The 57,177-nt window shown below is 60.3% G+C and carries 52 protein-coding genes (2 of these 52 only partly in view); 19 read left to right on the top strand and 33 right to left on the bottom strand.

The window, feature by feature from the left end; genetic code table 11:
* The 3 genes from epsC to mgrA form a co-directional block, all read left to right on the top strand.
* Nucleotides 1–254: the 3' portion of a serine O-acetyltransferase EpsC gene (gene epsC, locus BFQ04_RS06010; protein ID WP_065950018.1), read on the top strand. 667 nt of this gene lie to the left of the window's left edge; 254 of the gene's 921 nt are visible here — the last part of the coding sequence; the start codon falls outside the window, past its left edge; the stop codon is at nt 252–254.
* A 418-nt stretch (nt 255–672) separates the two neighbouring features.
* The gene (gene betT / locus BFQ04_RS06015; protein WP_164484677.1) at nt 673–2,634 is read left to right on the top strand and encodes a choline transporter BetT; all 1,962 of its coding nucleotides are present in this window, start codon (nt 673–675) and stop codon (nt 2,632–2,634) included.
* A 150-nt stretch (nt 2,635–2,784) separates the two neighbouring features.
* Nucleotides 2,785–3,822 carry an L-glyceraldehyde 3-phosphate reductase gene (mgrA, locus tag BFQ04_RS06020; protein WP_065950020.1) on the top strand — a complete coding sequence of 346 codons (1,038 nt, stop codon included), beginning with the start codon at nt 2,785–2,787 and terminating at the stop codon, nt 3,820–3,822.
* 65 nt (nt 3,823–3,887) lie between these two features.
* Here mgrA and BFQ04_RS06025 read toward each other — a convergent pair whose 3' ends face one another.
* From BFQ04_RS06025 to BFQ04_RS06065, 9 genes are all read right to left on the bottom strand, one after another.
* On the bottom strand, nt 3,888–4,730 hold the full coding sequence (locus BFQ04_RS06025) for a hypothetical protein (protein WP_256544557.1): 843 nt from the start codon (nt 4,728–4,730) through the stop codon (nt 3,888–3,890).
* A 111-nt stretch (nt 4,731–4,841) separates the two neighbouring features.
* The gene (locus BFQ04_RS06030) at nt 4,842–6,485 is read right to left on the bottom strand and encodes a hypothetical protein (RefSeq protein WP_139111902.1); all 1,644 of its coding nucleotides are present in this window, start codon (nt 6,483–6,485) and stop codon (nt 4,842–4,844) included.
* Between the two features lie 229 nt (nt 6,486–6,714).
* Complete coding sequence (tauD, locus tag BFQ04_RS06035; RefSeq protein WP_065950023.1) at nt 6,715–7,551, bottom strand: taurine dioxygenase; 837 nt, start codon at nt 7,549–7,551, stop codon at nt 6,715–6,717.
* Between the two features lie 11 nt (nt 7,552–7,562).
* On the bottom strand, nt 7,563–8,399 hold the full coding sequence (gene tauC, locus BFQ04_RS06040) for a taurine ABC transporter permease TauC (protein WP_065950024.1): 837 nt from the start codon (nt 8,397–8,399) through the stop codon (nt 7,563–7,565).
* A complete protein-coding gene (gene tauB, locus BFQ04_RS06045) occupies nt 8,396–9,175 on the bottom strand; it encodes a taurine ABC transporter ATP-binding subunit (RefSeq protein WP_065950025.1) in 780 nt (259 codons plus the stop codon). Before tauB ends, tauC begins: the two co-directional genes overlap by 4 nt.
* 18 nt (nt 9,176–9,193) lie before the next feature.
* A complete protein-coding gene (gene tauA / locus BFQ04_RS06050; RefSeq protein ID WP_065950026.1) occupies nt 9,194–10,171 on the bottom strand; it encodes a taurine ABC transporter substrate-binding protein in 978 nt (325 codons plus the stop codon).
* A gap of 173 nt (nt 10,172–10,344) precedes the next feature.
* Nucleotides 10,345–11,928: a glutamate--cysteine ligase gene (gshA, locus tag BFQ04_RS06055; protein ID WP_065950027.1), complete on the bottom strand. Its 1,584-nt coding sequence runs from the start codon at nt 11,926–11,928 to the stop codon at nt 10,345–10,347.
* A gap of 214 nt (nt 11,929–12,142) precedes the next feature.
* Nucleotides 12,143–12,526, bottom strand: coding sequence for a PaaI family thioesterase (locus tag BFQ04_RS06060; RefSeq protein ID WP_065950028.1), 384 nt, complete (start codon nt 12,524–12,526; stop codon nt 12,143–12,145).
* A complete protein-coding gene (locus BFQ04_RS06065) occupies nt 12,526–14,850 on the bottom strand; it encodes a Tex family protein (protein ID WP_065950029.1) in 2,325 nt (774 codons plus the stop codon). Before BFQ04_RS06065 ends, BFQ04_RS06060 begins: the two co-directional genes overlap by 1 nt.
* Before the next feature lie 356 nt (nt 14,851–15,206).
* Here BFQ04_RS06065 and ompR point away from each other — a divergent pair, with 356 nt between their 5' ends.
* Entirely contained in the window at nt 15,207–15,947 is a 741-nt protein-coding gene (ompR, locus tag BFQ04_RS06070) for an osmolarity response regulator transcription factor OmpR (protein ID WP_015373500.1), read from the top strand.
* A gap of 116 nt (nt 15,948–16,063) precedes the next feature.
* Nucleotides 16,064–17,377 (top strand): ATP-binding protein, encoded by a 1,314-nt coding sequence (locus tag BFQ04_RS06075; protein WP_065950030.1) that lies wholly within the window; start codon nt 16,064–16,066, stop codon nt 17,375–17,377.
* A 109-nt stretch (nt 17,378–17,486) separates the two neighbouring features.
* Here BFQ04_RS06075 and rimK read toward each other — a convergent pair whose 3' ends face one another.
* Genes rimK through BFQ04_RS06090 form a run of 3 tightly spaced genes read right to left on the bottom strand, consistent with a single transcriptional unit; the run spans nt 17,487 to nt 19,663 of the window.
* Entirely contained in the window at nt 17,487–18,392 is a 906-nt protein-coding gene (gene rimK / locus BFQ04_RS06080; protein ID WP_003171022.1) for a 30S ribosomal protein S6--L-glutamate ligase, read from the bottom strand.
* Entirely contained in the window at nt 18,389–18,838 is a 450-nt protein-coding gene (locus tag BFQ04_RS06085) for a retropepsin-like aspartic endopeptidase RimB (RefSeq protein WP_170827547.1), read from the bottom strand. Before BFQ04_RS06085 ends, rimK begins: the two co-directional genes overlap by 4 nt.
* Before the next feature lie 45 nt (nt 18,839–18,883).
* A complete protein-coding gene (locus BFQ04_RS06090) occupies nt 18,884–19,663 on the bottom strand; it encodes a S6 modification regulatory phosphodiesterase RimA (RefSeq protein ID WP_065950031.1) in 780 nt (259 codons plus the stop codon).
* Between the two features lie 116 nt (nt 19,664–19,779).
* Here BFQ04_RS06090 and BFQ04_RS06095 point away from each other — a divergent pair, with 116 nt between their 5' ends.
* A complete protein-coding gene (locus tag BFQ04_RS06095; protein WP_065950032.1) occupies nt 19,780–20,187 on the top strand; it encodes an RNA-binding S4 domain-containing protein in 408 nt (135 codons plus the stop codon).
* Between the two features lie 136 nt (nt 20,188–20,323).
* On the opposite strand, the gene BFQ04_RS06100 is transcribed toward BFQ04_RS06095, so the two are convergent.
* Nucleotides 20,324–21,127 (bottom strand): phosphatase PAP2 family protein, encoded by an 804-nt coding sequence (locus BFQ04_RS06100; RefSeq protein WP_065950033.1) that lies wholly within the window; start codon nt 21,125–21,127, stop codon nt 20,324–20,326.
* A gap of 121 nt (nt 21,128–21,248) precedes the next feature.
* On the opposite strand from BFQ04_RS06100, the gene hslO reads away from it, so the two are divergent.
* On the top strand, nt 21,249–22,151 hold the full coding sequence (gene hslO, locus BFQ04_RS06105; RefSeq protein ID WP_065884633.1) for an Hsp33 family molecular chaperone HslO: 903 nt from the start codon (nt 21,249–21,251) through the stop codon (nt 22,149–22,151).
* A gap of 179 nt (nt 22,152–22,330) precedes the next feature.
* A complete protein-coding gene (locus BFQ04_RS06110; RefSeq protein ID WP_065950034.1) occupies nt 22,331–23,872 on the top strand; it encodes a phosphoenolpyruvate carboxykinase in 1,542 nt (513 codons plus the stop codon).
* Between the two features lie 203 nt (nt 23,873–24,075).
* Here BFQ04_RS06110 and BFQ04_RS29925 read toward each other — a convergent pair whose 3' ends face one another.
* From BFQ04_RS29925 to BFQ04_RS28330, 5 genes are all read right to left on the bottom strand, one after another.
* On the bottom strand, nt 24,076–24,708 hold the full coding sequence (locus BFQ04_RS29925; protein ID WP_232790543.1) for a DUF1493 family protein: 633 nt from the start codon (nt 24,706–24,708) through the stop codon (nt 24,076–24,078).
* Nucleotides 24,709–24,712: 4 nt separating this feature from the next.
* Nucleotides 24,713–25,195, bottom strand: a complete 483-nt coding sequence (locus BFQ04_RS06120) for a hypothetical protein (RefSeq protein ID WP_065933409.1) — start codon at nt 25,193–25,195, stop codon at nt 24,713–24,715.
* A gap of 291 nt (nt 25,196–25,486) precedes the next feature.
* Nucleotides 25,487–25,783, bottom strand: coding sequence for a hypothetical protein (locus BFQ04_RS06125; protein ID WP_065933408.1), 297 nt, complete (start codon nt 25,781–25,783; stop codon nt 25,487–25,489).
* 299 nt (nt 25,784–26,082) lie between these two features.
* Entirely contained in the window at nt 26,083–26,682 is a 600-nt protein-coding gene (locus BFQ04_RS06130) for a putative adenosine monophosphate-protein transferase Fic (RefSeq protein WP_065933407.1), read from the bottom strand.
* Complete coding sequence (locus BFQ04_RS28330; protein WP_003236014.1) at nt 26,682–26,852, bottom strand: YhfG family protein; 171 nt, start codon at nt 26,850–26,852, stop codon at nt 26,682–26,684. Before BFQ04_RS28330 ends, BFQ04_RS06130 begins: the two co-directional genes overlap by 1 nt.
* A gap of 176 nt (nt 26,853–27,028) precedes the next feature.
* On the opposite strand from BFQ04_RS28330, the gene BFQ04_RS06135 reads away from it, so the two are divergent.
* The 3 genes from BFQ04_RS06135 to BFQ04_RS06145 all read left to right on the top strand — a co-directional run bounded on the left by BFQ04_RS06135 (nt 27,029) and on the right by BFQ04_RS06145 (nt 30,881).
* A complete protein-coding gene (locus BFQ04_RS06135) occupies nt 27,029–28,204 on the top strand; it encodes a tetratricopeptide repeat protein (protein WP_065950036.1) in 1,176 nt (391 codons plus the stop codon).
* Nucleotides 28,205–28,488: 284 nt separating this feature from the next.
* Entirely contained in the window at nt 28,489–30,426 is a 1,938-nt protein-coding gene (locus tag BFQ04_RS06140) for a RecQ family ATP-dependent DNA helicase (RefSeq protein ID WP_065950037.1), read from the top strand.
* A 23-nt stretch (nt 30,427–30,449) separates the two neighbouring features.
* Nucleotides 30,450–30,881: an acyl-CoA thioesterase gene (locus BFQ04_RS06145; protein ID WP_065950038.1), complete on the top strand. Its 432-nt coding sequence runs from the start codon at nt 30,450–30,452 to the stop codon at nt 30,879–30,881.
* A 75-nt stretch (nt 30,882–30,956) separates the two neighbouring features.
* On the opposite strand, the gene BFQ04_RS06150 is transcribed toward BFQ04_RS06145, so the two are convergent.
* From BFQ04_RS06150 to fdhD, 3 genes are all read right to left on the bottom strand, one after another.
* Nucleotides 30,957–31,445, bottom strand: a complete 489-nt coding sequence (locus BFQ04_RS06150) for a YMGG-like glycine zipper-containing protein (RefSeq protein ID WP_065950039.1) — start codon at nt 31,443–31,445, stop codon at nt 30,957–30,959.
* A 297-nt stretch (nt 31,446–31,742) separates the two neighbouring features.
* Nucleotides 31,743–34,091 (bottom strand): FdhF/YdeP family oxidoreductase, encoded by a 2,349-nt coding sequence (locus tag BFQ04_RS06155; RefSeq protein ID WP_065950040.1) that lies wholly within the window; start codon nt 34,089–34,091, stop codon nt 31,743–31,745.
* Complete coding sequence (gene fdhD / locus BFQ04_RS06160; protein WP_065950041.1) at nt 34,088–34,927, bottom strand: formate dehydrogenase accessory sulfurtransferase FdhD; 840 nt, start codon at nt 34,925–34,927, stop codon at nt 34,088–34,090. Before fdhD ends, BFQ04_RS06155 begins: the two co-directional genes overlap by 4 nt.
* A 196-nt stretch (nt 34,928–35,123) precedes the next feature.
* Between fdhD and lysM the strand changes: the two genes are divergently transcribed.
* Nucleotides 35,124–35,564, top strand: a complete 441-nt coding sequence (gene lysM / locus BFQ04_RS06165) for a peptidoglycan-binding protein LysM (RefSeq protein ID WP_065950042.1) — start codon at nt 35,124–35,126, stop codon at nt 35,562–35,564.
* Nucleotides 35,565–35,673: 109 nt separating this feature from the next.
* On the opposite strand, the gene yrfG is transcribed toward lysM, so the two are convergent.
* Nucleotides 35,674–36,336: a GMP/IMP nucleotidase gene (gene yrfG, locus BFQ04_RS06170; RefSeq protein ID WP_065950043.1), complete on the bottom strand. Its 663-nt coding sequence runs from the start codon at nt 36,334–36,336 to the stop codon at nt 35,674–35,676.
* Between the two features lie 87 nt (nt 36,337–36,423).
* On the opposite strand from yrfG, the gene nudE reads away from it, so the two are divergent.
* On the top strand, nt 36,424–36,990 hold the full coding sequence (gene nudE, locus BFQ04_RS06175) for an ADP compounds hydrolase NudE (RefSeq protein WP_065883206.1): 567 nt from the start codon (nt 36,424–36,426) through the stop codon (nt 36,988–36,990).
* Nucleotides 36,987–37,823, top strand: coding sequence for a 3'(2'),5'-bisphosphate nucleotidase CysQ (gene cysQ / locus BFQ04_RS06180; RefSeq protein ID WP_065950044.1), 837 nt, complete (start codon nt 36,987–36,989; stop codon nt 37,821–37,823). Before nudE ends, cysQ begins: the two co-directional genes overlap by 4 nt.
* Nucleotides 37,824–37,951: 128 nt before the next feature.
* On the opposite strand, the gene BFQ04_RS06185 is transcribed toward cysQ, so the two are convergent.
* The 7 genes from BFQ04_RS06185 to rfbB are packed head-to-tail and all read right to left on the bottom strand — an operon-like array spanning nt 37,952 to nt 45,035.
* Nucleotides 37,952–38,407 (bottom strand): thioesterase domain-containing protein, encoded by a 456-nt coding sequence (locus tag BFQ04_RS06185; protein ID WP_065950181.1) that lies wholly within the window; start codon nt 38,405–38,407, stop codon nt 37,952–37,954.
* A 26-nt stretch (nt 38,408–38,433) separates the two neighbouring features.
* Nucleotides 38,434–39,819 carry a sigma-54-dependent transcriptional regulator gene (locus tag BFQ04_RS06190; RefSeq protein ID WP_065950045.1) on the bottom strand — a complete coding sequence of 462 codons (1,386 nt, stop codon included), beginning with the start codon at nt 39,817–39,819 and terminating at the stop codon, nt 38,434–38,436.
* Complete coding sequence (locus tag BFQ04_RS06195; RefSeq protein WP_065950046.1) at nt 39,816–41,624, bottom strand: sensor histidine kinase; 1,809 nt, start codon at nt 41,622–41,624, stop codon at nt 39,816–39,818. Before BFQ04_RS06195 ends, BFQ04_RS06190 begins: the two co-directional genes overlap by 4 nt.
* A gap of 36 nt (nt 41,625–41,660) precedes the next feature.
* The gene (gene rfbD, locus BFQ04_RS06200) at nt 41,661–42,542 is read right to left on the bottom strand and encodes a dTDP-4-dehydrorhamnose reductase (RefSeq protein WP_065950047.1); all 882 of its coding nucleotides are present in this window, start codon (nt 42,540–42,542) and stop codon (nt 41,661–41,663) included.
* Nucleotides 42,539–43,084, bottom strand: coding sequence for a dTDP-4-dehydrorhamnose 3,5-epimerase (gene rfbC, locus BFQ04_RS06205; protein WP_065950048.1), 546 nt, complete (start codon nt 43,082–43,084; stop codon nt 42,539–42,541). Before rfbC ends, rfbD begins: the two co-directional genes overlap by 4 nt.
* Complete coding sequence (gene rfbA / locus BFQ04_RS06210) at nt 43,081–43,956, bottom strand: glucose-1-phosphate thymidylyltransferase RfbA (RefSeq protein WP_065950049.1); 876 nt, start codon at nt 43,954–43,956, stop codon at nt 43,081–43,083. Before rfbA ends, rfbC begins: the two co-directional genes overlap by 4 nt.
* A complete protein-coding gene (gene rfbB, locus BFQ04_RS06215) occupies nt 43,953–45,035 on the bottom strand; it encodes a dTDP-glucose 4,6-dehydratase (RefSeq protein ID WP_065950050.1) in 1,083 nt (360 codons plus the stop codon). Before rfbB ends, rfbA begins: the two co-directional genes overlap by 4 nt.
* A gap of 151 nt (nt 45,036–45,186) precedes the next feature.
* Here rfbB and BFQ04_RS06220 point away from each other — a divergent pair, with 151 nt between their 5' ends.
* From BFQ04_RS06220 to BFQ04_RS06230, 3 genes are all read left to right on the top strand, one after another.
* Nucleotides 45,187–48,096: an aminotransferase gene (locus tag BFQ04_RS06220; RefSeq protein WP_065950051.1), complete on the top strand. Its 2,910-nt coding sequence runs from the start codon at nt 45,187–45,189 to the stop codon at nt 48,094–48,096.
* Between the two features lie 121 nt (nt 48,097–48,217).
* Complete coding sequence (gene aguA / locus BFQ04_RS06225; protein WP_057725458.1) at nt 48,218–49,324, top strand: agmatine deiminase; 1,107 nt, start codon at nt 48,218–48,220, stop codon at nt 49,322–49,324.
* A gap of 235 nt (nt 49,325–49,559) precedes the next feature.
* Nucleotides 49,560–49,775: a hypothetical protein gene (locus tag BFQ04_RS06230; protein ID WP_065950052.1), complete on the top strand. Its 216-nt coding sequence runs from the start codon at nt 49,560–49,562 to the stop codon at nt 49,773–49,775.
* Between the two features lie 37 nt (nt 49,776–49,812).
* Here the strand turns inward: BFQ04_RS06230 and BFQ04_RS06235 are convergent, their stop codons facing one another.
* Complete coding sequence (locus BFQ04_RS06235; RefSeq protein ID WP_065950053.1) at nt 49,813–51,900, bottom strand: TonB-dependent receptor; 2,088 nt, start codon at nt 51,898–51,900, stop codon at nt 49,813–49,815.
* 408 nt (nt 51,901–52,308) lie between these two features.
* Between BFQ04_RS06235 and BFQ04_RS06240 the strand changes: the two genes are divergently transcribed.
* Nucleotides 52,309–53,595 carry an OprD family porin gene (locus BFQ04_RS06240; protein ID WP_065932609.1) on the top strand — a complete coding sequence of 429 codons (1,287 nt, stop codon included), beginning with the start codon at nt 52,309–52,311 and terminating at the stop codon, nt 53,593–53,595.
* A gap of 79 nt (nt 53,596–53,674) precedes the next feature.
* Here BFQ04_RS06240 and BFQ04_RS06245 read toward each other — a convergent pair whose 3' ends face one another.
* Genes BFQ04_RS06245 through BFQ04_RS06255 form a run of 3 tightly spaced genes read right to left on the bottom strand, consistent with a single transcriptional unit; the run spans nt 53,675 to nt 56,612 of the window.
* Nucleotides 53,675–54,673: an NADP-dependent oxidoreductase gene (locus tag BFQ04_RS06245; RefSeq protein WP_065950054.1), complete on the bottom strand. Its 999-nt coding sequence runs from the start codon at nt 54,671–54,673 to the stop codon at nt 53,675–53,677.
* Complete coding sequence (locus tag BFQ04_RS06250; RefSeq protein WP_065950055.1) at nt 54,670–55,452, bottom strand: SDR family NAD(P)-dependent oxidoreductase; 783 nt, start codon at nt 55,450–55,452, stop codon at nt 54,670–54,672. The genes BFQ04_RS06245 and BFQ04_RS06250 overlap by 4 nt, the downstream gene beginning before the upstream one ends.
* A 56-nt stretch (nt 55,453–55,508) precedes the next feature.
* Nucleotides 55,509–56,612, bottom strand: coding sequence for an alkene reductase (locus BFQ04_RS06255; protein ID WP_065950056.1), 1,104 nt, complete (start codon nt 56,610–56,612; stop codon nt 55,509–55,511).
* A 144-nt stretch (nt 56,613–56,756) separates the two neighbouring features.
* Here BFQ04_RS06255 and BFQ04_RS06260 point away from each other — a divergent pair, with 144 nt between their 5' ends.
* On the top strand, nt 56,757–57,177 hold the 5' portion of the coding sequence (locus BFQ04_RS06260; protein WP_065950182.1) for a TetR/AcrR family transcriptional regulator. The gene runs 155 nt beyond the window's last position; only the first 421 of its 576 coding nucleotides appear in the window; its start codon is at nt 56,757–56,759; its stop codon lies beyond the right edge, outside the window.

Raw genomic sequence — 57,177 nt, forward strand, 5'->3', positions numbered from 1 at the left:
GGGTGCGCATCTACCAGGCCGTGACGCTGGGTGCCAAGCGCTTCCCGGCGGATGAGGATGGGCAGTTGCAAAAAGGACACCCGCGTCATCCTATTGTTGAGGATGACGTGGTGATTTACGCCGGCGCCACAATCCTGGGGCGGATTACCATCGGCAAGGGTTCGACCATCGGCGGCAACGTATGGCTGACCCGCAACGTGCCGGCGGGGGCAAATATTACCCAGGCGAATTTGCAGCACGATGATGGGGCGTAGAAGTAAAGCGTCTGCACAAATCCCCTGTGGGAGGGGGCTTGCCCCGATTATGGTGTGTCAGCTACAGATAAGTTGACTGATCCACCGCTATCGGGGGCAAGCCTCCTCCCACATTTTGATTGCATTCCAGATTCCTACCGGATTTCTCCCTGCTAGCGCTGAACGATTTCCGATCTCCACCCGTCATACCAGTCCTTGAGCTAGTGTAAGAATTGTCTACCACTCAGCCCCGAAATTAGTCCCAGACCGCCCATTCATGTTTAACTTGAACGTTCGTTCAAGTTAAACCGGTGGTTCGCTGCCCGCTCACAACAGGAGGCTTACCTTTGCTGAGTCCGTTATTGACAGCCACATTTCACACCTCGGGGGTGCATCGTTCATGAGTGCATCGTCCACCCCACCCAGCGGTCTGGTGCGCATGAATGCGCCCGTTTTCTACTTCGCCGCCACGGCCATTCTGCTGTTCGGCATCACTGTCATCGCTATCCCGCAACAGGCCGGTGCCTGGCTGCTGGCGGCGCAAAACTGGGCGGCCAATACGGTCGGCTGGTACTACATGCTGGCGATGACCCTGTATCTGGTCTTCGTGGTGGTCACCGCGCTATCGGGCTACGGCAAGATAAAACTCGGTGCCGACCACGACGAGCCCGAATTCAGTTACCTGTCCTGGGCCGGCATGCTGTTTGCCGCCGGGATCAGCATCACGCTGTTTTTCTTTTGTGTGTCCGAACCGCTGACTCACCTGGTGCAACCGCCCCAGGGCGAGGCGATGAACGCCGATGCGGCGCGCCAGGCCATGCAGATCCTGTTCCTGCACTGGGGCCTGCACGGCTGGGGCGTGTTCGCGTTTGTCGGCATGGCCCTGGCATATTTCGCCTACCGGCATAACCTGCCGCTGGCATTGCGCTCGGCGTTGTACCCGTTGATCGGCAAGCGCATCAATGGCCCGATCGGTTACGCGGTGGATGGCTTTGGCATCATTGCCACGGTGTTCGGCCTGGGCGCCGACATGGGCTTTGGCGTGCTGCACCTCAACTCCGGCCTGGATTACCTGTTCGGCATCGCCCATACGCAGTGGATCCAGGTGGGCTTGATCACCTTGATGATGGGCGCAGCGATCATCGTTGCGGTGGCCGGTGTCGACAAGGGTGTGCGGGTGATGTCCGACATCAACATGCTGCTGGCCTGCGCGCTGCTGCTGTTCGTGTTGTTTGCCGGGCCCACCCAGCACCTGCTCAATACCTTGATCCAGAACATCGGCGACTACCTCGGTGCGCTGCCGACCAAGAGTTTCGACGTATACGCCTACGACAAACCCAGTGACTGGCTGGGCGGTTGGACGGTGTTCTACTGGGCCTGGTGGATCGCATGGTCGCCGTTCGTGGGCCTGTTCATCGCGCGGATTTCCCGTGGTCGCACCATCCGCGAATTCGTGTTTGGCGTGCTGCTGATCCCGCTGGGTTTCACCCTGGCGTGGATGTCGATCTTCGGTAACAGCGCCATCGACCAGGTGCTCAACCATGGCATGACCGCCTTGGGCCAGTCGGCCATTGATGAACCGTCGATGAGCCTGTACCTGCTGCTGGAAACCTACCCGTGGAGTAAAACCGTGATTGCGGTCACGGTGTTTATCAGTTTTGTGTTCTTCGTGACCTCGGCGGACTCAGGCACGGTGGTGCTGTCGACCCTGTCCTCCAAAGGCGGCAACGCCGATGAAGACGGGCCGAAATGGCTGCGCGTGTTCTGGGGCGCGATGACCGCCCTGGTCACCAGCGCCTTGCTGTTTGCCGGCAGTATCGATTCGTTGAAATCAGCGGTCGTGCTGACCTCGCTGCCATTCTCGCTGATCCTGTTGCTGATGATGTGGGGGCTGCACAAGGCGTTCTATCTCGAATCGCAAAAGCAGATCGCCCAGTTGCATTCGCTGGCGCCGATTTCAGCGTCGCGCAAAGGCCGTGGCGGCTGGCGACAGCGTTTGAGCCAGGCCGTGCACTTCCCCTCGCGGGACGAGGTGTACCGCTTCCTCGAGTCGACGGTGCGCCCGGCGATCGAAGAAGTGACGGCTGTGTTTGTCGAGAAGGGCCTGAACGTGGTCACCCAGCCGGACCCGGCCAACGACAGCGTCAGCCTGGAAATCGGCCATGGCGAGGAGCATCCGTTCATCTACCAGGTGCAGATGCGTGGCTATTTCACGCCGTCGTTCGCCCGTGGCGGCATGGGTTCCAAAGAGATCAACAACCGCCGTTACTATCGCGCCGAAGTGCACCTGCGTGAGGGCAGCCAGGATTACGACCTGGTGGGCTACACCAAGGAGCAGATCATCAACGACATTCTCGACCAGTACGAGCGGCACCTGCAGTTCCTGCATCTGGTGCGCTGATTCGGCTGAGCAAATGTAGGCAATAGCGTTCCTCTCAAGCAGGTCTTTGCTGTAAAAGGGAAAGGCAGACTTAAGCGATTAAGCGGGTTGAAAGGCCTGGGAATAACCTTATTCCCAGGCCTTATTTGCCCCAAGCCCAGAGAGGACTCGATGACGTACATTGCTGCCGAAAACCGTTATGAATCTATTCCTTATCGCCGCGTAGGCCGCAGTGGGCTGGTGCTGCCGGCACTGTCCCTGGGGCTGTGGCACAACTTTGGCGACAGCACCCCGATCGCCACCCAGCGCGCTCTGCTGCGCACCGCGTTCGACCTGGGCATCAATCACTTCGACCTGGCCAATAACTACGGCCCTCCCTACGGCAGCGCCGAGATCAACTTCGGCCGTTTGCTGCGCGAAGATTTCAAGCACTACCGCGATGAGCTGATCATCTCCAGCAAGGCCGGCTGGGACATGTGGCCCGGTCCTTATGGCCAGGGTGGCGGTTCGCGCAAATACGTGCTGGCCAGCCTGGACCAGAGCCTGCAGCGCCTTGGTGTCGATTATGTCGATATCTTCTACTCACACCGTTTCGACGCCGACACCCCATTGGAAGAGACCGCCAGTGCGCTGGCTACCGCTGTTCAGCAGGGCAAGGCGTTGTACATCGGTATTTCGTCATACTCCGGCGTAAAAACCCGTGAGATGGCAGCGCTGCTCAAAGAGTGGAAAGTGCCGCTGTTGATTCACCAGCCGGCCTACAACCTGCTCAACCGTTGGGTGGAAAAAGACCTGCTCGACACCACCGAAGAGCTCGGCGCCGGCGTGATTGCCTTCACGCCCCTGGCTCAGGGCTTGCTCACCGATAAATACCTCAACGGCATACCGGCCGATGCCCGGGTGAATCGGCCGGGGGGAGGCTCGCTGCAGGCCCAACACCTGTCCGAGGAGAACATTGCCCACGTTCGCGCCCTGAATGAGATCGCTCAGCGTCGCGGCCAGAGCCTGGCGCAATTGGCGTTGGCCTGGACCCTGCGGGATCCAAGGGTGACCAGCGCGCTGATCGGTGCCAGCCGGCCGGAGCAGATCATCGAGAACGTCGGAGCGTTGAAGAACCTGAGCTTCAGCGCTGAAGAGCTGGCGCAGATCGATCGGTTCGCCCAGGAAGGCGGAATCAATCTGTGGGAAAAACCGTCAATGGCTGAGTAATGGCAGCGTGCCTGCTCGCTAGGGGTGCTGACCTTTATCGTGGCAGGCACACTGCAGCTTTTCGCTCATCGTAGGGTTAGCACTCGCCGCGCATGTTGGAAGCCCGACTCAGACAACTTGACCTTATTTCCGTAAAGGTCTGCATAACCGTCAATCACGGCGACTGAGTGTGTCGCGTCTGCTACGGTACCCAGGCCCCCTTTTGCCAGTTGAGCCGGGTTGGTCCAGCGCCGTTTGGCATTTAAGCCCAGGCGCATAGTGGCATCCCCCGGTATCTCGCCGTCATTCAATGAAGCCATTGCATCTTCGAAGCTGCGCCTGGCGGTGCCTTCGTGGTTTTTCATCTGAGCTCGCTTGGCGCTGGCGGCATACAGGAAAACTGCGTCCTTGAGTACGTCCGGGTCATCGCCCTCAAAGTTGCTGCCGTTCCTCGCCAGCTTTAACTCTTCGTGCGATATGTGCAGTTTGAACATGTCCTGCATGGTCACGTCGAACCCCGTTTTTGTAGGCGTTATCTGTTTGAAAATGCCCTGCGGGTTATGGCCGTATTTCATCATCGCCAGCTTGATCGCCGACACCGTGACACAATTGCCTTCGGCGCCCTGCCAGAAACCTCGCCAGATATCGTTGGGCTTGGTGCCGATCGGCACCGAAGATATAAATGGGCTCTCGTCAGAGTGGGGCTTGTTCAGAGGGTTGATATTGGGAAAAGGGGCTGGCGAATCGCGATCAACCTGATGAGGCACTGCGTCAACCGCAGGCGCAACAGGGCTGGCGCGCTGTATGAGGGTGTTGAGAAGGGTGGTCAGTGAGTTCAGTTGTTGAACGATAGACGTGTATAGGTCTTGGTTGTTTTCCGGGCTCGCTGCGACGGGTGTTTCCATCGGTGCCTTGACGTTCGGCTTCACGCCTGTACCGGCGTAGAGACTGGAAGGTATTGAAGGATTAAGCGCTGCAGTGCCGCTGGCAGTGTTGGGTAACATAGGCCGCCTCGTATTCAGTCAGTGTGAGTGAGCGATTCAGTGATGGTCGAGTACGTAGCCGTGCCCGTCATAAGGCAGGTATTGATGCGCCTTTTCATTGCCCAGGACCAAGCCAAAACCGTACAGAAACCCGACGCTATCCTGGTCTTCCAGTTCACTCACATGGACATGGCGCATGTGGCCGATCATGCCGATATTTTCCAGGATAGGTTTGATATGCCGGCCATTCTGGACCGCATCACTGAGGGCCGTCTCGAAGTCGGACATTACCTCCGGATCTTCATGTTCCAACTGGTGACGTTTGGTAAAAGCCGCAAACATGAAGTTGGCGTCCTTTATCATCTCGCTGTCGTCACCGGACAGTTTCAAGGCTTGCCCGGCCCGCTGTATCTCCTGGCGAGAAACATGCACTTCATAACCATCTTTCATGGTCACGTCATAGCCGTCACCTGCAGCGGCAACCCGTTGAAAGCAATCGGTGGGGCTTTGTCCGAACTTCATCATCATCAGTTTTATTGCGTCAACATAGGCTGCCGTTTCGCGAAATTCGCCAAAGTCCCGGGGTGTGTCACTGAAGCCAGTCAATATATTGACTGGACGTTCACCGTTTCTCTTCGAAGAGATATCCGGCATCGCCTCAGGCGAGGGAGGGCCGGGCGGTGCCGCAAGGGGTTTGACGTTGGTTTGCGGGGGGGAGGGCGGAACCTGTGCAGGGCGTGAGTCAATGGATGGATCCTTCATGTCGTCCCGTCTGTTGGTGACGGGTGAATCCGATAGTACGTAGGCCTGCTTTTTCAGCCTTAACCTGGAAGGTGTCCCGTGGAAATCCTCGTGACCATCGACAACCAGCATGGATTCCCCATTCGAGACAACCGTTACACCCAGTTTCTGACCCGTGCCAAGTGACTCAGACTTAACCTCTTTCATATGGTGTTCCAGGCCCATGAGCTTCAATACGCTGCTGGCATGTTCGCCCTTGTTTGTATTGCGCATGGCCATGGGATAACTCGCCTGTTCTGCGGGGTCACTACTTTCGAGCTGTTTTCGCTTGACCAGGGTCGCGTACAGAAAGTTGGCGTCTTTCAACATGTCCTCGTTGCCCAGCAGTTGTGAACCTGCCTTCGCAAGGTCCAGCTCTTTATGCGTGATGAATAATTTGAAGCCATCTTTCATCGTCACATTGAACCCGGTGTCCAGAGGGGTGACTTGAGCGTAAATATCGGTTGGACTTTGACCAAAGTGCTGCATGGCCAACTTGATCCCCGCGACATGGGAACTGTGTGGTGTGGTCAGTGAGCGGTAAGTAACATGGGGGGAGAAAAACAGGCCACCTAACACGTCGTCGGGTTTTTGTTTGTCCTTTTTATTTGAAAGGTACTCCGTGCTGTCAGTGCGCACCGTCGAGTGGGTCGTCGCTGCAACGGTTGCTGGCCTGTCAGGCTTGACGGGCTTGGCGTCCTGGGCGTCCTGGGCCTTCTGGAGCGTATTCATCAACTTTGTCAGCTCGCTTAACATGGCGAGCAAATCTTCACGTCGGTAGGGCGCGGCGGTGGACGGTGTCAGTGTTTCAAGTGTTGTGCCTGTGGCTGAAGGGGCGGGTTCAGCAGGTGGTTTATTTGTCGATTCATGAGGCTGTGGCGCAAAAGCTGTCAGCCACGGCGATAGGGTTGAGATATTCATTTAAGCACTCAATGGATTCACGTTAAGGGGTCACTGCGCAGGCGTTTTAGACGCATGATGTCAGTGGTGAGCCTTACCTTGCGCGTTCCTGAACGTGAGCGCTTGACGAGTTACAGAGCGTTTCGTGAGCCACATTTTCCCATAGGAAAAATCTTGAAATTAACGAGGTTTTCGCCATTCGAACGCAACGGTGCAGGGGCGACGCGAATCGCCATCCGAGGCGGTTGGATTAAAACGGCGCATCGCCCAGGATGGTTGCCCGATGCATGACGCGGCGCTGTGGACGGTAGTCATCCACCGCGTAATGCTGGGTCACGCGATTGTCCCAGAACGCCACGTCATTTTCCTGCCAGCGCCAGCGAATGGTGAACTCTGGGCGGGTGGCGTGAGCAAACAGCAGCTTGAGAATCGCCTCGCTTTCGGCCGGTTCCAGTTCATTGATGCGGGTGGTGAAGCCGTCGTTGACGAACAGCGATTTTCGGCCGCTGACGGGGTGTGTGCGGATCACCGGGTGTGACAGCGGCGGGTTTTTCCGACGGGTTTCTTCCCAGCGCGCCAGATCGTCGGCGCTGTTGCCAAAACGCTCCAGCGGGAAGGACTTGGTGAAATCGTGGGTGGCGGTGAGCCCATTGAGCAACGCCTTGAGTGGCTCGGACAGCGCGTCATAGGCCGAAATCCCGCTGGCCCACAAGGTATCGCCACCAAACGCCGGCAACAGCTTGGCACTGAGCACCGCGCCGAGGGCAGGTGTGGGCAGGAAGGTCACGTCGGTGTGCCACACGGCGTTGTCACGCACATCGGTCACGGCGGTGTCGAGGATCAGCACTTCGGGCTGTTCCGGCACGTTGGGGTAGATCGGGTGGATGTGCAGATCGCCGAAATTCGCCGCAAACCGTGCCTGCTGTTGCGGGGTGAGCGGCTGGTCGCGCAGGAACAGCACCGAATGCTCGAGGAGTGCTTGTTCGATCGCGTCGCGCTGTTCGGTGCTCAGCGCCCGGGTGATATCGACGCCACTGATCTGGGCGCCAAGCGCAGTGCTTAAAGGGGTAATGGTCAGGCTGCTCATTTGTTCATCACTCAGTGTGCCTGGCCATGCCACGGCACTAATTTACGCTGCAGGGCGCGCAGGCCCATTTCCATGGCGAAGGCGATCAGCGCGATCACCAGGATGCCAAGGACCACGACGTCGGTGACCAGGAACTGCGCCGCCGACTGCACCATGAAGCCCAGGCCGCTGGTGGCGGCAATCAATTCGGCGGCGACCAGGGTCGACCAGCCTACGCCCAGGCCGATACGTACCCCGGTGAGGATGTCGGGCAGGGCGCTTGGCAGGATCACATGACGAATCAGTTGGGCGCGGGTGGCGCCCAGCGACTGCGCGGCGCGCAACTTGGCCGGGTCGACAGTGCGTACGCCGGTCGCGGTGGCGATGGCAATCGGTGCAAAGATCGCCAGGTAAATCAGCAGCACTTTGGACAACTCGCCGATACCGCACCAGATCACGATCAGCGGCAGATAGGCCAGCGGCGGGATTGGCCGGTAAAACTCGATCAGCGGGTCGAGAATGCCGCGGGCGATACGGTTGGCGCCGATGGCAATCCCCACCGGTACGGCCGTCAGCACCGCGAAACCCAGGCCCAGGCCGATGCGGCTGAGGCTCGCGCCCAGATGCTGCCAAAGGGTCGAATCCATGTAGCCGGATGTCGCCAGCAACCAGCCTTTTTGCAGCACGGCAGAGGGCGGCGGCAGGAACAGGGGCTCGATCAAGCCGGTGGCGGTTACCGCCCACCAGATAGCGAGCAAGGCCACCAGTGTCAGTACGCTGATCCACCGTGTGCCGAGGCTGCGGCGTGCCGGAATAGCCGCACGCGTCAGCGGCTTGGCCGCTGTGGCGGGAAGTTCATAGCTGCTCATGCGTACACCTGCCGTTGCGAGAACACTTTGCCCAGTACGTGTTCGCGGGTTTCGATAAAACGCGGGTCGGACTTGATCGCCCGTGCCGATTCGCCGGCCGCGTAGCGTTGGCCAAAATCCAGCTGCAGGCGCTCGACAATCTGGCCGGGGTTGGGCGCCAGCAGGATCAAGTCCGTGGCGAGGAACACCGCTTCTTCGATGTCATGGGTGATCAGAAACACCGGCTTGGCCGTGCGCCGCCAGACTTGCAGCAGCAGTTCCTGCATCTGTTCGCGGGTGAAGGCATCGAGGGCGCCGAACGGCTCGTCCATCAGCAGTACGCGAGGGTCGGCCGCCAGGGCGCGAGCGAGGCCGACGCGTTGCTTCTGGCCGCCGGAGAGTTGCCAGATGCGCCGGCTGTCGAAGCCGCTCAGGTCCACCAGCGCGAGCATTTCCCGGGCGCGCGCTTCACGTTGCGCCTTCGGCACGCCGGCCAGTTCCAGGCCGAAGGCGACGTTGGCCAGTACGTCCTGCCAGGGCAGCAGGGCATCGTCCTGGAACACCACGCCACGTTCGGCGCCGGGACCTTTGACCGGCACGCCATCGAGGGTGATACGCCCGGCCGACGGTTCGACAAAGCCGGCAATCAGGTTCAACAGCGAAGTCTTGCCACTGCCGGAGGGGCCCAGGGCCACCAGCAATTGCCGGGGACCAAGCTCAAGTGAAATATCCGCCAGTACCGGTTCCGGGGCGCCTGGGTACTGTGCGCTGATGCGCTCCAGCTGTAGCAAGGCCATTGCGATGAATTCCTTGGATCAGTGGGTGATGAACTTGGCGCTGACGTAAGGGGCGTAGTCCGGCAGCACCGCGTCGACCTTGCCTTGCTCCTTGAGGAACGCTGCGGTATCGGTGACAGCCTGGGTGGTCGGTGCGCCCAGCAGGGTGACCTGGTCAGCGGCCAGCGGGTAGACATTGCCTTGCAGCAGCAGCGGGATGTCGCTGGCCTTGGCGCCGGAGAGCTTCACCAGCTTGTCGACGTTCGCGTTGTCGGCGAGCCAGGCTTGTGGGTTTTTACGGTAAGCGGCGTAGGCATCCAGCGTGACTTTGGCGAAGGCCGTGACGATTTCCGGATGCTTCTCGGCGAAGTCCTTACGCACAATCCAGGCATCGAAGGTCGGCGCACCGAACTTGGCCAGTTCGCCGGACGTGATCAACACCTTGCCGTTTTCCTTGGCCACGCCCAGGGCCGGGTCCCACACATAGGTGGCGTCGATATCACCGCGTTTCCAGGCGGCGATGATGGCCGGTGGTGCGAGGTTGAGGATGGTCACCTTCGAGGGGTCGATGTTCCAGTGCTTCAGCGCGGCCAGCAGGCTGTAGTGCCCCGTGGACACGAACGGTACGGCGATCTTCTTGCCGACCAGGTCCTGGGGGCTGTTGATCCCCGAACCATCGCGCGCCACCAGGGCTTCGGCGCCGCCGATCTGGGTGGCAACAAGGAAGGTTTGCACCGGCACCTTGCGCGTGATCGCAGCGGTCAACGGGCTGGAACCGAGGTAACCGATCTGCACGTCACCCGAGGCGATGGCGGCGATGATATCGGCGCCATTGTCGAATTTGCGCCAGTCGATCCTGGCGTGGGTGGCTTTTTCATAGGCGCCGTCGGCCTGGGCGACTTTTGCCGGGTCTACGGTGGTCTGGTAAGCGACGGTCACATCTGCCGCCTGGGCAAACAGGCTGGCACCGGCCAGGGATAACGCCGCCAGCAAGCGCAGTGGGGTAGGCAGTTTCAAAGGGAGGCTCCTCAATCAAGCAGCCAGGAGGGCGGCGTGTGAGGAGACTAAATGATCTAAGAATCCGAAAATAAATAACATTTTCGAATTAGCTTATGAGCAGAAGGTGAAGCGAGTCGTGAGCCTGGTGGAAGGCAAATGTGGGAGGGGGCAAGCCCCCTCCCACATAAAGCTCAGTTGCTGATGGCCAGGATGCTCGCCTGGTACGACCCGACGAACACATCGAAATCGCCCACTTCGTTCTGCTCAAGCTCGGCCTGCTGAGCCAGCGACGTACGCGCCAGTTCTTCAAAGCGCGCTTGTTCCTCGGCTGGCAGCGGTTCCTTGCGGAAGTACTCGGCATGCACCTCGCTCTGATGCAGCGAGAACTGCGCGAAACTCTCCTTACGCTCGGCCATCGCGGCCAGCACCTGGGCCGAGGGCGTCAGTGACGGGTCGTTGACCTTGGCCAATTGAGCGTCCAGCGCCTGGCTGTGTTCAGTGATGCCATGGCTCTCATCGAGCAGGGCGGCCAGAGGCGCAATCTGCTCCAGCAGCTCGGCTGCCCACTCTTTCATCTCCACCGTCTGGCCTTGACGCTGCAATTGCAGGCCCGGACGGCGACCTTCCTTGACCACGCTGAGGAAGTTGGACGTGGCGTTGCCGCACTCGTTATTGGCGAACAGCGGGCTGTCGTTCAGCGCGCAATACAGCAGGAACGCGTCGAGAAAACGCGACTCCGCAAGATCGATGCCCATCGGCAGGAACGGGTTGATGTCCAGGCAGCGCACTTCGATGTACTGGATGCCGCGCGCCATCAGCGCCTGGATCGGCCGCTCGCCGGTGTAGGTCACACGCTTGGGGCGGATGTTGGAGTAGTACTCGTTTTCGATCTGCAGGATATTGGTGTTGAGCTGCACCCACTCACCATCCTTGTGCGTGCCGACTTCGACATAGGGCGCGTAGGGCGTTGCCACCGCTTCGCGCAGGCTGTCGGTGTAGCTGGCCAGGTCGTTGTAGCACGGCGTGAGGCCGGCCTGGGCGTTGCTCTGGTAACCCAGGTCGCTCATGCGCAGGCTCGTGGCGTACGGCAGGTACAGGGTATCGGCGTCGAGCACTTCAAGCTGGTGCGAACGGCCGCGCAGGAAGCCTGCGTCCAGGGCCGGCGAGGCGCCAAACAGGTACATCAACAGCCAGCTGTAGCGGCGGAAGTTGCGAATCAGCGCGATATACGCGGTGGATTGATAGTCGCGGTCGGTGCCGACAAAGCCTTCGGCTTCCTTGAGCAACGGCCACAGCTGTTCCGGCAGCGAGAAGTTGTAATGGATGCCGGCAATGCATTGCATGGTCTTGCCATAACGCAGGGCCAGCCCCTTGCGGTAAACGTACTTGAGCTGCCCGATATTGGAGGTGCCATAGTAGGCAATCGGAATATCTTCCTCGGCCGGCAACGGGCACGGCATCGAGGGGCTCCACAGGTATTCGCTGCCCAGCTTGGTGTAGGCAAAGCGATGGATCTTGTCCAGGCTGCTCAGGGTATCGGCCGGGTTGGGCAGCGCGGGAGTAATGAACTCCAGCAGCGACTCCGAGTAGTCGGTAGTGATCTGTTCGTGCGTCAACGCGGCGCCCAGGGCTTCCGGATGCGGCGTCTGGGCCAGGCGACCCTCACTGGTGACGCGCAGGCATTCACGCTCGATGCCATGCAGGCAGTGCTCTAGCAGGGAGAGGTGTTCGCGCTTGCCGAGCAGAGCCAGGCGGCGGTTGAGAAGTTCGCTCAAGTTGGATTCCTTCACGCGTCAGTCGCCCCAATATGGGGGTGGGCAAGACGGTCTACAAGGGTGAAGTTGAAACTGGCGTGATCGCCTGGTTCTGAGTCGATTTGACCCGCTCTGAATATGCCTACTTCACTCCATGAATTGGGCTACAGCGCAGCGAGAAAATTCCGACGCTGTTGTCACAGCGCCGAAATTAACTCAAATCAGGGGCAGGGAGCTATAGGACAGCGAACGTGCCCTGTGCTTTTGCGACAAGTCTTTCGTCCTGGTACACGTCGGCTTCGACCACCAGGGTGCGCCTGCCGGCGTGGATCACCCGGCTGGTGCACAGCACGTCACCCTCTTCAACGGCGCGGATATAGTTGATCTTGCACTCGATGGTCGCGCTCTGCTGGTCGAACCCGTGGGCGCTGGAACATGCCAGCCCCATGGTGATGTCCACCAGGCTGAAAATCGCCCCGCCGTGCAACTTGCCCCCGCGATTGCGTAAATGCGGCGCAAGGCTCAGGGCCACCTCGGCAACGCCTGCATCCAGGCGCTGCAGGCGGCAACCGATCAGTTCGCTGAACGCGCTCTGGGTCAAACCGGCCGGAATATCCATCAACGCTTCTTCAACTGCTTGGCGTTGGCGAACAACGAGGCCATCGCGTTGTTGCTCGGTGCGGCTGTCGCGGTGTCCTTGCGCGGCGCAGTGTTCTGCGACGGACGCGGTGCCGAGCCAGGGCGAGCGCCGCGGGCACCGTCGATTTTCTCGCCGGGGGTGTCGCTCATGCGCATCGACAGGCCAACGCGTTTGCGCGGGATGTCGACTTCCATCACCTTGACCTTGACCACGTCACCGGCCTTCACCGCTTCGCGCGGGTCCTTGATGAACTTCTCCGAAAGTGCGGAGATATGCACCAACCCGTCCTGATGCACGCCGATATCCACGAACGCGCCGAAGTTGGTCACGTTGGTCACCACGCCTTCGAGGATCATGCCCGGTTGCAGGTCCTTGAGGTCTTCGACGCCGTCCTGGAACTCGGCGGTCTTGAACTCGGGGCGCGGGTCGCGGCCGGGTTTTTCCAGCTCCTGCAGGATGTCGGTGATGGTAGGCACGCCGAAGGTTTCGTCGGTGTACTTTTTCGGGTCCAGGCGCTTGAGAAACGCGGCATCGCCGATCAGCGAGCGGATGTCGCGATCGGTTTCGGCGGCAATCCGCTGTACCAGCGGATACGCTTCCGGGTGAACCGCCGAGGCGTCCAGCGGGTTATCACCGTTCATTACGCGTAGGAAACCTGCGGCTTGCTCGAAGGTTTTTTCGCCCAGGCGCGCGACTTTTTTCAGCGCGGCGCGGGTTTTGAAGGCGCCGTTCTCGTCGCGGTGGTTGACGATATTCTGCGCGAGGGTAGCGTTCAGGCCGGAGATACGTGCCAGCAGCGCCACGGACGCGGTGTTCACGTCCACACCCACGGCGTTCACACAGTCTTCCACCACCGCATCCAGTCCACGCGCCAGCTTGAGCTGCGACACGTCGTGCTGGTATTGGCCGACGCCGATGGATTTGGGATCGATCTTCACCAGCTCGGCCAGCGGGTCCTGCAGGCGACGGGCAATGGACACGGCGCCGCGGATGGACACGTCGAGGTCCGGGAACTCCTTGGACGCCAGCTCCGAAGCCGAGTACACCGAAGCGCCCGCCTCGGAGACCATGACCTTGGTCATCTTCATCGCCGGGTACTTTTTGATCAGCTCGGCGGCCAGCTTATCGGTTTCGCGGCTGGCGGTACCGTTGCCGATGGCGATCAGGTCCACGGCGTGCTTGGCGCAGAGGGCGGCCAGGACAGCCAGGGTCTGGTCCCACTTGTTATGCGGCACGTGCGGGTAGACGGTGGCGTGGTCCAGCAGCTTGCCGGTGGCGTCGACCACCGCAACCTTGCACCCGGTGCGCAGCCCCGGATCCAGGCCCAGGGTCGCGCGTGGGCCCGCCGGTGCGGCCAGCAGCAGGTCATGCAGGTTGTGGGCGAATACGTTGATCGCCTCGGTTTCAGCGCCTTCACGCAGCTCGCCGAGCAGGTCGGTTTCCAGGTGGGTGTAGAGCTTGACCTTCCAGGTCCAGCGCACGACCTCACCGAGCCACTTGTCCGCAGGACGGTTCTGATTCTGAATGCCGAATTGTTGACCGATCATGCCTTCGCACGGATGCATGGTGCCCGGCAGCTCGTCACCGACTTTCAACGCGGAGCTGAGAATGCCCTCGTTGCGGCCACGGAATATCGCCAGTGCGCGGTGGGACGGCATGCTTTTGAGCGGTTCGTCGTGTTCGAAGTAATCGCGAAACTTGGCGCCCTCTTCCTCTTTGCCGGCGATGACGCGGGCGCTGAGAATGGCTTCCTGTTTCAGGTAGGTGCGCAGTTTTTCCAGCAGGCTGGCGTTTTCCGCGAAGCGCTCCATCAGGATGTACTTGGCGCCGTCGAGGGCGGCCTTGACATCGGCGACGCCTTTTTGCGCGTCGATAAAGCGCGCAGCTTCGGTTTCAGGCGTCAGCGACGGGTCGTTGAACAGGCCGTCGGCCAAGTCGCCCAGGCCGGCTTCCAGGGCAATCTGGCCCTTTGTACGACGTTTCTGTTTATACGGCAGGTAAAGGTCTTCGAGGCGGGTCTTGGTGTCGGCCAGCTTGATGTCGCGTTCCAGTTGCGGGGTCAACTTGCCCTGTTCCTCGATGCTGGCAAGGATGCTGATACGCCGCTCGTCGAGTTCTCTCAGGTAGCGCAGGCGCTCTTCCAGGTGCCGCAGTTGGGTGTCGTCAAGGCTGCCGGTGACCTCTTTTCGGTAACGGGCGATGAAAGGCACCGTGGAGCCCTCATCCAGTAGCGCGACGGCCGCTTCGACCTGCTGTGGGCGTACACCGAGTTCCTCGGCGATGCGGCTGTTGATGCTGTCCATAAAACCACCTGAAATTCTGAAAAGCAGCTCGCAGGCCCGGAAAACAAGGCCTTGCGAGGCTGGTTGAGCGGCCCGACCGGCACCGCTGCCTGGGTCAAGAGGCAGCCTATTGACCCTCGAAATCGAAAAAACACGACAAGCGGGTAAAAAAAAGCCCGGCAGTAAACGGTAACGATCTGACGTTGCCCTGCACGAAGGCGCCGCATTATAACCAGCGTTCTGCCCTTCGGGGCTACTGCGCCGCTGGTTGTAGGACACGGCTTAGCTGGTAGTAGAGGAAAAATCTGCTAACAATGCACACGGTGCGTATAACGGCAGCTAGGCCATAATGCGCGCCGAGATAAGAGGAGCATCTAATGAGCAGCACTGCACAAACTGCTGAAGGCGAAAAAATTCTCATCGTTGACGACGATCCGGGGCTGAGCAGCCTGCTGGAGCGTTTTTTCAACTCCAAAGGCTACCGGGCGCGCGCGGTGCCGAACACCGAGCAGATGGACCGCCTGTTGGGGCGCGAAGTGTTCAATCTGGTCGTGCTCGACCTGATGTTGCCTGGCGAAGACGGCCTGACCGCCTGCAAGCGTCTGCGTGGCGCGAACAACCAGATCCCGATCATCATGCTCACTGCCAAGGGCGATGAGCTGAGTCGCATCAAGGGCCTCGAACTGGGCGCCGATGACTACCTGGCCAAGCCGTTCAACCCAGACGAGTTGATGGCGCGGGTCAAGGCCGTATTGCGTCGCCAGGCACCGCCGGTACCGGGTGCGCCAGGCAGCGAAGACGAAAGCGTGACCTTCGGCGACTACGAGTTGTCCCTGGCGACCCGCGAGCTCAAGCGTGGCGACGAAGTGCACATGCTCACCACCGGCGAATTCGCGGTGCTCAAGGCCCTGGTGATGAACGCTCGCCAGCCGCTGACCCGCGACAAGCTGATGAACCTGGCCCGTGGCCGCGAATGGGACGCCCTGGAGCGCTCCATTGACGTGCAGATCTCCCGACTGCGCCGGATGATCGAGCCGGACCCTTCCAAGCCGCGGTATATCCAGACGGTGTGGGGTGTGGGTTATGTGTTTGTGCCGGATGGCACCGCAACCAAGTGACCGATGATTTGCAGGGACGGGCATCCGGCGTTTGATTCCATGAGGGTCGACGGGGTGCTCGGCGTCTGCAATTCTGCGAGCGCCGCTCGTTCCTGCAAGGTGTCTAGCTGTCTCCTATGAAAACCCCGCTGTGGTTCCCGCAAAGTTTCTTTTCCCGCACCCTCTGGCTGGTGCTGATCGTCGTTCTGTTTTCCAAGGCACTCACCCTGGTTTATCTGTTGATGAACGAGGATGTGCTGGTGGATCGGCAGTACAGCCACGGCGTCGCCTTGACGTTGCGTGCCTACTGGGCCGTCGACCCCGAGAACCGTGAAAAGGTAGCCAAGGCCTCAACGCTGATCCGGGTCGATGGTGCCGGCGTGCCTGAGGGCGAGCAGCATTGGCCCTACAGTGAGATCTACCAGCGCCAGATGCAGGCGGAGCTGGGTGACGACACCGAGGTGCGGCTGCGCATGCACGTTTCGCCTGCGCTGTGGGTGAGGGCGCCCAGTCTGGGCGATGCCTGGATCAAGGTCCCGCTGTATCCGCATCCGTTGCGCGGGCAAAAAATCTGGAACGTATTGGGCTGGTTCCTCGCCATCGGCCTGCTTTCAACCGCGTCCGCATGGATTTTTGTGCGCCAGCTCAACCAACCGCTCAAGCGCCTGGTATTTGCCGCCCGCCAACTGGGCCAGGGGCGCAGCGTGCGCCTGCCGGTCAGCGATACACCCAGTGAGATGACCGAGGTTTACGGCGCATTCAACCAGATGGCGGAGGATGTCGAGCAGGCCGGACGCGAGCGCGAACTGATGCTGGCGGGGGTGTCCCATGACCTGCGCACGCCGTTGACGCGATTACGCTTGTCCCTGGAGTTGATGGGCAACCCTACCGACCTCACCGATGACATGGTGCGTGACATCGAGGATATGGACGCGATTCTTGACCAGTTCCTGGCGTTCATCCGTGATGGGCGTGATGAGGTTGTGGAGGAGGTTGACCTGACCGATCTGGTACGTGAAGTGGTCGCGCCCTACAACCAGAGCGGTGAGCAGGTGCGCATGCGTCTGGAGCCGATTCAGCCGTTTGCCTTGCGCAGGGTGTCGATGAAGCGCCTGTTGAACAACCTGATCGGCAACGCCTTGCATCATGCCGGTTCGGATGTGGAGGTGGCGGCGTACGTGTCGGGTGACAGCGCAGCGCCCTATGTCGTGCTGAGCGTGATGGATCGCGGCACGGGTATCGACCCGGCTGAACTCGAAGCCATCTTCAACCCGTTTACCCGTGGCGACCGCGCCCGAGGCGGTAAAGGTACCGGTTTGGGGTTGGCGATTGTGCGGCGGATTGCTTCGATGCATGGCGGCAATGTTGAGTTGCGCAACCGTGAAGGGGGCGGGCTGGAAGCTCGGGTGCGCTTGCCGCTTGGGTTGATGTTGCCTAGAGATGCGGTATAGAAGCAGCCATAAGCTTCAAGCTTCAAGCTTCAAGCTAAAAGCTGCAAGAGTAAGGCAGGCTGTGTTTGCCCTTTCTTGCAGCTGATAGCTTGAAGCTCATAGCTGCTTTTTAGCCCTTGCCCTTGGTCCGAGTCATATTCGGCCCGCCATTTTTTTCCAGGTGCTGAATGATAATTCCCGCCACATCCTTGCCGGTGGTGGTCTCGATCCCTTCCAGGCCCGGCGATGAGTTGACCTCCATGACCAGGGGGCCATGATTGGAGCGCAGGATATCCACACCTGCCACGGCCAACCCCATGACCTTGGCCGCACGCAGTGCGGTCATGCGCTCCTCCGGGGTAATCTTGATCAGGCTGGCGCTGCCGCCACGGTGCAGGTTGGAGCGAAACTCGCCCGGCTTGGCCTGGCGTTTCATGGCGGCAATCACCTTGTCGCCCACCACGAAGCAGCGGATATCCGCACCGCCCGCTTCCTTGATGTACTCCTGCACCATGATGTTCTGCTTGAGGCCCATGAACGCCTCGATCACCGACTCCGCGGCCGTTGCCGTTTCGCACAACACCACGCCGATGCCCTGGGTGCCTTCGAGCACCTTGATCACCAGCGGCGCGCCATTGACCATTTCGATCAGGTCGGGGATGTCATCCGGGGAGTGGGCGAAGCCGGTCACCGGCAGGCCAATACCCCGGCGCGACAGCAGTTGCAGCGAGCGCAGCTTGTCCCGCGAACGTGCGATGGCCACGGACTCGTTCAGCGGGAAAACGCCCATCATTTCAAACTGGCGCAGTACCGCGCAGCCATAGAAGGTCACCGAGGCGCCGATGCGTGGGATCACCGCATCAAAGCCTTCCAGCGGTTTGCCACGGTAGTGGATCTGCGGCTTGTGGCTGGCAATGTTCATGTAGGCCCGCAACGTGTCGATCACCACCATTTCATGGCCACGTTCGGTGCCGGCCTCGACCAGGCGGCGGGTGGAATACAGACGCGGGTTTCGCGACAGCACAGCAATCTTCATGCAGCACCTGGGGCAGAAATAGTGGAGACCGGGAACACCGGCTTGTCTTGTACGTATTTTACGGCCGGGCTGACGACCAACTGGCCGTCAATCAGCGCCTTGGAGCCCAGCAACAGGCGGTAACGCATGGCTTTGCGGCAGGCCAGGGTGAATTCCACTCGCCATACCCGATCGCCCAACGCCAGGGTGGTGCTGATCACGTAGCGCACCTGCGCATGGCCGTTGGAGCTCTTGATGGTTTTCATCGTCACCAGGGGCGCTTCGCAACGCCGGTGGCGCAATTGCACCACGCTGCCCAGGTGCGCGGTAAAGCGCACCCACTTCTCGCCGTCGCGCTCGAACGGCTCGATCTCGGTGGCGTGCAGGCTCGAGGTGCTGGCACCGGTGTCGATCTTGGCGCGCAGGCCCGCCACTCCCAGGTCGGGAAGGGCCACCCACTCACGCAGACCCACAACGGTCAAATGGTCAAATGTCTTCAAATAGGGTTACCGTCATTTTGCCCAGGCTTGAGGTGCAACCTTGGCCAGGGCATTGAATGCGGGCTTGGCGAACCAGTAGCCTTGCATTAGAAATATTCCACAGTCGGAGAGGAAGTCTCGCTCGCCGGCACTTTCGATGCCTTCGGCGATGACAGTAACCCCCAACTGCTCACAGATTGTGACAATCCCCCGGACGATCACCTGGCGGACACGGTCTTGGTCGACATCGCGAATCAGCGCCATGTCGAGCTTGATCAGATCAGGTTGGAAATCGGCCAGCAGATTCAGCCCCGAATAGCCCGCGCCGAAATCGTCGATGGCGGTCTTGAAACCGAATTCGCGGTATTCACGCAGAATATTCGTCAAATGGCGATAGTTATCTACATGCTCGCTTTCCAGGGTCTCGAAAATCAGGCGGTCCAGCGGGAAATTGTGCGCGCGGGCGGCCTCTAGGGTGCTGCGGATACACAATTCGGGACGGTAGACGGCATTGGGCATGAAGTTAATGGAAAGATACGTTTGCATGCCCAAGGCGGCAGCGCCGGCAATGGCCTGGGTGCGGCAGCGCTGGTCGAAGCGGTAGCGATTGGTTTCGTTGACATGTGCCAGCACCGACAACGCGCCTTCTCCCTGAGTGCCGCGCACCAAGGCTTCATTGGCAAATATCGAACGGTCACGCAGGTCTACGATAGGCTGGTAGGCGAAAGCAAAATCGAACCCCAGCGGCTCGCTTTGCTGGCAACCCACGCACCGCTGGTTGGGCGAGGTGAGTGAAACGGGAAAGTCGGTCACGGCGTATCCTCGCGAAAACAGGGTGCTACCTGGCGTATCTTAGGTGAGCCTTGGGGTTAATGCGTCGAAGGGTTTCAACGGTAAGGTTGCGACATTTTTCAGAGCGAGGAATTCAAGTGGCTCAAAAGCAGGAAGAGGAAGAAAAAGTCCGTTTGGACAAGTGGCTGTGGGCCGCGCGTTTCTACAAGACCCGTGCCCTGGCCAAGGCCGCCATCGAGAGCGGCAAGGTGCACCATCGCGGCGAGCGCTGCAAGCCGGGGAAGGAACCGCGCGTCGGCGATGAGTTTCAGATTCGTACAGGGTTTGATGAAAAGACTGTCGTGGTGCAAGCGCTCTCTATCGTGCGCCGTGGCGCGCCTGAAGCGCAGACGTTGTACGCGGAAACCGAAGCCAGTATTGCCAAGCGTGAAAATGCCGCAGCCATGCGCAAGGCGGGGGCTTCAGGCCTGACCACCGACGGCAAGCCGAGCAAGAAGCAGCGTCGCGATCTGTTCAAATTCCGCGGCAGCGGCAATGATGATTGATTGCACAATCTCCATCCATAAGGAGATCAAAAATGTGGGAGGGGGCTTGCCCCCGATTGCGCAGTGTCAGCCACAGATCAGCTGATTGACCCACTGCTATCGGGAGCAAGCCCCCTCCCACATTTGGTCTGCGTCGTTAAGGATTCGTGCGCATGACGCTCAAGCGCCCGATCACCGGCAGTTTGCCAAGCAACCCGAACACCGGCGCTGTTACCCGCAACAGAAACCCCGACACCTTCGCCGCAAACGGCGTGTAGTAACCCCAGCCCAGGGCCAACAGCGCCAGCAATACCCCGCCGATGTAATCGTCCTGCCCCCAATGCGCGCCCGCCACCAGCCGCGGCATCATGAACAACAGCGCCAGGCCCCAGATCACCAGGATTTGCCCGATGCGTCTGGCGAAGACCGTCATGAACATCGCCCAGATCAACAACACCGAAGCATGATCGCCGGGGAAGCTCTGGCTCGAACGGTCTTTCAATTCCCAGGTTTTCTCCAGTCCGGGAAAAAAATCGCTCATCTGAATCGCGCCATCGATCACCATCGACGGGCTGCTGTGCTGCCAACCCATGTGCGCCGCGAGCTTGGAAAACAGCATGCGGATAAACAGCAACAGCAGCAGAATCCCGAGGAAACCAAAGAACGCCTGGCGCACCTGTACGGCCTTGAATACCCAGTCGCCGCGAATCAGCAGGGCCAGCAGAATCACCCCGACGATCGCGTCGAATGGCCGCAGGCTCGCCACAGCCCACACGTGCAGCCAGGTGGAGTTGCTGGCCAGCGGGCCATTGAGCAGGTGAAACAGCCACTCGTCGAAAATCACACACAGCATCTGGCCCGTGGGCCACAGCCAGAAACACAGCAGCCCGATAGCGACTAGATTGCAAAGAGCCCATCGCCGGAGGTTCCAGTTCGCTTGGAACAAACCCGGATTGTTCATAAACTGTCCCTCATCGCTCGTTGGCTCCTTGTTTCAGGAGAAATCGCACCAATGTGGTGCTAAAGCGTTTAATTTTATAAACGTTGTAATCATTTTGTCATCACTTCAGATACCCAGACCTATGACTGATCTACCGGACACCGACTTCACCCAACGCTTTATCTTTGACGAGAACGACGCCCGCGGCGAGCTGGTCTCGTTGGAGCTCAGCTATGCCGAAGTCCTTGCCAAACACGCGTATCCGGAGCCGGTCGCGCAATTGCTCGGTGAGTTGATGGCGGCGGCTGCGCTGCTGGTGGGCACGATGAAATTCGATGGCTTGCTGATCCTGCAGGCGCGTTCCGAAGGTCCGATCCCGATGCTGATGATCGAGTGTTCCAGCGAGCGCGAAATCCGTGGCCTGGCTCGCTATGACGTCGACCGGATCACCCCGGACGCGACATTTTCCGAGCTGATGGCCGATGGCGTGCTGGCGATCACCGTTGACCCGACCGAGGGCCAGCGCTACCAGGGCATCGTTGATCTGGACGGCGAGACCCTGTCGGACTGCTTTACCAACTATTTCGTCATGTCCCAGCAGGTTGGCACCAAGTTCTGGCTCAACGCCAACGGCAAGCGCGCTCGCGGCCTGTTGTTGCAGCAGTTGCCGGCTGACCGTATCAAGGACGAGGATGAGCGCACCGATAGCTGGCGCAAGCTGACCGCCCTGGCTGGCACCCTGACTGCTGAAGAATTGCTGGGCCTGGACAACGAGACCATCCTGCATCGCCTGTACCACGAAGAAGCGGTGCGCCTGTTCGACGAGCAGTCCCTGCGCTTCAATTGCAGCTGCTCCCGCGAGCGTTCCGCCAACGCCCTGGTCAGCCTTGGCCTGGAAGATGCGCAAAATCTGGTGGTGGAACACGGTGGCCATATCGAGATCGACTGCCAGTTCTGCAACGAGCGTTATCTGTTCGATGCCGCCGATGTTGCTCAATTATTCGCCGGTGCAGGCAGCGACACCCCTTCCGACACCCGTCACTAAAACGTTTAAGCACAGGTAAATCACCTGCCAAATGCCGGATTAGAGGCGTTCTGACGGGAGGGCCCTACTCTTTTTGGGCTTTTCTGGCATAATCCGGCCCACTTTTTTCGCGGTAGTAGTGCGCAACTTTCTACTACAAAACGTTTGGAGCACTCGGCCATAGGCCGACGGGGAACCTCATGACGCAAGCCAATAACGCCGTATACACCGATCTGAGTGTTGACGATCTGGTCAAAGAAGCCCTGCAACGCGGTGAAGGCGTGCTTGCCGATACTGGCGCGCTGGTCGTAGAAACCGGTCACCGCACCGGCCGTTCGCCGGTCGACCGCTTCATCGTTGAAGAGCCTACTACCCAGGACGCAATCGCCTGGGGCCCGATCAACCGCAAGTTCCCGGCCGACAAGTTCGATGCCCTGTGGGCTCGCGTCGAAGCGTTCAACAACGCGCAAGAGCACTTCGTTTCCCACGTTCACGTAGGGGCTTCCGAAGACCACTACCTGGCCGTGAAAATGACCACCCAGACTGCCTGGCAGAACCTGTTCGGTCGTTGCCTGTTCATCAACCCGGCCCAGTACAACCCGGCCGGTCGTGACGAGTGGCAAGTGCTCAACGTGGCCAACTTCGAGTGCGTGCCAGAGCGTGACGGCACCAACTCCGACGGTTGCGTGATCCTCAATTTCGCCCAGAAAAAAGTGCTGATCGCCGGCATGCGTTACGCCGGTGAAATGAAGAAAGCCATGTTCTCGGTGCAGAACTTCCTGCTGCCGGCCTCCGATGTGCTGCCGATGCACTGCGCCGCCAACATCGGCGAAGCCGGCGACGTCACCCTGTTCTTCGGCCTGTCGGGCACCGGTAAAACTACCCTGTCCGCCGACGAAAGCCGTTACCTGATCGGTGACGACGAACACGGTTGGGGCGAAGGCGTGGTGTTCAACATCGAAGGCGGTTGCTATGCCAAGTGCATCGACCTGTCCGAGAAGAACGAGCCGGTTATCTGGAAGGCCATCAAGCACGGCGCCGTGCTGGAAAACGTCGTCATCGACGAGGCCGGGCATGCTGATTACACCAATGTCAGCCTGACCCAGAACAGCCGCGCTGCCTACCCGCTGGAGCACGTTGCCAAGCGTTCCGAGAAGAACCTGGGCGGCGAGCCCAACGCGGTGATCTTCCTGACCTGCGACCTGACCGGTGTACTGCCGCCCGTGTCGATCCTCAGCGAAGAACAAGCGGCCTACCACTTCCTGTCCGGCTACACCGCACTGGTGGGCTCGACCGAAATGGGTTCGGGCAGCGGCATCAAGTCGACCTTCTCCACCTGCTTCGGCGCACCGTTCTTCCCACGCCCGGCCGGTGAATACGCTGAGCTGTTGATCAAGCGCATCCGCGGCTTCGGCTCCAAGGTCTACCTGGTCAACACCGGCTGGACCGGCGGCGGCTACGGTGTCGGCAAACGCTTCAACATCCCGACCACTCGCGGCGTCATCGCAGCGATCCAGAGCGGCGCGTTGATCGGTGCCGAGACTGAGCACCTCGACACCATCAACCTCGACGTGCCATTGGCCGTACCGGGCGTTGAGACCGGCCTGTTGAACCCACGCAACACCTGGGCTGACCAGGCGGCCTACGATGAAGCAGCGAAGGCGCTGGCCGGGTTGTTCGTCGAGAACTTCAAGAAGTTTGAAGTGAGTGATGCGATCAAGGCTGCCGGGCCTAAGTTGTAAGATTCCTAAGTTGTGAAAACGCCGCCCCTCGTGGGCGGCTTTTTTGTGCGCGACAGGTTGTATCCCACTCGCCGGATTTGCGCAGATCCCATGTGGGAGGGGGCTTGCCCCCGATTGCGGTGTCCCAGTCAAAGGTGGGCCGCCTGACACACTGCTATCGGGGGCGAGCCCCCTCCCACACTTGATTCTCGGTGTACTTCAGGTCAGCTCAGGTTTTCCAGTGTTTGCGTATCCCAGCTATGGGTCTTGATCGCCAAATAAAGCATACCGATGGTCAGCGGTACTTTTTCGCCACGCCCCTTGGCTCGACGCTTGAGAAACACATCAAACACCGGCGGGTTGAAGTAGCGATAAGTGTCGAAGTCGCCCAGGTCGAGCGCAAACTCCTGCTCCAGCGCTTCCATCAGCTGCTTGGCCTCACTGCCATCACAGCCCAGGTCGAAGTTGAGTGAGGTTTGCAGGCGGATGGTCCTGTGCTTCGGCAGGCCAATTTCTTCGTGCAGCAATTGCAGGAGCTGCTGCATGACGGGGTCTTCGGGGAAGTCGGGGGCGAGGTTCATGGTTGCGGCTATGAATAAAGGGTGAGTGTTTTGTGCTTTGCAATAAAGATTCTGGGTGCTCAATAACCCGATTCCTGTCACAAGGGCAACTATCGGCAGGCTTTCCAGGTGCGTTTCTTTGATCCAATTGGTGGCATGGAACAGAAGCGCTGGTCCCGTTATAAGAAGGCAAAGTCCAAGCCATTTTCTGAGTACTGACAGCTTTATTGTCCTCTCAATTATTGCAGCGAGTACAAGGAGGAACAGCAGATTGATCCACTGGGTGTAATCGGTCATCGTATTAGCCACCCTGAAACTGTCGGACCATGGCCGACAGTGATCGCTGAGGGCCGATACCGCCGTTGACCTGCGCGTCGAGACCGATAATGACATCGCCGGCGTGATAGCTGCGAATGATCCCTTTGACTATCAGGCTGGCGGTCGTCCCTACGATGCCTCCGATGGGTCGAGATACCAAGCTGACAGGCGCTGCCAAAGCGCTGCCTATCAACCCTGCAAGGATTTCCCCTCGTGTGTTAAGCAAGTCTGCCTGCTGTCGACTCAGCGGCTTTGAAATCGCGACTGTTATTTTGCAGGGCAAGTCACGGGCAAGCATTTTTTCGTAAAGATCCCTGAGGTGATTGCGTACCTCGTTTGCGGAGTCTCCTGCTTCCAGCGGGCATAGGTCGACCAAGGCGTGGCGATTTTCAGGTAAAACAGTGAAGCGAATCACTGTGAAGATGACGCCATAGTGGCCAATGTGTTGAGTCCTTTCGATGTTCACGGGGTTCTGCCGAGCAGTTGAGACCGCGCTATTTTCATTCAGCTACGCGTAACTTCTATAGAGGGTTGGGCGGGTATTTGAAGCAGTTTGGGAAAGGGATGGCGCAACGTTTGGTGGTTTCCTACAGTGGACTCCGGCATTTATGGCTTGGCAGTGATTTAACAGGCGAAACTGCTCAATTGTATGAGCGAGCTTGCTCGCGAAAAACTCAAGGACGCCGCGTTCTTTCTGATTTACCGCGTCATCGTTGACGATTTTCGCGAGCAAGCTCGCCCCTACATAGGGCGTTGCTTAGATTTGCGCTTGTTCAGGTTGCAGTTGTACGTGTTGCGCGGCTTCCAGCAAATCACAGCCGTCCTGAACGAGCAGGTACAGGGCATTGATAATGTGTGAAATGTCTTTGAGGTCGGCGTGTTCGAAGGTCAGGCAGGAGAAAGTTTCGAGCAAGTCCGTGGCTGCGCGGATGCGTTGATGGGCGGCGGACTGGATGTCTTCGGCGTTGGCTTCGGTGTCGATAAGAAGTGGGTGGGTGTCGGTGAAGTTGGTGCGTAGCTGACGATAGCGCTCCATCGTTTCAGGTGTTTGCATTTGGAGGTACTCGGTTTGCTGTTAGGTAACCGACATCACCGTGGCCAAACGGTGGGTGGCGGACTGTGCGCGGGTTGGCCAACCGGAAACAGCACCGGCACGTCCGAAGACGTCCCCCACACAGCCGCCATAGCACTGCAATACGAGACGATAGACGTACGCAGAGCAGACAATGGCACTTATGTGTGCTGTTTTCTGGGTGACCAAACCCGGTCGCTGATTTGGCAGCGACGGAACGAACCTTAGAAGTGAGTGTGTTATTGGGCAATAAACAGATGGTTTAATCGTTCGTGATGCAATCACCCACTGACAGGCTTGCTGATACACCGCTCAAAAATCGCCTCCAACCCCCGATAATCACACGCCACCGCATCAATATTCGCGGGTACCCACGACGCGTGTTTCACCAGCCACCAGTTCACCGAAAATCCGGCATTTACGATGATTTGTTCAAACAAAATCCGTTGCGCTCTGCCGTTGCCTTCGCGGAAGGGGTGAATGACGTTGAGGTCGCCGTAAGCCTCGGCAACCTGCTTTACCAGTTCGGCCTGGCTAATGGCGATAAACCAGTTTGCTTCCTCCATACGCCGAATGATCTTCGCAGCTTCCGGCAGGATGCGTTCTGGGGTACAGAAAAGGGTGTCACCTTTCTGGAGGTTGACGCTGCGCAGTTCGCCGGCCCAGTCGTAAATGTCGCCGAACAGGATGCGGTGGATGTGTTGCAAGCGGTTGAGGTCATAAGGCGGCGGGAAGAGGGCGAGATTACCTGCGGCGATTTCAGATAATTCCCGCTCCGCCTCGTGCAGGCTGGTTTCGTCAAGCAAATCGAGGCGGTTGCACAGGACGCTGCTACCGGGGTAGCAGTATGGGTCCTGGCCCACCCCGTATTTGTCGAGCATCAGCGCGGGGTATTGCGGTACTTGGCAAGCACGGCTTCGCGGGTCGGCAAGGGTTTGTCGACGTCGGCCGGTTGGGTGTCGAACCCTTCCAGGCGCAGGCTGGCCAGGTAATTGGAACGGCGGATCTTGTGATAGTGATCCTGTTTTTGCTCAAAAGTCAGTTCGCTCATTGCAGCGTACTCCTGGTTAGCAAGGCTTTGATTGTAGCGCAATGCATCAAGGGAAAGGCAGGATAAAAACCACGTCACATTCCTTATAAAAAATCCGCCAGCGCGCTGAATTCAGCGTATGTTTCACCGCAAAATCTTGTAGGGCGATTCCGCCTTCTACTTAAAGGGAGTTAAGCATGGGTTTGCTTCGTGTCGCTTCGGCGATGTCATTGTGTGCGGTGGCTTTTTCGATCCAGGCCGAGCAGTTGCCGATCGAGGTGCTCAGCGCGGTGGTCAAGGACCAGAAGATCGCCGATGCCGAGGTGCTGTTGCAACGCAACGGTGCGCAGAACGTTGTAGGCCGCACCAACGCCCAGGGGCAGGTGACGCTGACCAGCGAGGCGGCTGACGACGCCAGCAATCTATTGATCATCAAGAAACCGGGCTACTCCAACCTGGTGGTGAAATGCCCGTGCAAGGGCATGACCTATGCCGTCAGCCCGGTCATGGAAAACCTCGATGGTCTGCGCGTGGTGCTGACCTGGGGCCAGACGCCGGACGATCTCGACTCCCATATGATCTTCCCCGGCAACAATATCTACTTCGAGAACAAGACTGGCACCGACGCCGAGCTGGACGTGGACGACACCGACAGCTACGGCCCGGAAACCATCACCCTGCAGAAGAAGCACTACGGCGAAAGCTACGTTTACGCCGTGCATGACTACAGCAACGGCGGCAATCCAGGTTCGCGCCAGTTGTCCAACAGTGAAGCCAAGGTGTTTGTGTACATGGGCCAATCCCTGGTGCGCACCTACTACGTGCCGAAAAACCGCAGCGGTAACCTGTGGACCGTGTTTCGCATGACCGGCAGCGGCGACTTCCAGGACATCAACACCTTCAACGGCGTGATGGTGGATGCTGCGAATGTGCTCAATGAAGTCAAACCGTTACTGGATGACAGTGTTGCGGTGGCGGCTGTCGCGGTCAGCTCTTCGGCCCAAACCGATGCCAAGCGTCTGAACGTTCAAGGCGAAGCGGCCTATCAGGCCGGGAACCTTGACCAGGCCATCGACCTGTTCCGCCAGGCCATCGAGTTGGACAATTGCTTCGGCAAGGCCTACGGCAATCTGGGCCTGGCATATCAGAAGGCAGGCAATACCGCGGAGTCGATCTGGGCCAACCGCAAGGCCATTGCCCTGGCGACGGGTGCCAATGCGGCAACCGTACGCGCGGGTGCCTACTACAACATTGCACGGATCTACGAAGCGGCAGGGCAGTTTGCCGATGCGTTGCGTCACTACCAGTTGGCCAAGGAACAGAAAGCCAATCCGGTGTACGACACGGCGATCGAGCGGGTGCAGAATCGCTGATCCTGCCTGAGTGAAGCTCTAAACTGTGGGAGCGGGCCTGCTCGCGAACGCGGTCCGTCAGTATCAAATATGCTGACTGATCACCGCCTTCGCGAGCAAGCCCGCTCCCACATTTGGATCTGTGTTTTCCTGCTATTACTTTGGAATATTCCTACTTCGGCCCTGGGCCATCTCCCAGCCTGTGTATCATCCTGTCTCTTTTTTCCATGCGACCTTTCTCGATTCGCTGAACTTACTGGGCTACGTTTTTAAGCCACGTTCAACGGTCAATGGAGTGACAGCCTATGCACGACACCCTCCAGCAGGTCTTTGGTTATCCGCAGTTTCGCCCTGGCCAGGAAGAAGCGGTCAGCGCCGTATTGGCCGGTCGCTCGGCGGCTGCGATTTTCCCGACCGGGTCCGGCAAGTCGCTGTGTTATCAACTTTCAGCCGTACTGCTGCCGCACCTGACGCTGGTGGTGTCGCCGCTGTTGGCGTTGATGCAGGACCAGTTGGGTTTCCTCAAGCGCCACGGTATTTCAGCGGGCAGTATCGATTCGGCCCAGAGCCGTGATGATGCCAACGATGTGATGGCCCGTGCGCGTTCGGGCGAGCTGAAAATCCTGATGATTTCAGTGGAGCGCTTGAAGAACGAGCGCTTTCGAAACTTCCTGCAAAGCGTGCAGATCTCCTTGCTGGTGGTGGATGAGGCGCACTGCATTTCCGAATGGGGCCACAACTTTCGTCCGGACTATCTGAAGCTGCCGGACTACCAGCGCCAGTTCAAGATCCCGCAGGCGCTGCTGCTGACGGCCACCGCGACTCCCAGCGTGATTGCCGATATGCAGGGCAAGTTTGCGATTGCGCCGCAGGACGTGATTACCACCGGCTTCTACCGGCCCAACCTCAACTTGCTGGTGGAGCCGGTGAGCGGCGCGGACAAGCGCCGTCGCCTTGTGCAATGGATGAGCGAGCGGGCCGACCAGCCGAGCATCGTGTACGTCACCCTGCAGAAAACCGCCGAGCAGATTGCCGAGCACCTGAACCGCAATGGCATCCAGGCCGAGGCGTATCACGCCGGTCTGCCCCACGATAAACGCGAGGGCATCCAGCAGCGTTTCATGGGCGGGCGCTCCAATTGCATCGTCGCCACCATCGCGTTTGGCATGGGCATCGACAAAAGTGACATCCGCAACGTTGTGCACTTCGACCTGCCCAAATCCATCGAGAACTACAGCCAGGAAATCGGCCGGGCCGGTCGTGATGGGCGGCCCTCCGACTGCCTGGTGCTGGCCAACCGCGACAGCCTCAATGTGCTGGAGAACTTCGTGTACGGCGATACGCCGGAGCAGGAGGGTATCCGTCGAGTGCTGGAGGAGTTGCAAGCCGCACGGGGCGAGGGCCAGTGGGAGTTTTTGCTGAGGTCTTTGTCGGACCACAGCAATATTCGCGAGCTGCCGTTGAAGACGCTGCTGGTTCAGTTGGAGCTCAAGGGCGTGATCGCGCCGCGCTACGCGTTTTATGCCGAATACCGTTTCAAGTACCTGATCGAACCCGAGGCCTTGCTCGCGCGTTTCTCCGGCGAGCGGCAGCAATTTGTCGCGGCGATCATCCAGGTGTGCAAGCGTGCAAAAACCTGGGCAACGGTGGATTTCGACGCGCTGTATCAGCAGCACAATGCCGAGCGCAACCGGGTGGTGAAGGCGCTGGATTACTTCCAGGAGCAGGGCCTGATCGAACTGGAAAGCAAGCAGATGACCGAGGTTTACAGCTTGCTGAATACCGATTTCGACGCACAGGTGCTGAGCACCGCGTTATACACAGGCTTCAAGCAACACGAGGTGACGGAGGTGGCGCGAATTCACGCCATGCTCGATCTGTTTGCCACCGAGCGCTGCCTTGGGCAACGTCTGGCGCAGTATTTTGGCGATGAAAACGCGCCGCAGCGTTGTGGGCACTGCTCGGTGTGCCACGGGCATGTCGCGCACTTGCCGGCGCCGCCGAGCTTGCCGCCGCTTGTGGATAAAAACTTCATGGGCCTGTGCGGTGATTTTATCCACAGGCATCATGAGCACACCGGCCAATTACCGGGTGCGGAACGGCTGACGCGCTTTCTGGGCGGGATCAGCGTGCCGTTGTTCACCAAGTTGAAGGCGCGGGGCATTCCCGGTTTCGCCGCACTGGAGGACTACCCCTACGCCGATGTACGCGAGTGGGCCGAGGCCCATTTGAATGAGCTGTAAACCCACTTTCACCCGAGGTGCCCATGCCTGACTCAGTGCCACAACGTGCCGATTACCCCCACTTCCAGCCGATCCTCACGCGCTGGCACGATAACGATGTGTATGGCCATGTGAACAATGTGACCTACTACAGCTTCTTCGACACGGCGGTGAATACTTACCTGATCGAACAAGGCGGGTTGGATATCCATGACGGTGAAGTGGTTGGGTTTGTGGTGAGTTCGGCGTGTGATTATTTTGCGTCGATCGCTTTTCCCGAGCGCGTCGAAATCGGCTTGCGGGTGGGCAAGCTGGGCAACAGTTCGGTGCAGTATGAGCTGGCGGTGTTCAAGGCTGGCGAGCAAGAGGCCTGCGCGGCGGGGCGCTTTGTGCATGTGTTTGTGGATAGAGCGTCGAACCAGCCGGTGACGATTTCGGGGCTGTTGCGCGAGGCGTTGCAGCGGTTGGTAGCCTGACTCGGTCCCGCAAACGCTGCAGAACCAAATGTGGGAGGGGGCAAGCCCCCTCCCACATGGGATTTTCGTCAGGCCTTAGTCATCATAGCGATGATGGCGCTTGTGCTTGTTCTTGCGATGACCATAGGCATGACCGCGGCCCGGGTGATCATCGCGGTAGTAGCGACGGTCGTCACGGCCACGGTAACGGCGGTCATCGTCATCGCTCTTGTTGCCCATGTAGTTGCCCAGTGCGCCACCTGCGCCACCGCCGGCCGCCGAGCCGATCAGTGCACCGGTGCCGCCGCCGACACTGCGGCCTACCACGTTGCCGCCGGCTGCGCCCAGTGCGCCGCCAATGGCGGCTTCGCCACGGCTGCGCTTGTCGGCGCCGACCGCACTACCGCCCGCGCCGCCCAGCGCGGCGCCAATGGCCGAACCGGTGTTGCCGCCCAACTGCTGGCCGACGACCGAGCCTAGCACCCCGCCCAATGCGCCGCCCACACCGGCTTCGGTGGTGCCACCGGCCATGGCTGCGCCACTGACCAGGCCAAGGGACAACAAGAGAATCGAGGAGAACTTCATTCAGGGAAACCTCAAGGGGATGACGGCGCGATCCTGAGGTTGTATCGAGACGCTGACAATCGAAATCCGACCGGTGGCAGCAGTTGTATACAATTTGCTAAGTTACTGTTTTGTATAGGGAACTTAAGTTGTTTTTACGAGTCTTTAGTTACTTAGCAATGGCCGCTTTTATGTAAAAGCGGCCTTTTTTTGTGCCCGTAAAATGTGTGTTGAGGATGCTGGCCTCTTCGCGGGCAAGCCGCTCCCACATTTGAAATGCATTTCAAGTATGGACGGTGGCTTGTCTGCCGAACCGAATCAGGCCGAGCGCGCCATGATCAAGCCAGTGTCACTCGCTGCTTCCAAACGAATCGCGACGAACTTCGACGTTGGCGTATGGCTCCCGTCGCCCGTGCTTTCCAATGGCACCAGAGGGTTCACTTCCGGATAGTAAGCCGCCGCCTGCCCGGCCGGAATATCGAACGCCAGCAGGGTAAAGCCTTTCACACGGCGTTCACGGCCGTCTTCCCACAACGAGATGATGTCTGCCTTTTGCCCCGGCTTGAAGCCCAGGCGGATGATGTCGGCTTCGTTGACGAACAGCACATCCCGTTGCCCCTTGACCCCACGATAACGGTCGTCCAGGCCATAGATCGTGGTGTTGTACTGATCGTGGGAGCGCATCGACTGCATGATCAGGTCCGGCACCCGCCCTGTGGCATGGGTGCGCTCGTGAATCAGGTCCTTGGGCAGGACGTTCGGCCGGAAGTTGGCGCGGCCCGATGGGGTGTTCCAGCGGCGTGCGCCAGCGGAATTGCCCAGATAGAAGCCGCCGGGATGTTTGATCTTCTCGTTGAAGTCCTTGAAGCCTGGAATGGTATCGGCGATCAGGTCGCGGATGCGGCCGTAGTCGGCGACCAGCCAGTTCCAGTCCACCGGTTTGCTGCCCAGGGTCGCGGCCGCGATGCCGGCCAGGATCGCAGGCTCCGATTTCATCAGTTTCGACAGCGGCTGCAACTGGCCATTGGAGCCGTGGACCATGCTGAACGAGTCTTCCACCGTCACCGCTTGCGGGCCGTCGGCCTGAATGTCGATGTCGGTACGGCCCAGGCACGGCAGGATGAGGGCGTCTTTACCGTGCATCAGATGGCTGCGGTTGAGCTTGGTGCTGATCTGCACGGTCAGGTCGCAGTTGCGTAACGCCTCGAAGGTGCGGGTACTGTCGGGCGTGGCCTGGGCGAAGTTGCCGCCCAGGCCGATAAACACCTTGGCGCGACCTTCGAGCATTGCGTGGATGGCTTCGACCACGTTGTGCCCATTGGTACGCGGCACCTGGAACTGGAAGCGGCGCTCCAGTGAGTCGAGGAACGCCATCGGTGGGCGCTCGTTGATGCCCATGGTGCGGTCGCCCTGCACGTTGCTGTGGCCGCGTACCGGGCACAGGCCCGCACCTGGGCGGCCAATGTTGCCACGCAGCAACATCAGGTTGGCAATTTCCTGGATGGTCGGCACCGAGTGACGGTGCTGGGTGATGCCCATCGCCCAGCACATGATCACGTTCTTGCCTTTGGCATACATGCGCGCGGCTTGCTCGATCTCCACCAGTGTCAGGCCGGACTGCTCGACGATTTCCTCCCAGGAGGTGTCATCGATCTGGCCCAGATAGTCCAGTACGTTAACGGTGTGCTCATTGAGGAAGCCATGGTCGAACACGGCTTCCTTGCCTTCGGCCAGCGCTTGACGCTCCCACAGCAGCAGGAACTTGGCCATGCCGCGCAGGATGGCCATATCGCCGCCCAGCGCCGGGCGAAAATAGGCAGTATTGGTCGGCTTGTCGCCGTTAGTGAGCATTTCCAGCGGATGTTGCGGGTGCTGGAAGCGCTCCAGGCCACGTTCTTTCAGGGGGTTGATACACACCACCTGGGCGCCGCGTTTCACTGCTTCGCGCAGCGGCTCAAGCATGCGCGGGTGATTGGTACCGGGGTTCTGGCCCCAGACGAAAATCGCGTCGGCGTGTTCGAAGTCATCAAAGGTCACGGTGCCTTTGCCCACGCCCACACTCTGTGCCAGGGCGACGCCGCTGGCTTCGTGGCACATGTTCGAGCAGTCCGGGAAGTTATTGGTGCCGTAGGCGCGCACGAACAGCTGATACAGGTAGGCGGCTTCGTTGCTGGCGCGGCCCGAGGTGTAGAACTCGGCCATGTCCGGGCTGGGCAGGGCATTGAGGTGCTTGCCGACCAGGTCGAACGCGGCTTCCCAACTGATGGGCTGGTAGCGGTCGGTCTCGGCGTCGTAGCGCATGGGCTCGGTGAGACGGCCTTGGTATTCGAGCCAGTAATCGCTTTGTTCCAGCAGCGCGGTAACGCTGTGCTTTGCGAAGAAGGCCGCGTCCACGCGGCGCTTGGTAGCTTCCCAGTTGACGGCCTTGGCGCCGTTTTCGCAGAACTTGACCATGCCGCTTTCCGGCGAGTCGCCCCAGGCACAGCCCGGGCAGTCGAAGCCGCCGTTCTGGTTGGTCTTGAGCATCATGCGCAGGTTTTTCAGCGCGTTGTCGCTGGTCAGCCAGGCTTGCGCCACGCTGATCAACGCGCCCCAGCCGCCGGCCGGGCCCTTATAGGGCTTGTAGCGTGGGGTTGGGGTCTGGTCGGCTTGGTGGTGAAGGCTCATGGCTGGTACTCCATCGCAGGGCTGTAGACCCGCGGCGCGCTTTTCTGCGGCAGGTGGATGAGATTGAGGTTATGCCGGCGCGCCCATTGCAGGGCCAGGCCGGTGGGCGACGACAGGCTGACCAGGGTCTGGATGCCCGCGCGCAGGACTTTCTGGATCAATTCGAGACTGCAGCGGCTGGTGACGATCGCCAGGCCGCCGTCGGTCGGAATCTTTTGGCGGATCAAGGCACCAATCAATTTATCCAGAGCGTTATGCCGGCCGATGTCTTCGCGGCCCATCAGCAATTCGCCCTGATCATTCATAAACACCGCCGCATGCACCGCGCCGCTGTGCTGGCCCAGTGGCTGGAATGCACTGATGCGCTGGCGCAGGCCATCAAGCCATTCGGCCGGTGGCAAGGGCGCGCCGGGCAGCACCTGAAGGTCTGGCAAGGCCTGCTCCACCGCTTCGACACCGCACAGGCCGCAGCCGCTGGTACCAGCCAATTGGCGGCGCTGCTGCTTGAGGTTCCAGAATGCACGGCTGGAAATCTGTACCTGGGCATACTGGGCGGAGCCCGCGCCACTGAGCTTGAGGTCGTATATGTCGCTAACGTCGCTGATGATGCCGCTGCCAAGGCTGAAACCGACAATGAAATCTTCCAGGTCGGTCGGTGTTACCAGCATGACTGCCTGGCTGATGTCGTTATAGGCAATCGCCAACGCCACCTCTTCGGCCAGCGCAGTACGGCCGACGTCGGTGTGTTCGAGATTGCTGTACTGATAGCTCTGGCTGGCGGCGGGCGCTGGCGTTTCGAGGGCGGGCGCCGCGCAGGTGGGGCGCTTGGCGTTCATGAGGCAGTTACCACCGGCGGATTGATCAGTGTTCAGACTAGGCGCGACAAAGCGTCGCGTCTAATTGCCAGTATTGATGTATTGATAGATGGCGTCGATCAGGGCTCGGTTTGCGGGTAGGGATGGCCTGGAACCCAAATCCCTGGGACTGGTCTAGTCTTGGGCATCAGGCACTTAAACCCAAGGAGAGCGCACCATGAGTATTTTCAGTTTTGTTAAGGAAGCAGGCGAGAAATTGATTGATCTGCTGACGCCGGGTAATGCGAACGCGAGTGAGCAGTTGAAGGACCACATCTCCAAGGTCGGCCTTGGAAATCCGAATGTGCAGGCCACCGTTGAGGGTGACAAAGTCACCGTAACGGGCGAAGTCGCGACTCAGGAAGAGAAAGAAAAAATCATCCTGGCGGCCGGGAACATCGCAGGTGTCGGCAGTGTTGAAGACAAGATCACCGTCTCCGGCCCGGCGGTTGCCGCTGCGCGTTTCGTGGTGGTGAAGAAAGGCGACACCCTCAGCGCGATTTCCCTGGCGGTGTACGGCAACGCCAATCAGTACAACAAGATTTTCGAGGCTAACAAGCCGATGTTGTCGCACCCGGACAAGATCTACCCAGGCCAGACGCTGCGTATCCCTGAGTAATACGCACAACAACCCTGTGGGAGGGGGCTTGCCCCCGATGGCAGTGTGTCAGTCACTGGATGTGTTTCTGATGTACCGCTATCGGGGGCAAGCCCCCTCCCACATAGATTTAGATACCGACAATGAGATCGCGGTAATCCTCGACAGCCGCAAATTCTGCAGTGTCCTTTGGCCCTTTTTGGCTGTCAGGCTCTTTGACTGCCAGCAAATGGCCTACCCCGAAATCCCTGGCACTGCGCAGAATCGGCAAGGTGTCGTCGATAAACAGGCTACGGGCCGGGTCGAAGTCGATGTCTGCTTGCAGCGCTTCCCAGAACTGCGGGTTCTCCTTGGGAAAACCGTAATCGTGGGAGCTGATCAGTTGTTCGAAGTACGGTGCCAACTCGATGCGCTCCAACTTCAATGACAATGAGTCGCGATGAGCGTTGGTGATCATGATCACGCGCTTGCCGGCCTGTTTGATCGCTGCCAGAAAAGTATCGGCGTCCGGGCGCAGGGCAATCAGGTGGGCGGTTTCCAGCTTGAGTTCGCGCACCGGGATTGCAAGCTCGGCGCTCCAGAAATCCAGGCAATACCATTGCAACTGTCCGGCGTTACGCTCGAACAGCGGCTGCAATTCCATCTGCGCCATGGCCAGGCTCACGCCGTGCAGCTCGGCGTAGCGTTGCGGCAGGTGCTCCATCCAGAAGTGGTTGTCGTAATGCAGGTCGAGCAAGGTGCCGTCCATGTCCAGCAGGACGGTGTCGATGGCGTGCCAGGGCAAAGAGGGCATGGGGCGTTCTCATGTAAGTAAAGATATCCGACACAGACAATCGGAAAAGCCACGGTATAGTAACCCGATCACGTCAAGGAGCCGTTTATGCGCCAGAAACCCACCGTCCTCGCCCGCGAAATAGTCGCCAGTAGCCGTTTGTTCCGCGTGGAGGAAGTGCAATTGCGCTTTTCCAATGGCGTTGAGCGCACCTACGAACGTCTGGTGGGCCGTGGTGCCGGTTACGGCGCAGTGATGATCGTGGCGATGATCGACGAAGATCATGCATTGCTGGTGGAAGAGTACTGCGGTGGCACCGATGAATACGAGTTGTCCTTGCCCAAGGGCCTGATCGAGCCCGGCGAAGATGTGCTGGCGGCGGCGGACCGCGAGCTCAAGGAAGAGGCCGGCTATGGCGCACGCCAGTTGGAACATATCACCGAGCTGTCGCTGTCGCCCGGCTATATGAGCCAGAAAATCCAGGTGGTGCTGGCCACTGATCTGTACGAAGAGCGCCTGGAAGGCGATGAACCCGAGCCTATGCGCGTGGAGCGGGTCAACCTGCGTGAACTGTCGGCGCTGGCGCAGAACGAGCAGTTCAGCGAGGGCCGGGCGCTGGCCGCGCTGTATCTGGTACGAGACCTGCTGACCCAGCGTGGAGTGTTCACCTTATGAGCGAACTGTTCCTCGGCCATCCGTTTATCGCGCCTGTCATTGAATTGGCTCGCCAGGCCGGTGAAGTCATCCTGCCGTACTGGCGTGCCGATGTAGCAGTGACCTGCAAAGCGGATGATTCGCCGGTGACGGCCGCCGATCTGGCCGCGCACCATCTGATTCTTGCGGGTCTCACGGCGCTGGACCCGAGCATTCCGGTGCTGTCTGAAGAAGACGCCGACATCGACCAGAGCGTGCGCGCCGGCTGGCAGCGTTGGTGGCTGGTGGACCCACTGGATGGCACCAAGGAATTCATCAGCGGCAGTGAAGAGTTCACGGTCAATATTGCCTTGATCGAGCAGGGCCGTGTGGTCTTCGGCGTGGTCTCGATACCCACCAGCGGTCGTTGCTACTTCGGCGGCGCAGGCCTGGGCGCTTGGCGCTCGGATGTGAATGCCGCGCCCAGGCAGATCCAGGTGCGCCAGACTCCGGCTGCGGGTGAAGCCTTTACCGTGGTTGCCAGCCGCCGCCATACCAGCCCGGAGCAGGAGCGTCTGCTGGACGGGCTGAGCCAAGGCCTGGGGGAGCTGAAACTGGCGAATATCGGCAGCTCCTTGAAGTTCTGCCTGTTGGCCGAAGGCAGTGCCGACTGCTACCCGCGCCTGGCGCCGACGTCGCAGTGGGACACGGCGGCGGCGCAAGGTGTGTTGGAAGGGGCGGGGGGCGAGGTGCTGGAGTTGAGCGGCAAGCCGTTCAGCTACCCGGCGCGGGAATCGTTGTTGAACCCGTTCTTTCTGGCGTTGCCGGCCAAGGCTGCATGGCGCGAACGCTTGTTGAGCCTGGCCAGATCTTAAGCCCTGCGCAAATTAAAAATGTGCGAGGGGGCTTGCCCCCGATTGCGGTGTGACAGTCAGAAGTTGGTTGCCTGACACACTGCTATCGGGGGCAAGCCCCCTCCCACATTGGTTTTCGGTGATGGCGGTTAGCGGTGCAGGACGTACTGGCCGGTGAAGGTTACGGCGCGGTCTTCGCTGCCCTCATTCACCACCCACGTCTGCAGCGCCAACCGCGCCCGGCCATGGCGTTTGTAGGTCGCCACAAAGCGCTTCCACACCTTCTCTTCAGGCGCCGCGCACATCACCGTCGCATCCTGCGTCACCGGCAACGGATAACTGATCTGTCCTTCCTGGATCACGATGTGCCCGTCTTCAATGCCGTCTTCGCGCAGTCTCAGGTGCAACCAACCCCAGCCTGCCAGCACGGCGCCGCAGTAGAGGCTGCCGCCAAACATGGTGCTCTTGTGGTTGATATTGGCTTGCAAGGGCAGATGCAGTTGCAGCTGGTCGTGTTGCCAGTCGAGCACCTTGAGCCCCATTTCCCGAGTGAGGGGGATGTCGTGATGGAGGATGGATTCCAGGTAACGGCTGTCGCGGCTCATGGCGGTCTCTTGGCGGGTGGACAGGATCATTCGTCGTCTGCGCTGTGGCTGGCGCTGTCGGCGAAGTTCAGGCCGTGCTTGCGCAGTTTGTCGTGCAGTGTTTTGCGTGGCACGCCGAGGGCTTCGGCGAGGCTGCGCAGGGAGCTGTGGGGGCGGGTCAGTTCGGCGGCGATCAGGCTTTTTTCGAATTGTTCGACTTGCTCGCTCAAACCGCCAGGCGTGGAGGTCAGGGTGCTGGCGGATGGATCGTCCGGCGCACTGTCCAGGGCCAGTTCCAGGCCCAGGGCGAAGCGCTCGGCGGCGTTTTGCAGCTCGCGTACATTGCCCGGCCAACTGTGGCGCAACAGCAGGGCGCGTTGTCCCGGTTGCAGCTCGTGCAGCGGCAGGCCGTGGCGGCTGCTGGCTTCGTCGGCGAAGTGCTGGAACAGCATCAGCGCGTCTTCGCCACGTTCGCGCAGCGGTGGAATGCGCAGCGGCGCGACGTTGAGACGGTAATACAAGTCGGCGCGGAAGCGGCCCTGGTCGGCGGCCTGGCGCAGGTCTTCCTTGGTGGCGGCGATGATGCGGATGTCCAGCGGGATCAGCTGGTTGCCGCCCAGGCGCTCCACCACGCGTTCCTGCAACAACCGTAGCAGCTTGACCTGCACGTCCAGGCTCATGCTTTCGATTTCATCGAGAAACAGCGTGCCGCCGTTGGCGAATTCGAACTTGCCGATACGGCGCTTCTGCGCGCCGGTAAACGCGCCGGGTTCATGGCCGAACAGTTCGCTTTCCACCACAGACTCGGCCAGTGCCCCGGCATTGATCGCCACGAACGGGCCGCTGCGACGGTTCGACAGATCATGCAGGGCGCGGGCGACCACTTCCTTGCCGGCGCCGGTTTCGCCGAGGATCAGCACATCGGCCCTGGTCGCCGCCAGCGCACCGATTTGCTCGCGCAGGCGCAGCATTTGCGGCGAATGCCCGACCAGGCGTGTGCTCAGTTGCTGCCGATCGCTGAGGGCCAGGCGCAGGCTGCGGTTGTCCAGCACCAGGCGGCGCAGGGCCAGGGCGCGGCGTACGCTGTCGAGCAAGGCGTCGCTGGCGAAGGGCTTTTCGAGGAAGTCGTAGGCGCCGGCGCGCATCGCCTGCACTGCCAGCGGCACGTCGCCGTGGCCGGTGATCAGCAGCACCGGCAGGTCGGGGTCCTGGCCGTGCAGTTCGGCGAGCAGCTCCAGGCCGTCCATGCCGGGCATGCGGATATCGCTGACCACTACGCCCGGCCAGTCCCGCGACAGGCGTGCGGTGAGGCCGCTGGCTTCGCCCAGGGGCAGCACTTTCAGTCCGGCCAGGTCCAGGGTCTGGCATAGCGCCTGACGCAAATGGGGATCATCGTCGATCAGCACCACCTGAATCTGGTTATCGATACTCATACACTGCGGTCCTCGGACGGTTGCACACTGACGCCCGGCGAGCCGGCACGCAATTTCAAGGTTAACAGCGCGCCGCCTTCCTTGTGGTTGGCGAACAGCAGTTCGCCGCCGAACGCACGCATCAGGGTGTCACAGATGGCCAGGCCCAGGCCCAGGCCCTGGGTGCGTGTCTTGGTGGTGTAGAACGGCTCGCTGGCGCGGCCCAGGGCTTCCATGCAAAAGCCCGGGCCGTTGTCGCGGATGTACAGGTTGACGCCCTGGTCGGTGGTTTGGGCACTCAGCCACAGTTTGCGTGGCGGGCCTTTTTCGGTGAGGGCGTCGAGGGCATTGGCCAGCAGGTTGCCCAGCACCTGGCGTAGACGGGTTTCACCGGCCTGTACCCATAACGTCGCCTCGGGCAGGTCGCGGATCAATTCCACTTCCATCGAACGCCGCCGCTTGCCCAACAACGCCAGCGCATCGTCCAGCGCCGGTTGCAACGCCACGCTTTCCGGCGCGTGGCGGTCGCGGCGGGCGAACGCGCGCAAGTGGGCGATGATCGACGCCATGCGCCCGGTCAGTTCGCTGATCAACTTGAGGTTGCCGCGGGCATCGGCGGTGCGTTCATGGTCGAGCAGCACTTCAGCGTTTTCCGCGTAGCTGCGAATCGCCGCCAGGGGTTGGTTCAGTTCATGGCTGATGCTGGCCGACATGGTGCCCAGCGCCGAGAGTTTGCCGGCCTGTACCAGATCGTCCTGGGCGCGTACCAGTTCCTGCTGGGCGTGTTCGCGCTCCAGCACTTCCTGTTTGAGGCGCCGGTTCAGGCCTTCCAGGTCGCTGGTCCGCTCGGCCACGCGCATTTCCAGCTCGCGGCGGGCCTTGGCTTCGAAGGCGATGCGCTCCAGGTAATGGCGACGGCGCTGCATCATCAAGCCAAGCAGCAGCATCAGCACCAGCAATGTCGCGCCGCCGACGGCCACCACGGTACGCACCGGGCGGTTGATCAAGGACTGGGGAGCGAGAATTTCCACGTTCCAGCCGGTTTCGGCGATCGCGGTGGATTGGCGCAGCCAGGCGCTGCTGCTGAGGTTCAGTGGCTGCGGATCACGGGTCGGGTAGGGCTGGATGGCAATAATGGCCTGGCGTTCTTCGGCGGTCAGCGGGCGTGTGGCGCGGAACCGCCATTGCGGGCGCGAGGTGAGGATCACCACGCCATTGTGGTCGGTCACCAGCAGTTGTTCAGGGGTGTTGCCCCACAGGCTCTCGGTGTGGTCCAGGTCGACCTTGACCACCAGTACGCCGATGATGTTCTCACCATCGCGCACGGCGGCGGCGAAGAAATAGCCGCGCTTGGCCGAGGTGGTGCCCAGCCCGAAAAAGCGCCCCAGGCGCCCGGCCATGGCTTCGCTGAAATAGGGGCGAAAGGAAAAATTGCGCCCGACAAAGCTGTCTTGTTTATCCCAGTTGGACGCGGCGAGGGTCTTGCCGGTGGTGTCCATCAGGTACATCACTTCCACCCCGGCCTGGGCGGCGACGTCCTTGAGCAGCAGGTTGGCGTTGACCAGGTGGGTGCTGATCTGCGGCGCATCCAGCGCGGTGCGCAGGGCCGGCAGGTCACCGAGGATCTGCGGTAGCACTTCATAGCGATGCAGGGTGCCCAACAGGTTGGCGACGTACAGGTCCAGGGTCTGACGGTTCTGCCCGGCCAGCTCGCTGCGGTAGTAGCGCTCGGCCAAGTGTTCCAGCGGCCATAGCAGCGGCGCCAGGCACAACGCCAACAGGGCCAGGCTACGCCAGCGGGGTCTTCGCGGAAGAGGTGGGGTCATGGAAATCGTGCGCCTGTGGGTACAGGCGCATTATGCCTAGTGCTGCCTGGCAAGACACTCGTGCAATGCGTCTTGCCATTGCGGCTGGCTGACGTGCCATTGCTGCTGCAGGTGGCTGCAATCGAGGCGTGAGTTCAGAGGGCGCCTGGCGGGTGTTGGATAGGCGCTCGACGGGATCGCTTCCAGTTCGGCGCAGGGTTTGCCTGCCACGCGCAGGGCTTCGCCAATGGCCTGGGCAAAGCCGAACCACGATGTTTCACCCTGGGCAGTCAGGTGATAAACACCCCAATCCCCGGCGTCACCGGCTTGCCAGCGCTCGATCAGTGCACGCGTACTGTCGGCGATGGTCCCGGCCCACGTCGGCGCGCCGATCTGGTCGGCGACGATACGCATCTGCGGTTTCTCCTGCAGCAGGCGCTGCATGGTCAGCAGGAAGTTCTTGCCGTGGCTCGAATACACCCAGCTGGTGCGCAGAATCAGGTACTTGCCGCCCACGGCCGCAATCGCCTGTTCACCCGCCAGTTTGCTCTGGCCGTAGACACCCAGTGGGTTGGGCGGGTCATTTTCGGTATAGGCGGCAGGTTTGCTGCCGTCGAACACGTAATCGGTGGAGTAATGAATCAGCGGGACGCCAAGGGCCTTGGCTTCTTCGGCGAGAATGCCGGGGGTGGTGGCGTTGATGGCGAAGGCTGCGTCCGGTTCGCTTTCGGCCTGATCGACCGCAGTGTGGGCGGCGGCGTTGATGATCAGGTCGGGACGGTGAGCGCGCACGTGTTGGCGAATCTGGTCGGCGTTAGCCAGATCAAGCTGGTCGCGGCCCAGTACGATGAGCTCGCCCAGGCCCTGGAGGCGCTGCTGCAGCGCCTGGGAGACCTGGCCGTGCTGACCGGTGATCAATATCTTCAGGGGCGCTGTCACGGGAACAGGTCCGCATCCCTCAGGCTTTTACCGACCTGATCCTTGGCGGACAGGGTCGGTGGGCCATCGAGCTGCCAATCGATATTGAGGTCCGGGTCGTCCCAGCGAATACAACGCTCTGCCGACGGCGTGTAGTACTCCGTCGTCTTGTAGAGGAATTCGGCGTAATCGCTCAGCACAAGGAAACCGTGGGCGAAGCCCGGCGGTATCCACAGCTGCCGATTGTTTTCGGCAGACAGGCGCACGCTGGCCCATTTACCGAAATGAGGAGAGCTGCGGCGGATATCCACCGCCACATCCAAGACTTCCCCAGCCGTCACACGCACCAGTTTGCCCTGGGCGTGTTCGACCTGGTAGTGCAGGCCACGCAGCACGCCTTTCAACGAGCGTGAGTGGTTGTCCTGCACAAACTGAAGTTTCAACCCGCTGGCATTTTCAAACTCGCGGGCGTTGAAACTCTCATAAAAAAAGCCGCGGTCATCGCCAAATACCTTCGGTTCGATGACCAATACACCAGGCAGCTCAGTGGCGCTCACATTCATTTAGGGGTCCCGGCCAGCATGTACAAATACTGACCATAGCCGGTTTTGCCGAAATATTTAGCGCGTTCCAGCAAATAGTCACGATCAATCCAGCCGTTGTCGTAGGCGATTTCTTCCAGGCAGGCGACTTTCAGGCCCTGGCGGTGCTCGATGGTCTGCACGTAAGTGGACGCTTCCAGCAGGCTGTCATGGGTGCCGGTGTCGAGCCAGGCGAAGCCGCGCCCAAAACGTTCAACGTGCAGGTCGCCGCGCTTTAGGTAGGCGTTGTTGACGTCGGTAATCTCCAGCTCGCCGCGTGGCGAAGGCTGGACGGCCTTGGCGATCTTGATCACGTCGTTGTCGTAGAAATACAGGCCGGTCACCGCATAGCTCGATTTAGGCTTTGCCGGTTTCTCTTCAATCGACAGGGCGCGGCCTTCTTTGTCGAAATCGATCACGCCGAAACGCTCCGGGTCTTTGACCCAGTAGCCGAACACCGTAGCGCCGGATGGGCGTTTCGCGGCGTTGCGCAATTGATCACCGAAGTGCTGACCGTGGAAGATGTTGTCCCCCAGGATCAGGCACACCGGGTCATCACCGATGAACTCCTCGCCAATGATGAACGCCTGGGCCAAACCATCCGGCGAAGGCTGTTCCGCATAGCTGAAACGCACGCCGAACTGGCTGCCGTCACCCAGGAGGTTGCGGTATTGCGGCAGGTCCACCGGCGTGGAAATCACCAGGATGTCCTTGATCCCCGCCAGCATCAGCACCGAGATCGGGTAGTAGATCATCGGTTTGTCATACACCGGCAACAGTTGTTTGGACACGCCCAGGGTAATGGGGTGCAAACGGGTGCCGGAACCGCCGGCCAATACAATTCCCTTCATCATGCGATCAGATCCTTTACGTCAGTGTTGCCAAGTCGTTCACCTTGATAGCTGCCATCCTGGACCCTGCGGCACCATTCCAGGTTATCGAGGTACCACTGCACGGTCTTGCGCAGTCCGGTCTCAAAGGTTTCTTCCGGGACCCAGCCCAGCTCGCGCTCGATTTTGCTGGCGTCGATCGCGTAGCGTTGGTCGTGGCCCGGACGATCCTTGACGAACGTGATCAGGTCGGTGAATTTTTCCACGCCGGCCGGACGCTGCGGCGCCAGCTCTTCCAACAGGGCGCAGATGCCGCGTACGACGTCGATATTCTTCTGTTCGTTGTGGCCGCCGATGTTGTAGGTCTCGCCCACCACCCCAGTCGTCACCACCTTGAGCAGCGCACGGGCGTGATCCTCGACGAACAGCCAGTCGCGCACTTGCAAGCCATCGCCATACACCGGCAGCGGTTTGCCTGCGAGGGCGTTGAGAATCACCAGTGGGATCAGCTTTTCAGGGAAGTGGAACGGCCCGTAGTTGTTCGAGCAGTTGGTCAACAGCACCGGCAGGCCGTAGGTACGCTGCCAGGCGCGGACCAGATGGTCGGAGGCTGCCTTGCTGGCCGAGTACGGCGAGCTGGGGGCGTAGGGCGTGGTTTCGGTGAACAGATCGTCCACGCCGTGCAGGTCGCCATACACCTCGTCGGTGGAGATGTGATGGAAACGGAACGCGCTTTTGGCCGGTTCAGCCAGCTTCTGCCAATAGGCACGGGTGGCTTCGAGCAGGCTGTAGGTGCCGACGATGTTGGTCTGGATAAAATCCGACGGGCCGTCGATGGAGCGGTCCACATGGGACTCGGCCGCCAGGTGCATGATCGCGTCTGGCTCAAAGCGCGCCAGTACGGCGCTGACGGTGGCCTGGTCGATGATGTCGGCCTGGACGAACTCGTAGCGGCTGTTGGACGCAATGCTGGCCAGCGACTCAAGGTTGCCGGCGTAAGTGAGCTTGTCCAGGTTGAGCACGTCGTGCTCAGTGTGCTGGATCAGATGCCGGATCAGGGCCGAGCCAATAAATCCGGCACCGCCGGTGATGAGAATGCGCATGTCGAGGGCCTTTTCCTTAGACGGACATTAAGCGAAAGAAGCATAGCTTGAGTTGTGAATCGAGCGGGCGCAAGCGCGGCGAGCAGGAGGGGTTGATTAACGCCCCCGAACAATGGCGATATAGACGTCTGATAAAACCGAGGTCGTCACAATGTTGCTCGCCACATTGATCCATCGTGCCAGCCTGCCGTGCCCCCAGTTGAGCCTGGAACAGGCGGCCCATCTGCTTGAGCAACATTACGGCCTTAGTGGCGCATTGCAGTCATTGGGCAGTCAACAAGACCTCAACTTCAGGATTGACAGCGCCCTGGGCCGCTTCGTTCTGAAAATCTGCCGGGGTGACTACGCTGCAATTGAGCTCCAGGCCCAGCATGCCGCCCTCAATGCGCTGCAGGCGCAGGCAGAGGTGCGTGTGCCCAAGGTGATCAAGGCCCTCAATGGCGATGAACTGCTCACCATCAGCGTCGATGGACAGACCCTGCACCTGCGGCTATTGGACTACATCGACGGCCAACCCCTGACCCGTTTGCCTCACCTGGGCCGCGACGTGATTGCAGGCTTTGGCGACCTGTGCGGGCGCATGAGCCTGGCGCTGGCCACGTTCACCCATCCCGGCCTGGACCGCACCCTGCAATGGGACCCGCGCCACGCGCAGGCGTTGATCAAGCATTTGCTGGCGGCCTTGCCCGACCTTGCCCATCGCGCCGCGCTGGAACAGGTCGCCGGGCAGATCGACGCGCATATCGGGCCTTTGGCTGCGCACTTGCCCTGGCAGGCCGTGCACATGGACATCACCGACGACAACGTGGTCTGGCTGCGTGATGCGGGGCGGCACTGGCAGGTCCAGGGCGTCATCGATTTCGGCGACCTGGTGCATACCTGGCGCATTGCCGACCTGTCGGTCACCTGCGCCGCGCTGCTGCACCACGCCGAGGGCGACCCGTTTGCCATCCTGCCGGCGATCCGGGCGTGTCACGCGGTTACGCCGTTGCAGCGTGAAGAGTTGCGCGCGCTGTGGCCGTTGATCGTCGCCCGCGCAGCGGTGTTGGTGCTGAGCAGCGAGCAGCAGCGACGCCTGGACCCTGATAACGCCTACCTGTTGAAGAACGCCGAACACGAGTGGGAAATTTTCCACGTTGCGACATCGGTGCCGTTCGAATTGATGGAGGCGGCAATCCTCAGTGCTGTCGGCGAGGCCTTGCCGGCCTTGGCCAGCCAGGATTTCGCCCCATTGCTGCCAGGGCTGGTCGGGCGGGAATTCGCATTGATCGACCTGGGCGTGCTCAGTCCGCATTTCGAGGCGGGCAACTGGGAGACGCCTGGCATCGATCGGCGATTGCTGGACGACGCCGCAGCGGTGCATGGGCAGGCGGCCAGCCGTTATGGGCAATATCGATTGTCGCGTACCCGTCCGGACAGCGCTGTGGAGCCGGACACTTTTCCCCTGCACGTCGAATTGCATCTGCCCCCTGGCACAGTGGTTGAAGCCCCTTTTGCCGGGACCCTGCGCGAGGGCGCTGACGGCGTGCTGTGTGTGCATGACGAGCGCCTGAGTCTGCGCGTATGGGGCGTGAAAACGCCGCACGATCCCGGTGCAGTGGTCGTGAAAGGGCAGGTACTCGGTGAGGTCCACGGGCCGTTGATCGTGCAACTGTGTCGTGCCGACCTTGAGCCGCCGTTGTTCTGTGCCCCCTCCAGGGCGGCGGCGTGGCGCGCGTTGTGCCCGTCACCGGCGGCGCTGCTCGGGTTGGCCTGCGACGCCGAACCGGAGCTGGACCCCGAGGCGCTGCTGGCCCGGCGCGACGCCAGCTTTGCCCGCTCGCAGAAGCATTATTACGTCGACCCGCCGCGTATCGAACGGGGCTGGCGCAACCACTTGATCGATATGCAGGGCCGCTCCTACCTGGACATGCTCAACAACGTGGCCGTGCTGGGCCACGGTCACCCGCGGATGGCGGCGGTGGCGGCGCGGCAATGGTCACTGCTCAACACCAACTCGCGATTTCACTACGCGGCGATTGCCGAGTTTTCCGAACGCCTGCTGGCGCTGGCGCCGCAGGGTATGGACCGGGTGTTCCTGGTCAACAGCGGCACCGAGGCCAATGACCTGGCGATTCGCCTGGCCTGGGCCTACAGCGGCGGGCGCGACATGCTCAGTGTGCTGGAGGCTTATCACGGCTGGTCGGTGGCGGCGGACGCGGTGTCGACCTCGATTGCCGATAATCCCCAGGCGCTGAGCAGCCGCCCGGACTGGGTGCACCCGGTGACGGCGCCGAATACCTACCGTGGTGAGTTCCGCGGGCCGGACAGTGCGCCTGACTATGTACGAAGCGTGGAACACAACCTGGCGAAAATCGCCGCGAGCCAACGTCAGCTGGCGGGTTTCATCTGCGAGCCGGTGTATGGCAACGCCGGTGGTATTTCGTTGCCGCCGGGCTACTTGCAGCAGGTCTATGGGTTGGTCCGCGCCCAGGGCGGCGTGTGTATCGCCGATGAGGTGCAGGTGGGCTATGGCCGCATGGGGCATTTTTTCTGGGGCTTTGAAGAGCAGGGCGTTGTGCCGGACATCATTACCATGGCCAAGGGCATGGGCAACGGGCAGCCGCTGGGTGCGGTGATCACCCGTCGCGAAATTGCCGAAGCCCTGGAAGCCGAGGGCTACTTCTTCTCCTCATCGGGCGGTAGCCCGGTCAGTTGCCGTATCGGCATGGCGGTACTGGATGTGATGGAGGAAGAAAACCTGTGGGAAAACGCCCAGCTAGTGGGGGGATATTTCAAGACACGCCTGCAAGCGCTGATCGAGCGTCATCCGTTAGTCGGCGCGGTACACGGTTCCGGCTTCTATCTGGGGCTGGAGCTGGTACGTGACCGACACACCCTGGAGCCCGCGACGCAGGAGACGGCGCTGTTATGTGACCGTCTGCGTGAGCTGGGCGTTTTCATGCAGCCGACCGGCGACTATCTGAACATCCTCAAGATCAAGCCGCCGATGGTCACTACCCGGCGCAGTGTGGATTTTTTCGTCGACATGCTGTCCAAAGTGCTCGACGAACAGTTGTAACAAGCCGATTGATATCGGTTTTAATCGATTGAATTTATTGTGCGCCCTGTTTTTTAACTACTAAAGCCGATATTTATCCGTTATAAAGTCGGCTTTCACCCCATTCGGAGCCCTGATCGTCATGACCACTTTGCACAGCACGCCTCGCGCCGATGGCTTTCATATGCCCGCCGAATGGGCGCCACAGACCCAGACCTGGATGATCTGGCCCGAGCGCCCGGACAACTGGCGCCTGGGCGGCAAGCCGGCGCAGGCGGCCCACGTGGCCGTGGCCAAGGCCATTGCACGGTTTGAACCGGTGACCGTTGCGGTTTCCGCCGGCCAGTACGAAAACGCCCGCAGCCGCCTCGACGTGCCGAATATCCGCGTGGTGGAGATGTCCAGCGACGACGCCTGGGTACGGGACACCGGCCCGACGTTCGTGATCAACGACAGTGGCGAAGTGCGCGGTGTGAATTGGGATTTCAACGCCTGGGGCGGGTTTGACGGCGGTTTGTATGCGCCGTGGAACCGCGACTCACAAGTGGGCGGCAAGATTCTCGAGATCGAGCGCGCCTCACGTTATCGCACCGAAGGCTTTGTGCTGGAGGGCGGTTCGATTCACGTCGACGGCGAAGGCACCCTGATCACCACCGAAGAGTGCCTGTTGAATCGCAACCGCAATCCGCACCTGGACCGTGCGGCCATCGAAGCAGTCCTCAGCGCCAACCTGGCTGTGGACAAGATCATCTGGTTGCCGGATGGACTGTTCAACGACGAAACCGACGGCCATGTGGATAACTTCTGTTGCTACGTGCGCCCAGGTGAAGTGCTGCTGGCCTGGACCGATGACCCGCAAGACCCGAACTACGCGCGCTGCCATGCCGCCATGGACGTACTGCAAAGCAGCACTGACGCCCAGGGCCGCTCGTTCACGGTGCATAAGATGCCGATCCCAGGGCCGCTGTATGCCACCGAGGAAGAATGTGCCGGTGTCGATCCGGTGGACGGTAGCCAGGAACGTAATCCGAGCGTGCGATTGGCCGGTTCCTACGTCAACTTCCTGATCGTCAACGGCGGCATCATTGCGCCGAGCTTCGATGACCCGCTGGATCACCAGGCCAAGCAGATCCTGCAGAACCTGTTCCCACAACACGAAGTGGTGATGGTGCCGGGCCGCGAACTGTTACTGGGGGGCGGCAATATTCACTGCCTGACCCAGCAGCAACCCGCCCCACAGAGAAATTGAGTGCAGTTGTAACAGCGCCTTGATGGCGAGTGAGTACTGCGCAATCGCAGCGTTCCAAGCAAGCCCGCGGCCCGGCAAGGTCGCGGGCTTTTTTGCGGCTCAATACCCGTAAATACGGGATATTGGCATAGCTCTTGTATCGCAGATAAACGACAGAGACTCAGCCCAAGACCGCATTGTTCTGTCACATACCTTGAGTAAGTTACCCGCTCACGCAGCAGGAGAGAGCGCTGAAATGAATGCACAAATCAACCCGATGTTCACGCGCACGTTCCACCCGGTGCGGGTCGATGGCGATGCGATCCACGCGCTGGGGCTCTGGTTGAAGGAAAACGGCTCGCGACAAGTCAGGCAACAGCCTGACTTGCGCAGCGTGATGAGTGAACGCTACCCGGCAGGTTTGTTCACGGAGGATGAGGTGCGGGTGTTGTGCGAGCTGATGAGTTACTAAAGAGCCGCCACGCCAACTGCGTTGCCCTGGAGAAACACTAGAAACTGTAGGTGCCTGTCACCACCACGCTACGCGGCTCACCCGGCTGAATCTGCGCGGCGCTGGTGGCTGAAGCGTAATAGTGTTTGTCGGCGATATTGTTCAGCGCTGCCCTCACGTCCCATTCTTTCTGACGGAACCCGGCCAGCGCGTCCCAGCGACCATAACCGGGTAACACCACGGTGTTGAGGTTGTCGGCATAGCGGTCACCGACCAGGGTCAGGCCGGTTTCCGCATACCAGCCCATCTGCGGTTTCCAGGTGATGAACACGCTGGCATTGCGCTTGGCCACGTCGCTGATGCGCTTGCCTTCGAAACCATTGTTGTCCTCCTCGACCTTGGCATCCTGCAGGCCGACGCCGCCGCGCACGTACCAATTGCCGACGACCTTGCCGGTGGCGGTCAGCTCGATGCCGCGCGAACGTTGCTTGCCCGTCAGCAGGGTAATGGTGCGGTCCAGCGGGTCGCTGGTGCGACGGTTGTAGAGTTCAAGTTCGTACACGGCCAGGGTGGTGCTCAAACGGTCGTCAAGCCAATCGCTTTTCACCCCGATTTCCTTCTGTTTGGTCAACTCGGGGCTCAGGTCGTTGACGCTGCCGGCGGCGTTCGGTGTGATGCCGATCAAACCGCCGCCTGCCGGGGAGAACGTCTTGCTCCACGAGGCATAGAAGGAGTGATGCTCCAGCGGCGTCCACACCAGGCCGACGCGGGGGCTGGTGCTGTGGCTTTTGACGTCCTGCTGAGTGTTGAGCAGCTTGTTGGTGGTGTCCACTTCGAAGCGGTCATAACGCAGCCCGCCCAACAGTTGCCACTGATCGTTCAGGCGCAATTGATCCTGCACGTACAAGGCGCGGCTTTCGACTTCAGTGTGGTTGTCGCTCGAAACGCTCATGCGCCCGGTGTGGCGCAGGTCACGGTTGGGCTGGGTGAGGTCCAGGCTCGGTACAGCCTGGCCGCCCCGATTGGGCGCGGTGGCCGAGTAGAGTTTCGGGTCGCGGCGCTGGCTGCCCAATTCAATCCCGGTAAGCAGGCGGTGCTCCAGCCCGAAGGTATCGAACCCCCCCTCCAGTTCGAGGTTGTTGAACACGTTGCGGGTGGTCAGGTCCTGCTGCCAATGCTGGCGGCTGACGGTGTTGGTTCTTGCGTCGTAGCCGGTCTGGTAGGTGTTGTCGAAATCGCTGTCGAGCTTGAACACGCCCAGGGTGTGGCGCAGTTGCCAGTTGTCGTTGAGCTCATAGGCAAGCTTTGAGCGCAGGGACTGGGAGGTGTCATCGATGTAATCGCCGCTGGAGAAATAGGTGGTGCTGCGACTCACATCCGCAGGGCGCCCATTGACGCCCGGAATGCCGCGGTCCGGCGTGCGGTTGTAGCGGCTGTATTCGTATTGCACCAGCCAGTTCAGCTCGGGCGTGAGCTGCCAGCTCATCGACGGCGCGAACAACTGGCGGTTGCCATTGACGCCATCGCGAAAGCTGTTGTTGTCCTGGTTGCCCATGTTCAGGCGTAGGCTGATGTTGTCGGTGGGATCGGTACTCAGGTCAGCGTACACGCTGCGCAGATCGTTGCTGCCACCCTGGGCTTCGAGGCTGGATACGCGGCCGGGGGCTGGCAGTTTGCTCACACGGTTGACGATCCCGCCCTGGCCGCCGCGCCCGTAGAGCACCGCTGCCGGGCCCTTTAGCACCTCGATACGCTCGATGTTATGCAGGTCGCGTACGTATTGGCTGTCGTCGCGGATGCCGTCCAGGTAGAAGTCATTGCTCGCATCGAAACCGCGGATACGCAGGCTGTCGAAGCGCGTGTCGGCGCCGCTGCTGACGTTGGGAATACCGCTCAACGCCTGGCCCAGATCGTTGGTGCCATAGGCGCGCAGGCTGTCGGTTTTCACCGAATCGATCGCCTGGGGTACGTAACGCACGGCAGTCGCAGTGCGCGTGGCGGTGTTGCTTTGCTGGGTGCGTGGGTCGTCTTCGTCGATTTCTGCGCTGATCGAGGTGGCGGGCAACACCGTGGTGGCACAGGCAAAACCGGCAGACAGCACAGTAGAAAGCCCAAGGAAAAACGGCATCAGGCGAGGGGCAAGCATGGGAAAATGTGTCCGAATTGTCAGGGAAGAGAAAGTGCGCGAATGGTAATGCTTTGCATTCGCTCGCGTGATCTATTCCCAAACGTATCGCCTACTAATTTGTTACATAGTGTGTTTTTTTGCGGGGGGCGATGGGATTTTTGGACGTTTACCCAAGTGCAATAGGTCTGTGCTTAGAATTATTTAGCCTAAATACAGGTGGTTCACGAAATTGACACATAGTTCAACCCGCGCATAGGATTGCGTCCAACGCCTGTGGCTGACAGCCATGACTCATCCAATAAGAAAAGGCCCGCGGCAGTTCAGTCGTCCGCGGGCCTTGTTTTTTCTGGAGAAGGTCGACACCGGAAAGTGATAGGGGCCTGGTGTCATAGCGCGTACTCAACCAGTAATAAGGAATATAAGAACATGTTGAAGCAACGGATGAGTCTGATCGCTCTGGGGATTTTGAGCGCATCGACAGCCATGGCGAACGACCAGGAGCAATCCAAGGGTTTCGTTGAAGACAGCCACCTGAACATTGCAGCACGCAACGCCTACATCAGCCGTGATTACAAAAACGGCAAGCAGGACAAAGCAGAGTGGGGCCAGGGCTTCATCGGCAAGTTCGAGTCCGGCTTCACCCAGGGCACTGTAGGGGTGGGTGTGGACGTGATCGGCCAATACGCCATCCGTCTGGACGGCGGTAAAGGTCGCAGCGGCGCCGGCGGTATCGACTTCTTCAAGCAAGGCGACAGCGGCGAAGCGGCCAACGACCTGGCCAAGGGCGGCGCAGCCGTCAAGGCGCGTATTTCCAACACCGTGATCAAATACGGTCAGCAGATGCCAGCCGTGCCGGTCCTGCAGTACGACAACTCGCGCCTGTTGTCGGAAACCTACGAGGGCACCTCGATCGTTTCCAAGGAAATCGCCGGCCTGCAACTGGACGCCGGTCACTTCACCAAGGAAGCGCGCAAGAGCGCCGAAGGCAGCGACAGCGGCCGCCTGAAGAGCATCAACTACATCGGTGGCAGCTACAAATTCACCGAAAGCCTGTCGGCTGCCTTGTACGCCTCCGATATGCAGGACGTGCTGAAGAAGCAATACGTCAACGTCAACTACGTGCTGGCGCTGCCAGAGAAACAGTCGCTGACCTTTGACTTCAACGGCTACAAAACCAAGCTGGACCGCAGCTTCGCCCTGGAAAACCAAGGTGATGCGGACGCCCGCGACAACAAAATCTGGAGCCTGGGCGCTACCTGGGCTGTTGGCCCGCACAGCTTCACCATCGCTCACCAGCGCAGCACCGGCGACACCGGCTACCTGTACGGCGGCTACCGCAACGCCGGCGGCATCGGCGATGGCGGCAATACCATCCTGCTGGCCAACTCCTACTGGTCCGACTTCAACGGCAAGGACGAGCGCTCCTGGCAGGCCGGCTACGGCATCGACTTCACTACCTTCGGCGTACCGGGCCTGACCTACAACGTTGCCTACGTGCGCGGTACCAACATCGACGACGGCACCGGCCGTGGCGATGGCACCGAGCGTGAAATCTGGAACCAGTTCAAGTACGTGGTCCAGAGCGGCCCGGCCAAAGACCTGAGCCTGCGTGCGCGTGCCTCGTGGTTGCGCGTTTCCAACAACGCCAGCAACTACAACGTAGGCGGTAACGAGCTGCGCCTGTTCGCCGACTACCCGATCAATGTTTTCTGATTGATCGCACGTCGTGCCTGATGCCAGGCAATAAAAAACCCCGACTGGCTCGGGGTTTTTTTATGCTTGAAAAGCATGCTTATTGGAGGGTGATGGTGACTTTGCCTTTTGCCCTGCCTTGCTCGACGTACCGCAACGCCTCTGCGGTCGATTCGAAAGGGAAGGAGCGATCGATGACCGGTTTGATAACGCCCGCCTCGATCAGCGCAGTTATTTTCTGCAGTTGTATTCCATCGGCCTGCATGAACAAAAAGGCATAGCTCACCCCGCGCTTGCGGGCTTTCCTGCGAATGCCGCTGCTCAGCAGGCGCATGACCTGCCCCAGCACCCAGGGCAAGCCTTGCGCTTGGGCAAATTGCGCGGTCGGCGGTCCTGACAGAGAAATAAGCTGTCCGCCAGGCTTGAGCACCTTGAGTGATTTCTCCAATACATCGCTGCCGAGACTGTTCAATACCACGTCGAAATCGCGCAACTCGTTGGCAAAATCCTGCTGTTTGTAATCGATGACCACATCCGCCCCAAGTGCTTTCACCCATTCGACATTCGCGCTACTGGTGGTGGTCGCAACGAAGGCGCCGAGGTGTTTGGCGAGCTGGATGGCAAGCGTGCCGACACCGCCGGAACCGGCGTGAATCAACACCTTATGGCCTCTTTTTACCTGGGCGGTTTCAACCAGCACCTGCCAGGCCGTCAAGGCGGCCAAGGGCATGGCCGCCGCTTCGGCCATGCTCAGGTTCGAGGGTTTGAACGCCAGCGCGTTTTCATGCACGGCGATCAACTCGGCAAAGGTCCCGATCCGTGACTCGGGAGGACGTGCATAGACCTCGTCTCCCGGCTTGAATCGCGTGACCGCCGCACCTGTGCGAACCACCACCCCGGCCAGATCATTGCCCAATATCAATGGAAACCTATAGGGCAGGATCAATTTGAATTCCCCCGTGCTGATCTTCGCGTCCAGCGGGTTCACGCTCGCTGCATGTACCTGGATCAGCACGTCATGCACACCGACCACAGGGTCAGGCACTTGGCCAATCACTCCATTCTGCTTGCCGTAGCGATCGATAAAAAATGCCTTCATGGTAGATAGCGCTGCGCCACGGTGGATTGCTTGATCTGCGCCAACAGTCCCTGGCGCGCGGTTTGCAGCGCATCCCAACGCTCGCCTTCCTGCAGCGCAGGAATGGTCACCGGTTCGCGACGGTCGAAGCCAAGCAGGGCGGCATCCACCAGCTCACCCACTTCCATGATTTCGCTCAAGGTGTTGATGTCGATACCGGCGCGATCCCAGATCTCCGTGCGGGTCGCGGCGGGCAGCACGGCTTGCACGTAAACACCCTGAGGCGACAGTTCCAGGCTCAGGCCTTGGGACAGGAACAGCACAAACGCCTTGGTCGCGCCATACACCGACATGCCGAACTCAGGCGCCAGCCCCACCACCGAACCGATGTTGATGATTGCGCCTTCACCTGCCTTGGCCAGGCGCGGTGCAATGGCGCTTGCGAGCCGCACCAGCGCGGTGGTGTTGAGGGCCACCAGTTGCGCAACGCTGTCAGTGCTTTGCTCGATAAAAGTGCCCGATTGTGCGGCGCCGGCATTGTTGACGAGGATGCCGATGCGCGCATCATCGCGCAGGCGCGCTTCGACGGTGTGCAGGTCGCCGAGTTGCGTCAGGTCGGCCTGGAGCACTTCGATGGCGACGTTGTGTTCGCCACGCAAGGTGGCGGCAAGCGTTTCCAGACGTGAGTGATCGCGGGCGACCAACACCAGATCATGCCCGCGTTGGGCGAAACGCTCGGCATAAACCGCGCCGATGCCAGTGGAGGCGCCAGTGATGAGAACGGTAGGGCGAGTAGTCATGATGTCAGCTCTTTATCAGGAACAGGGAGTGGGATTGATGCGGATAAAACCAGGCTCTATCGGTTCTCGGCAGCGCTTGATTCGGCCAGCGTCGGGTAGTCGATGTAGCCCGTCGCACCGCCGCCGTAGAGCGTGGCGGGGTCGAAGGCGGACAGTGACGCACCGGCCTTGAACCGCTCCACCAGATCGGGGTTGGCGATAAAAGGGCGACCAAAGGCGATCAGGTCGGCCTTGTCATGCGCAAGGCGCGCCTCGGCCAGGTCCAGGTCATAGCCGTTGTTGGCGATGTAGGTGTTCCTGAAGCGCTGACGCAAGGCGTCGAAATCAAAGGGCGCCACGTCGCGTGGCCCACCGGTCGCGCCTTCGACGACGTGCAGATAAACGATGTCCAGCGCATTGAGTTGGTCGACGATGTAGTCGAACTGCGTTTGTGGGTCGCTGCTCGATACACCATTGGCCGGCGACACCGGCGAAAGGCGGATGCCCGTGCGATCGGCACCAACCTCGGCAACCACCGCAGCCGTCACTTCAAGCAACAGCCGCGCCCGGTTTGCGATCGAACCGCCGTAGGCATCCGTACGCTGGTTGGCGCCGTCCTTGATGAACTGATCCAGCAAATAGCCGTTCGCACCGTGGATCTCCACGCCATCGAAACCTGCGGCGATGGCGTTTGCCGCTGCTTGGCGGAAATCATTGACGATGCCCGGCAGTTCGTCAGTCTCCAATGCTCGCGGCTCGGAAACGTCCTCGAAGCGATTATTGACGAACACTTTGGTCGCGGGCCGAAGCGCGGAAGGCGCGACCGGCGCCGCGCCTTGGGGTTGCAGATCCACATGGGAAACACGGCCCACATGCCACAGCTGCAGGAACATTTTCCCACCCTTGGCATGCACGGCATCGGTCACCTGGCGCCATCCTTCTATCTGCGCCTGCGTGTAAATGCCCGGCGTGTCTTGATAGCCCTGGCCCTGCTGCGAAATCTGCGAGGCTTCGGAAATCAGCAAGCCCGCGCTGGCCCGCTGGCTGTAATAGGCAGTTGCGAACTCACTCGGGACAAGACCCTCGCCGGCGCGGTTGCGCGTCAGTGGCGCGAGAACCACACGGTTCGACAGCGTCAGGGTGCCCAGTGTGTAGGGAGTAAACAGATTCAGATCGCTCATGGGTGTTTGTTCCGTGCCCGTGGGTGAAAGTCATGACGCTTGTGATTAGGATGATGATCGGAATCTAAACTGTCAACGGTTTTGATTATGAACGACATCTATGTATCATTAGCCAATGAATTCAGCGGTAGCGAGGTAGCGAACATGCGCGTATCCAAGGCCCAGGCCCAGGCAAACCGGGAGCACATCGTCGAAACGGCTTCAGTGGTGTTTCGCGAGCGCGGCTTTGACGGCGTCGGCGTGGCCGACCTGATGGCTGCCGCCGGCTTCACCCATGGCGGCTTCTACAAACACTTCGGCTCCAAGGCGGACCTGATGGCCGAAGCCTCGGCCAACAGCCTCGCGCAATCGTTGGCCAGCGCCGAAAAACTGAGCGTGAAGGAATTCATCGATCTATACGTATCCAGGGAACATCGCGACGGCCGCGCCACGGGTTGCCCCATGGCGGCGCTATGCGGCGACGCGGCGCGTCAGTCGGGGGAGTTGAAGTCGGCCTTTGCGCAGGGCATTGAGCACATGTTGCAGACGCTCGGCGAAAAATGCCCGACCGGTTCGGATGAAGCGC

This window comes from Pseudomonas sp. 37 R 15 (assembly GCF_900004865.1).
Lineage (GTDB): Bacteria > Pseudomonadota > Gammaproteobacteria > Pseudomonadales > Pseudomonadaceae > Aquipseudomonas > Aquipseudomonas fluorescens_AM.

Coding starts and splice junctions, on each gene's coding strand:
- tauC (WP_065950024.1), bottom strand. CDS start 8,399: ATGAGCAGCTATGAACTTCCCGCCACAGCGGCCAAGCCGCTGACGCGT.
- BFQ04_RS06110 (WP_065950034.1), top strand. CDS start 22,331: ATGACGCAAGCCAATAACGCCGTATACACCGATCTGAGTGTTGACGAT.
- BFQ04_RS06100 (WP_065950033.1), bottom strand. CDS start 21,127: ATGAACAATCCGGGTTTGTTCCAAGCGAACTGGAACCTCCGGCGATGG.
- BFQ04_RS06155 (WP_065950040.1), bottom strand. CDS start 34,091: ATGAGCCTTCACCACCAAGCCGACCAGACCCCAACCCCACGCTACAAG.
- tauB (WP_065950025.1), bottom strand. CDS start 9,175: ATGGCCTTGCTACAGCTGGAGCGCATCAGCGCACAGTACCCAGGCGCC.
- BFQ04_RS06075 (WP_065950030.1), top strand. CDS start 16,064: ATGAAAACCCCGCTGTGGTTCCCGCAAAGTTTCTTTTCCCGCACCCTC.
- BFQ04_RS06145 (WP_065950038.1), top strand. CDS start 30,450: ATGCCTGACTCAGTGCCACAACGTGCCGATTACCCCCACTTCCAGCCG.
- lysM (WP_065950042.1), top strand. CDS start 35,124: ATGAGTATTTTCAGTTTTGTTAAGGAAGCAGGCGAGAAATTGATTGAT.
- fdhD (WP_065950041.1), bottom strand. CDS start 34,927: ATGAACGCCAAGCGCCCCACCTGCGCGGCGCCCGCCCTCGAAACGCCA.
- BFQ04_RS06065 (WP_065950029.1), bottom strand. CDS start 14,850: ATGGACAGCATCAACAGCCGCATCGCCGAGGAACTCGGTGTACGCCCA.
- aguA (WP_057725458.1), top strand. CDS start 48,218: ATGACCACTTTGCACAGCACGCCTCGCGCCGATGGCTTTCATATGCCC.
- BFQ04_RS06190 (WP_065950045.1), bottom strand. CDS start 39,819: ATGAGTATCGATAACCAGATTCAGGTGGTGCTGATCGACGATGATCCC.
- BFQ04_RS29925 (WP_232790543.1), bottom strand. CDS start 24,708: ATGACCGATTACACCCAGTGGATCAATCTGCTGTTCCTCCTTGTACTC.
- rimK (WP_003171022.1), bottom strand. CDS start 18,392: ATGAAGATTGCTGTGCTGTCGCGAAACCCGCGTCTGTATTCCACCCGC.
- BFQ04_RS06250 (WP_065950055.1), bottom strand. CDS start 55,452: ATGACTACTCGCCCTACCGTTCTCATCACTGGCGCCTCCACTGGCATC.
- BFQ04_RS06235 (WP_065950053.1), bottom strand. CDS start 51,900: ATGCTTGCCCCTCGCCTGATGCCGTTTTTCCTTGGGCTTTCTACTGTG.
- mgrA (WP_065950020.1), top strand. CDS start 2,785: ATGACGTACATTGCTGCCGAAAACCGTTATGAATCTATTCCTTATCGC.
- yrfG (WP_065950043.1), bottom strand. CDS start 36,336: ATGCCCTCTTTGCCCTGGCACGCCATCGACACCGTCCTGCTGGACATG.
- ompR (WP_015373500.1), top strand. CDS start 15,207: ATGAGCAGCACTGCACAAACTGCTGAAGGCGAAAAAATTCTCATCGTT.
- BFQ04_RS06245 (WP_065950054.1), bottom strand. CDS start 54,673: ATGAAGGCATTTTTTATCGATCGCTACGGCAAGCAGAATGGAGTGATT.
- BFQ04_RS06230 (WP_065950052.1), top strand. CDS start 49,560: ATGAATGCACAAATCAACCCGATGTTCACGCGCACGTTCCACCCGGTG.
- BFQ04_RS06130 (WP_065933407.1), bottom strand. CDS start 26,682: ATGCTCGACAAATACGGGGTGGGCCAGGACCCATACTGCTACCCCGGT.
- BFQ04_RS06185 (WP_065950181.1), bottom strand. CDS start 38,407: ATGAGCCGCGACAGCCGTTACCTGGAATCCATCCTCCATCACGACATC.
- BFQ04_RS06240 (WP_065932609.1), top strand. CDS start 52,309: ATGTTGAAGCAACGGATGAGTCTGATCGCTCTGGGGATTTTGAGCGCA.
- BFQ04_RS06220 (WP_065950051.1), top strand. CDS start 45,187: ATGTTGCTCGCCACATTGATCCATCGTGCCAGCCTGCCGTGCCCCCAG.
- rfbC (WP_065950048.1), bottom strand. CDS start 43,084: ATGAATGTGAGCGCCACTGAGCTGCCTGGTGTATTGGTCATCGAACCG.
- cysQ (WP_065950044.1), top strand. CDS start 36,987: ATGAGCGAACTGTTCCTCGGCCATCCGTTTATCGCGCCTGTCATTGAA.
- rfbB (WP_065950050.1), bottom strand. CDS start 45,035: ATGCGCATTCTCATCACCGGCGGTGCCGGATTTATTGGCTCGGCCCTG.
- nudE (WP_065883206.1), top strand. CDS start 36,424: ATGCGCCAGAAACCCACCGTCCTCGCCCGCGAAATAGTCGCCAGTAGC.
- BFQ04_RS06140 (WP_065950037.1), top strand. CDS start 28,489: ATGCACGACACCCTCCAGCAGGTCTTTGGTTATCCGCAGTTTCGCCCT.
- BFQ04_RS06195 (WP_065950046.1), bottom strand. CDS start 41,624: ATGACCCCACCTCTTCCGCGAAGACCCCGCTGGCGTAGCCTGGCCCTG.
- BFQ04_RS06255 (WP_065950056.1), bottom strand. CDS start 56,612: ATGAGCGATCTGAATCTGTTTACTCCCTACACACTGGGCACCCTGACG.
- BFQ04_RS06030 (WP_139111902.1), bottom strand. CDS start 6,485: ATGAATATCTCAACCCTATCGCCGTGGCTGACAGCTTTTGCGCCACAG.
- hslO (WP_065884633.1), top strand. CDS start 21,249: ATGACTGATCTACCGGACACCGACTTCACCCAACGCTTTATCTTTGAC.
- BFQ04_RS28330 (WP_003236014.1), bottom strand. CDS start 26,852: ATGAGCGAACTGACTTTTGAGCAAAAACAGGATCACTATCACAAGATC.
- tauD (WP_065950023.1), bottom strand. CDS start 7,551: ATGAGCAGCCTGACCATTACCCCTTTAAGCACTGCGCTTGGCGCCCAG.
- rfbA (WP_065950049.1), bottom strand. CDS start 43,956: ATGATGAAGGGAATTGTATTGGCCGGCGGTTCCGGCACCCGTTTGCAC.
- BFQ04_RS06150 (WP_065950039.1), bottom strand. CDS start 31,445: ATGAAGTTCTCCTCGATTCTCTTGTTGTCCCTTGGCCTGGTCAGTGGC.
- betT (WP_164484677.1), top strand. CDS start 673: ATGAATGCGCCCGTTTTCTACTTCGCCGCCACGGCCATTCTGCTGTTC.
- BFQ04_RS06125 (WP_065933408.1), bottom strand. CDS start 25,783: ATGCAAACACCTGAAACGATGGAGCGCTATCGTCAGCTACGCACCAAC.
- BFQ04_RS06060 (WP_065950028.1), bottom strand. CDS start 12,526: ATGGATATTCCGGCCGGTTTGACCCAGAGCGCGTTCAGCGAACTGATC.
- BFQ04_RS06135 (WP_065950036.1), top strand. CDS start 27,029: ATGGGTTTGCTTCGTGTCGCTTCGGCGATGTCATTGTGTGCGGTGGCT.